This is a genomic window from Candidatus Pseudomonas phytovorans (assembly GCA_029202525.1).
Lineage (GTDB): Bacteria > Pseudomonadota > Gammaproteobacteria > Pseudomonadales > Pseudomonadaceae > Aquipseudomonas > Aquipseudomonas phytovorans.
Genome location: CP119325.1, coordinates 57,312 through 114,982, shown reverse-complemented (window position 1 = coordinate 114,982; position 57,671 = coordinate 57,312). Strand labels below are relative to the sequence as shown.

The window sequence follows — 57,671 nt, the reverse complement described above, 5'->3', positions numbered from 1 at the left end:
TCCTGCTGCACACCGACCGCCCGGTGACGGCGGATGACTTCAAACTGTCGGTCATCGACCTGCACCGCGCGCAGACCCGGGCCAAAATCAGCCGCCGCTGGCGCGACAAGGACCTGGCCGCGTTGTACTTCTCGGCACTGGACATCGGTTTGACCCAGCGCGACAAGCTGCGCTTTCTGCGCGGTTACTTCCAGCGCCCGCTACGGCAGGTCCTGAAGGACGAAGCTGCACTGCTCGCCTGGCTGGAGCGCAAGGCGCAGAAACTCTACGACCGCAAGCAACGCTACGGGGATGCACTCTGATGGCGGCTTGGACACTGGCGCCAGGCTACGAACACCTGGCGGCAGATTTCGGTAGCCTTGATGCGGTGTTCGCCATTCAGGGCGAACGGCTGACCCGCGACCCACTCAGCGAAGTGGTACGCATCGAGCGTGAAGGCGTCGATTACTTCGTAAAACGCTACACCGGGGCGGGCAAGCACATGCGCCGTTACCTGGGTCGGCCGCGGATCAAGGCCGAATGGCAGAACCTCAAGCAGTTCGCCAAGTGGGGTATCCCGACCGCCGAAGTGGTGGCCTGGGGCCTGGAGCGCAATGGCCTGGCGTTTGGCCGCGGGGCGATGATCACCCGTGGCCTGCCTTGCACCGAGGACCTCTCGGCGCTGGCCGAGCGCAACGACCCGCGCCTGGCCGACCGCGCCTGGGTTGACCATATCAGCCGTCAACTGGCGCGCCATACCCGGGTGATGCATGAGCACCGCTTCGCCCATAACGACCTGAAATGGCGCAACCTGCTGGTCGACGACCAGGGCACGCTATTCTTCATCGACTGCCCCACCGGCGACTTCTGGCGCGGCTTCATGTGGCGGCACCGGATGATCAAGGACCTGGCATGCCTGGACAAAGTGGCCAAATACCACCTGTCTGCGACCCAGCGCCTGCGTTTCTACCTGCAATACCGTGGCCGCGACCGGCTGAATGTGCGCGACAAAAAGCGCATTCGCCAGGTGCTGGGCTTTTTCGAGGGAAGGGAATGACCGATTACCTGGCCAGCGCGGACCTCGCGCTGCTCAAACGCCATGGCCTGGACGACTTCGAGGCGCTGTGGGCGCTACAACTGGAGGCGGTGGATGAACCCAACACCGGCCGTGGCGGCTGGAGTAGCGTGTTCCGCCTGGAACTCGAAGGCAAGGGCTACTACCTCAAGCGCCAGAGCGACTACCTGACGCGCACCCTGCACCGGCCGTTTGGCGAACCCACCTTCGCCCGTGAGTTTCGCAACATCAGCCGCTACCAGAAACTGCACATTCCGGCCTTGCAGGCGGTGTTCTACGGTGAGCGCAAGCAAGGCGGCAAGCACCGGGCCATTTTGATGACCCGCGCGCTGGACGAGTGGGCAGACCTCGACAGCCTGCTGGCCCAGTGGCCACAGCGGGGCGATGCCGAGCGCACTGGCATCCTGCAGGCGTGCGGCCAGCTGGCGCGCACCCTGCACGGCGCCGGCCAGGTGCACGGCTGCTTCTACCCCAAGCATATTTTCCTGCGCCAGCGCCGTGAAGGCTGGGACGCGCAACTGATCGACCTGGAGAAGACCCGGCCATTGTTGTTTGGCATGCGTGACCGCCTCAAGGACCTGGAGCCGCTGCTGCGCCGCGCCCAAGCCTGGAGCGAGTCCGATGTGCGCACCCTGCTGGCGACTTACCTGGCACAGCCGGCTGACAGCATGCTGGTCGATACCTGGCTGCAACGCCTGACGCAACGGCGTCGTGAAAAAGAGGCCCGCTGATGCGTTTGTCTGAACTGAAAGAGGCCGGGCGCAGCCCGTCGCTGCCCCTGAGCATCACCTTGGCGGATGCCGCCGGCAGCGCCGACCTGCAACTGCTCAGCCTGCTGCGGGTGCTGCCGGGCCAGCGCTACGTTGGTGCGGGTGTCTGGCGCGGTACCCCGGTGCTGGCCAAGCTGATGGTGGGCGGTAACGCCGCCCGGCATTTCCAGCGCGAACTGCAAGGCGTGAAGTGGCTGGCCGAGCAAGGCCTGACCACACCAACGCTGCTGGCCGACGGCCTCAAGGAAGGCGAGGGTGGCTGGCTGCTGTTCGAATTCCTCGACGGCGCCGAAAGCCTGGCCGATGCCTGGGCGGCGGTGGAAAACCTGCCGGTGCTGGCTGACGAACAACACCTGGTGCTGGGTGAAGCGCTGACGGCTGTCGCGCACATGCATGCCCAAGGCTTGTGGCAGGAAGACCTGCACCTGGACAACCTGCTGCGCCACGGCGGCAAGCTGTACCTGATCGACGGTGCCGGCATCAAGGCCGAAACGCCCGGCCAGCAGCTGTCGCGCCCGCGCGTGCTGGAAAACCTCGGGGTGTTCTTCGCCCAGTTGCCCAAGCGCCTGGAACCGTTTATTGAAGAGCTGCTGGTGCACTACCTGCTGGCCAATGCCGAGCATGCGCTGCCACTGGAAGCCTTGCAGAAGCAGGTGGGCAAGGTGCGCAGCTGGCGCCAGAAGGACTACCTCGAAAAGGCCGGTCGCGAATGCAGCCTGTTCAGCGTCCAGCGCAGCCTCTCGGGCTTGCAGGCGATCCGCCGCAGCGAAGTCGACGCCATGCTGCCTGTGCTGGAGCAGGCCGATGCGCTGATCGACAAGGGCCACCTGTACAAGACCGGAGGCGCCGCCAGTGTGGCGCGCATCGAGGTGAACGGTCGCAAGCTGGTGCTCAAGCGTTACAACATCAAGAACACCGCGCACTGGTTCAAGCGCTTCTGGCGCCCAAGCCGGGCTTGGCATTCGTGGATCGAAGGCCACCGCCTGGAATTTCTCGGCATCGCCACACCGCGCCCGTTGGCGGTGCTGGAGCAGCGGGTGATGGGCCTGCGCAGCTGCGCTTACCTGGTCACCGAATACGTCGATGGCCCGGACCTGACGGCATGCTTTGCGCCTTATGTGGAAAACGGTGAAGCGCCCGAAGAGCAGGTGGATGCCCTGGTGCAGGTGATGCAGCAGCTGATTCGCGAGCGTATCAGCCATGGCGACTTCAAGGGCCACAACCTGTTCTGGGACAACGGCCAGTGGTCGCTGATCGACCTCGACGCCATGTGTCAGCACGCCACTCAGCTCAGCTTTGCCCCGGCTTACGCCCGTGACCGGGCACGCCTGTTGCGCAACTGGCCGAGTGCCAGTGCCTTGCATCAACGGCTGGACCGGTTGCTGCCAAAGCTTACCGTGTAAGCTGCTGGCAGGGGCAGCCACTCGCTGCTGCGCCCGGCCTGGCGCACACGGATGCGCCATTGCTGGTCCTGCCAGCGCAGGACGGCCCAAGGCACGACGCCGGCGCTCGAGGCCGCAGCAATCGGTAGATGAAAGTGTGCGGGTAAAAGATGCCGACGCAACGGCAACTGGCCGCCCCGGGTCTGCAGGTAAAGCTGCTCGTGGGCGATGAACACGCCATTGGCATCGCCAGCCGGCGTTCCGCTCAGGGGCGTCTCCAGGCGGCAATCGTCAAACAGGCGCACCAGGTCTGGCAGACCGTCGTACCAGAGCAGTGGCGAGTCGATGACCCAGTTGCCATCCGCCAGGCGCCTGACCGGCTGTGCCAGGTAGGCATCCGGTCGGTCGGGGTCGACCGCCCGCCAGCGGCTGCCGTCGAACGACACCTTGAAGTAGCGCTGCTGGGCATCCTGGACAAAGTACTCGGACAACCCTTCAACCGCTGAGACCTTTTCGTAGACCTCTTCGCCGTACAGGCCATCGATGCGATAGCGCAGGCTACTGGTTTCAGGGGTGACGGCGAAATGCAGCGGCAACGGCAGCGGTGGTTGTTTCGGTATGCCGCGCAGCACGCGCCGCATCAGCCCGGTGCTTAGCAGGCTGGTGCCGGCATCATTGAGGTGGCTCAGGGCGTTGTAGGCATGGCTGAGCACCTCGTTGAGGTCTTCCTGGCGGTAGGCCTCGACGCCGTTCCAGATTTCCAGTGCCATGCGGCCCAGTGCCAGCGGAATCATGACCTTGCTCGGCAGGAAGATGCTGATCAGGTCCAGCAAGGCCCAGCCCAGTTTCAGCGCCTGCTCGGTATCGGCCTCGGCGGTACTGTGGCTGTTGGCGTCTGCCGCTGCCAGCAGCGCTTGCACCTCAGCCATGTAACAGGCCAGGAACAGGTCATCTTTGATGGCCGGTGTGCGCAGCACCTTGCCCAGCCCCCCCTTGAGCAGCAGCTTCTCGACTTGCGCGGCGGGCATCAACGGCAGGCACTGCGCGAAATACTTGCGCATTGGCGGTTTGTTACGGAGCAGGCGCAGCAAGGCGAGCGGGCCGGAAAACGAACGCCAGGCGCGGCGGTCTGGTGCATCCGGGGTGTAGAGCACGAATGAGCGAATGCTGGGAGAATCGCACGACAGCATGAAGACCCGCTCGACGGTGTTGTCTTCGACCAGCAGCTGGCGGGCAACCACCTGGTGCCCGTCCACCCTGGGGCGTAAAGCATTGTGCGGTTGCGACAGCACGTGCCCGACCCAGCGGTAATGTCGCTCCGACCAGTCAGGCGACAGGTGCCCGGCATAGCGTGCCTTGGCCACTTCGGCGCGCATTCGGGCCCGGTTGACCTTGCTGTGTGCGTGCAGGCGCCACGCGCCGAGCGATGAACCGATCAGTTGCGTGCGCAGGTAGCTGGCATAGCTGTCGCCGACATTCAGGTCTCTGACCAGCGCCTTGACATAGCCTGGCGTGAGCCCGGCAGGCAGGGCTGTGCCGTCGCTGGTGGTCACCCGGGCAGCCAGCCAGTAGTCGTAGTCGAACCAGGCCACATTGCGCAGGGCCAGTTCATCCAGCGGGTAGCGGGTGCGAAAGGCCTCGACCATTTCCCCTCCGACCCGTTCGAAGCCGCGCCAGGTCACGTACGATGAAGGTTGCAACGGGTTCAGCCATGGCCCGTTCTGGCGTGTGCGCGTGACGTCGACGTAGATGCCTGAAGGCTCCAGGGTCACGCCCAGGTCGTTGCGCAGGCGTTCCTGCAAACGTTGCCTGGCCCAGCCTTGCAGCGTATCTCGTTGCTGGAACTGCCTGAGCGTGAGGATGCCGGGTGCGGCGATCTGCTCGCCGGCAGCCACCAGCTCCTGCATGCCTTGCATGATGTGCGCGAGCGCTTGGGGGCTTGCCTCGCGCAGCCAGCTGGGCAGGTTCCTCTCCAGCAGGGCTGCATAGCGGCTGTCGAGCAAGGCCCTGCTGCCTGCGTGCGACCCGATCGCCATGGCCTTGCGCAGCTGTTGTGCAGCGTGTGCAGGTTCGTTTGCCGACAGCATCGGCCAGGCCTGGTTGAGGCGCAGGCGCTGCGCTTCGAGCAGGGTATCGGCTTGCGCCTGCAGCGGGTCGTCGGCATACCATTCGTAGCGCAGGCGATCCGCCTGGCGAGCGTTTTCGATCTGTGTTTGATCCACCAGCAAGTGCAGCAACGGAGCCCCCTGAAGGGGATCGTCAAGGCGTTCGCACAATTCCTGATGCAACTCACTCAGCGACGGGTAGGCCTCCAGGCCTTGGGCCAGGCCCCACAGCAGCACCGGTCCGGTTACCTGGTCACCTTCGAGGTTCTGCCCTTCAGGCAGCCCGGTGGCAATCACGAACATGCCGGGCAAGGCCGCGCGCCATGCGGGGCTTGTGCGTGAAAGCACAGGGCGGTAGGCCTGGGTGCGCAGGACGAGTGGCTGGTGCCGGCGCTGCCAGGCACAAGGCAGGTCGAGGAAAGTGCTCATGACCCTGGCCAGGTCCGCACTCAAAGTCTGGTCGGCCAGGCGCAGATCGGTCTCGGCATGCATCATCGCACGGCGGATGTCGCCCAGACGGGTGGTGGTTGAACGGCCTTGGCTATCGGTGGCGGCCCAGTAGGCAGCGAGTTCGCCATGCAGTTGCTGGCGCGATTGCAGTGGCAAGGTGGCGACGGGCATCGCCTCAAGCAAGGCCAGCATCTGGTGCTGCAGGAAATCGATACGTTGCAGGGGTAGCATGTTCCGCTCCAGGCTTCAGGGAGCGGACATGCTGGGGTGGGCTTGCGCCAGCCCGGGGTTAGCCGGCTACCTCACCTGCGCAGGCCTCGCAGGCTAAGCCATGCGGGGACGCCAAGGCCAAGCCAGGCAAGCATGTCCCAGGCACCATCGCCGAGCAGCGCGGCAAACAGCCCCAGCGCACTCAGCAAGGCGATGGCGGCCGGCCAGGCAAAAACCCTGAGGGTCGATCGCGAGCGATGGCTCATGCCTTGCCCTCCCGTGGGCGGCGTTGCTTGCCCCACCAGAGGTACACGCCGCTGGCGAGTACGATGATGGTCAGCACATCCAGCACAGCCCACAGTATCTGCATCGGGCGGCCGCCGTAGTCGCCGAAGTGCAGCGGTTGCGACAGGCCCATGGCGTCCATGTACCAGGGTCGCTCGCCGACTGCGGTCACGTCGAGGGTGCGGGCATCGATCAGCACAGGCGTGAACAGGTGCGAGCTGAGGTGCGTGGCGCCGTTCATGAACACGGCATAGTGGTGCTCGCTGGAAAAGCGCGTGCCGGGGAAGGCGATGAAGTCCGGGCGCATGCCGGGGGCGGCCTGTTGGGCAATCTCCAGCAAACGCGTGGCTGGCGCGCGTTCGGTGAGCGGCGGCGCGTCACGGTAGGGGGCGACCATGGCGGCCAGGCTGTCGTTGCGCCAGGCCGCGATGACCAGGTCGGACAGGGCGCTGATCACGCCGGTCACGCCCACCGTAAGCGCCCAGGCCAGGGTAACCACGCCGATCAGGTTGTGCAGGTCTAGCCAGCGCAGGCGGCGGGATTTGTCGTGGCGTACGGTGCCGAAGTCCAGGCGGCGCATGAACGGTGCGTAGAGCACTGTGCCGGAGATGATTGCGACAATGAACAATACACCCATGAAGGCCAGCAGCAGTTTGCCGGGCAAGCCGGCGAACATGTCTACGTGCAGGCGCAGCATGATCATCATGAACCCGCCATTGGCGGCCGGCATGGCCACCGCTTCGCCGGTGCGGGCGTCAAGCATGAAGGTGTGCGACAGGTTGGGGTCGGTGCCTGCGGTGGCGGCGGTAATGGCGACCACGCCATTGGGTTCGTCTTCGTCGTAGCCGAAGTACTGCATGACCTCGCCGGGGCGGTGCTGCTCTGCCTTCAGGACAAGCTGCTGCAGGTCGAGGTGCGGGGTATCTGCCGGCATTACGCGCAGTTCGGGGGCGTCGCCGAGCAGGTGTTCAAGTTCGTGGTGGAAAATCAGCGGCAGGCCGGTGAGTGCCAGCAACAGCAGGAAGAGGGTGCAGACCAGGCTGCTCCAGGTGTGGACCACGGACCAGCGGCGGATGGTTGTGCTTTTCATCACGGTACCGATTTTTGCCTGATGGAAACCGGGGCCGCAAAGCGGCCCCGGTTCACTCAGAACTTATAGTTGGCGCTGGCCACTACGCTGCGCTCGTCGCCGTAGTAGCAGTAGTACGAGTCACAGGTAGACAGGTAGTCTTTGTTCAGCAGGTTGGTGGCGTTGACCGCAACCGACGCGCCTTTCAGGCTGCTGCTCAGGCGCCCGAGGTCGTAATGCACCGACGCATCGAACACGGTGTAGGCCTTGGCCTTGCCCAGGTAGGTATTGCCCTGGTCACCGTAGGTATTGCCGGTGTAGCGCGCACCCAGGCCGATGCCGAAGCCGTCGAGCACGCCGGAGTGCCAGGTGTAGTCACTCCATACCGAGGCTTGCTGGTTAGGCATCAATTGCAGGCGGTTACCTTTGTAGATGCCGTCCTGCACTTCAGATTTGGCGAGGGTGTAAGCGGCAATCACTTTTAGGTTTTCGGTAACGTCGGAAACCGCTTCTAGCTCAAGGCCATGGACTTTCACTTCGCCGGTCTGGCTGGTGACGGTTACGCCACCCACGTTGTTGGTGACCGAGACGTTCTTCTGGGTCAGGTCATACACAGCTGCCGAAAGTAGGGTGTTGGAGCCCGGTGGCTGGTACTTGACGCCCAACTCCCACTGCTGGCCTTCGGTCGGCTTGAACGACTCGGTCGCAGAAGCGCTGGCATTGCTGGCAGGTTGGAACGACTCGGCATACGAAAGGTACGGCACGAAGCCCGAATCAAACACGTAGCTGATAGCCGCGTTGCCGCTGAACTTCTTGTCGCGCTGGGTATTGGTGGCATCACCTTGGTTAAGATACTTGGTACCGGTATGTACCCAGTCCTCACGACCGCCCAAGGTCAGGCGCCAGTTGCCGAGCGCCATCTGGTCCTGAACATACAGGCCTGTCTGACGGGATTTCTGGTTGTAGTCGTAGAATGCCGTCGAGCGGTCCGGGCGGGTGATCGGCACCCCGTAGACCGGGTTGTTGACGTTGCTGTCCGGCACGTTGAAGCCGAAGATCGACAGGTAATTGGTGTTGATGCGCTGGTGGTCCAGGCCGAGCAGCAGGGTGTGGGTGATGTCGCCGGTGGCGAAATCGGCCTGGAAGTTGTTGTCCACGGCGAACTGGCTGATGTCTTCGTCGGTGTTGGTGGACATGCGGCTTACCGTGCCATCGTCTTTCACCGGGCCACCGGGCTGGTAGTAGCTGCCTGGCGTGATGGTCTGGAACGCCAGGTCTGTCTTGGTGTAACGCAGGTTCTGACGGAACTGCCACACGTCGTTGATGCGGTGTTCGAAGGCGTAGCCCAGCGCGTAGTAGGTACGGTCGTAGAATTCGTAATCCGGGTCACCCAGGTTCTTGTGGTGCGAGATCTTGCCGAACGGCATGTCGATCTTGGTGCCCTGGATGGGCCGGAACTGGCTGGTGGCGCCAGTATCGTCCCGGGTGAACTGGGTCAGCAAAGTCAACGTAGTGTCTTCGTCGATGTTCCAGGTCAGGCTCGGGGCGATGTTGTAGCGCTTATCGTCGATGTGGTCGATCTGCGTGCCGCCGTCGCGGATCACACCGCTGACGCCGTAAAGGAAGCGGCCTTCATCGTCGATCTTGCCAGTGCTGGCAAAGTTGATCTGGCGGTGGTTGTCGCTGCCGTACTGAAGTTCGATCTCGTGCTCGCTTTCGGTTTGCGGGCGGCGGCTGACCATGTCCAGCAGGCCGCCGGGCGGGGTTTGGCCGTAGATCGAGGAGGCCGGGCCGCGCAGCAGTGCAAGGCGGTCGAGGTTCCAGGTTTCGGCTTTCGGGTTGGCATACACGCCGCGTGGCAGTGGCAAGCCATCGAGGAACTGGGTTGGCTCGAAACCGCGCACGCGCATCCAGTCATAACGGGTATCGCTGCCGAAGCTGGCGGAGACGATACCCGGCATGTAGCGCACGGCATCATCCAGGCTGTGCACGCCGCGGTCACTCATTTGCTGGCGGGTGGCAACGGAGATGGAGCGCGGTACTTCGACCAAGGCGGTGTCGGTCTTGGTCCCCACAGCAGTGCGCTTGGCCAGGTAGCCTTCGACCGGGCCCCAGGCGCTTTCGCCAGCGCTGGTGGCATTTACCGTGGTTTCCGGCAATGCGAGGGTGCCATCCGGGACCGCGACCAGGCTGTAGCTGCCGACGCTGCTTTGCTGCAGCTGCAGGCCGGTGCCGCGCAGGGCCGCTTGCAGGGCGCCGAGGCCGCTGTACTGGCCGCTTACCGGGGCCGAGGTGCGGCCGCTGACCAGTGCCGGGTCGATGGCCAGGGCGATGCCGGCCTGGCTGGCGATCTGGTTGAGCGTGGTGGCCAGAGGAGCGCTGGGCAAGTCGTAGGCGCGCGGTGCGGATTGTTCGGCGGCGAACAGGGCAGGGCTGGTCAGCGGGGCGGCCAGGCCGATGGCCAGGGCCATCAAACTGGGGCGCAGGATACGATCAACGGCACGGGACATGCGGCGGCTCCTCGATAGATAAGTGTTTATTGATTCCTTGCCGAACGAGATTTCAGAAGTGACAGGGCGAATCTGAAAAAAAGTGAGAATTATTTAAAACCGGCTTATGCCTGCACCGGCCTCTTCGCGGGCATGCCCGCTCCCACAGGTACATCACAGTGCTTGAAGCTTGTGGAGTACTTGTGGGAGCGGGCAAGCCCGCGAAAAGGCCGGACCAGGTTTACTTGGGAACGACGTTGACCCACCACTGGGTATGCCGCTCGATCTTCACCGGCAATGCCGGCACCAGCGACTCCAGCGCCAGGTTGGTGTCGGTCAGCGGGAAGCTGCCGGTTACACGCAGGTCGGCGACTTTGGCATCTACCCCAAGGTGGCCGCCGCGGTACTGGCCCAGCGTGGCCAGCAAGTCGCCCAGGCGCACGTTGTCCACTACCAGCATGCCGCGGGTCCAGGCATCGGCGCCTGCTGGCACCGTGCCGACCTGGCCAAGGCCGTTGGCGTTCATCAGCACCTGCTGGCCTTCATGCAGCACGTGTTCGTCACCACTGTTATGCGCCATGGCGGCGACCGAGGCTTGCAGCACTTCCAAGCGTGTTCCTGCGGATTCGCGGCGCACCAGGAAGCGTGTACCCAGTGGTCGCAGGCGCCCATCGTCGGTACGCACCAGCAGTGGACGCGGGTCTTTATGGCCGGTTTCTACCGAGATCTCACCCTGGTGCAGCACGATCACCCGCTGCTCGCCCGCGTAGTCGATATCCACGGCGGTATGGGTATTGAGGCTAAGCAGTGTGCCGTCTTCCAGACGCAGGGTACGCAGCTCGCCGGTAGCGGTGCGCTGATCGGCCAGCCAGTAGCTGGGTGCCAATGACGGTGCGCCGACCCAGGCCAACAGCGAGCCGAGCAGGAACATGCCGGCCAGCCCGCTGCCAGCCTTGCCGATGCGCCGGCGCAGGCTGACGCGTGATTGCAGCAGGGCCTGGCGTGCCGGGCCGGCCGCCGCACTGACGCGCTGGTCCATGGCGCCGAGCTGGCGCCAGGCACGCGCGTGCTCTTCGCTGGCTGCATGCCAGCGCATGAATTCGCTGCGCTCATCGGGGGTGCCACAGGCGTCGTCGAGGCTGAGTTTCCAGGCAATGGCGGCTTCGAGTACCCGCGACGAAACCGGTGCGTTGCTCACGTCGGTTCCCCGTACAGGGCCACATAGCACTGGCGCATGCCCTGTGCGAGATACTGACGTACCCGGGATACCGAAACGCCCAGGCGCTCGGCGATTTCGGCGTGGCCCATGCCGTCCAGGCGGTTGTGCAGGAACGCCGCGCGGGCTTTGCTCGACAGCTTGCCGAGCAGGCGGTCGATGGCTTTGAGATCTTCGAGGATCAGGTACTGCACTTCTGGCGAGGGCTGTTCGGCTTCCGGAATCAATGCCAGCTCGGCAAGGTAGGCCTGTTCCAGTGCGGCGCGGCGGAAGTGGTCGAACATCAGGCCCTTGGCCACGGCAGCCAGAAAAGCGCGGGGTTCGCGGGGCGTGTCCAGCTGCTCACGGCCGAGCAGGCGCACGAAGGTGTCCTGGCTCAGGTCTTCGGCACGTTGGCGGCAGGCCATGCTGCGCTGCAGCCAGGCGAGCAACCAGCTGCGGTGGTCGCGGTACAGCGCACCGACCAGATCGGCGTGTGGGCTCTGTGCTGAAGACAAGCAGCGTCCCCCCGGAACGTATGCATTAACTAACGATAATTATTCGCGATTGTTGCAGAGGGGAGGGGGTGGGTGCAATGGACGCTTATCGGATTGCCATCATGGAAAAGACTGATGAGGCGTGGCTTGAGATTTTCAGCGCCTTACAGGCCGTGATTGTGCACCTTGCGGCGACGCCACCCGCGCAATCGCTGCTCTAATTGCAACGGGCTGTCCAGCTGCTGGCGTCGGGCCTGGCTGAACAGGATCAGCGCCAACTCTGCGGTCACCTGGGCATCGGCGCTGGCATGGTGGCGCTCTTCCACCTGCAGGCCAAACCGCGCCACCCAGTCATCCAGCCCGGCCTCGCGCAGCACCGTCTCGGGGTTGAGCATCGGCGCCAGTTCGGCAACGTCGAGGAACAGTGACTGCAAGCGGTGCCCAAGGCTCTCCTTCAGGGCACGGGCCAGCATGCGTTGGTCGAATGGTGCATGAAACGCCAGCACCGGGCTGTCGCCAATAAAATCGAGCAAATCCAGCAAGGCCGCGGCCGGGTCACAGCCAGCGGCCAGGGCGCTTGGCCCCAGCCCGTGAATCAGCACGCTGGCGTTGGTCTTCTGCAAAGGCCTGTGCAGGGTGCGTTCGAACTGCTGGGCAAAATCGATGGCGCCGTCTTCGATGGCCACGGCGCCAATCGACAGCACCTGGTCCCGGTTGGGGTTGAGCCCGCTGGTTTCCAGGTCCAGCACCACCCAGCGCTGTTCGCGCAGGGTACATACCCCCAGGGGCGCGGGCCTGGGTAGCCGGGCCAGGCGCTGGCGTGTGGCGTGGTCCAGTTCGGGCGCGTTTGGGCGCAGCCAGGCGAACAGGCTCATAACTGGTACCGCAGGGCCAGGCTGCTTTGCAGGCGCTGGGCCTGGCGTAGCGACTCGCGCAGGATGCGCCGGTCCAGGTGGTTGAGGCTGTCCGGGTCAAGCCGGTTGGTGTACGGCAGGTTGTCGCGGGCCTGGCGCTGGTGCTGCTGCATGCGGGTCTGCTGGATGAAGTGGTAGGCCTCTTCATAGGCCGCGCCGTCCAGCGGTTCGATCACGCCCTTGGCAACCAGTTGGCCCAGGCGCTCCAGGGTATTACAGGCACCAATGCCATTGGCCAGGGCCAACAGCCGGGCACCGTCGACGAAGGGCGTCAGGCCCTGGACCTTGAGGTCGAGGGTGGCGGCCTTGTCATTGCCTTGGCGGGTCAGCACGAACTCGCGCAGGCGGCCCACCGGCGGGCGCTGGCGCAGGGCATTGTCGGCCAGCATGCGCTGGAAGATGCGGTTGTCGGCCACCTGCTCCAGCAGGCCCTGGCGCAGTTGCTCGCAACCTTGCTCATCGCCCCACACCACGCGCAGGTCGAAGTAGATGCTCGAACCCAGCAGGTTTTCCGGGCTGGCTTCACGAACAAAGCCGGCAAAGCGCCGTGCCCATTCGCTGCGCGACAGGCACAAGTCCGGGTTGCCGGCCATGACGTTGCCTTTGCACAGGGTAAAGCCGCACTGGGCAAGGCACTGGTTGATGTACTGCGCCAACGGCAGCAGCCGGGCGCGGATGGCGTCGGCCTCTGCGCTGTCGGCCGCTTCAAAGAGGATGCCGTTGTCCTGGTCGGTGTACAGGGTCTGCTCGCGGCGCCCTTCGCTGCCAAAGCACAACCAGCTGAACGGCACGCCCGGGTCACCGCGCTCGGCCAGCGCCAGTTCGATCACCCGGCACACGGTGTGGTCGTTGAGCAGGGTGATGATCTGGGTGATCTGCGTGGACGACGCGCCGTGAGCGAGCATGCGCTCGACCAGTTGGCTGATTTCCCCGCGCAGCGAGACCAGGGTGTCCAGCCGGGGCGCATGGCGAATGGTACGCGCCAGGTGCACCAGGTCGACCCTTTGCAGCGAGAACAGGTCACGCTCGGAAACCACCCCGCACAAGCGCCGGTTTTCAACCAGGCACACGTGGGCGATATGCCGCTCGGTCATGGCCATGGCCGCGTCGAAAGCGCTGGCCTGCGGGCTGAGATAGAAGGGGTTGAGCGTCATGTGCCGCTCGATGGGGGCGCCGAGGTCGGCATCTGCCGAAGCCACCACCTGGCGCAGGTCGCGCAGGGTGAAGATGCCGGTAGGGTAGCGCTGCGGGTCGACCACCACGATGCTGCCGACCTGCTGCTCGTGCATCAGCCGCACGGCTTCGCGCAGTGGGGTTTCAGCCGTGCACACCACCGGGTGACGCATGGCCAGTTCACCCAAGGGCGTGTTCAGCGAGTACTGGGTGCCGAGGGTTTCAACAGCGCGCTGTCGCACCTGTCGGTTGACCTGGTCGAGCAGGCTGCTGACACCGCGCAAGGCAAAATCCCGAAACACTTCAGACATCGAGAACACGCGGATGAACGCCGCCTTGTTCAGTTGCAGGCAGAAGGTGTCTTCACCGGCCAGGTGCTCGGTGCGGGTGGCCCGCTCGCCCAGCAGGGCGGCCAGCGGAAAGCATTCGCCACTGGTGATTTCGAAGGTGGTCTCCACGCCAGGCCTGACCAGGTGCTGGCGCTCACCAACCACACGGCCCTGCTTGACGATGTAGAAATGCTCGACCGGCCCGTCGGCGGGTTTGACGATCCTTTCGCCGCAGGCATAGAACCGCAGCTGGCACTGCTCGACCAGGTAGGCCAGGTGGCTGTGCTCCATCTGGTTGAAAGGCGGAAAGCGCTGCAGGAACTGCAGGGTGCCCTGGATGTTCTGCAGTACTGCAGTCCTGCCCGCCTGGCTGTAGGCGTCTTTTTTGCTCATGAAACTGACCGTATCGCTATGCCGAACTATATATATATCTATATATAGGTGCCGACGATGTTGTTCTCTGCCTCCATGGTCGGCTTGCGGCGCGGTGGTGCACATTGGACGTAAGTCTAGGAGCGCTGCTGTCAAATACCCGACCAAAGGCGATTCGGGTTATGCATTTACTGCGGTCCTAGAGCTGAAGCGGAAGTTTTTTGACGAGATGACCATGCCTGAGCACACCGACATCCTGAGCGACGCCGAGCGTGAGGCCTTGGCCGGGGTGAGCGCGCCTGTGGCAATCAAGCCGTTGGTGCTGGTGGTGGATGACAACGCGGTGAACCGTGAAGCGCTGGTGCTGTACCTGAAAAGCAGGGGCATAGATTGCGTGGGGGCGGACGGGGCCGAAGAGGCGAGGTTGTACCTGCACTACCAGCAGCGGATCGGTTTGATGATCACGGACTTGCGCATGCAGCCTGAGGATGGGCTGGACATGATCCGCAAGATTCGCGAGTCGGAGCGGGCGGCACTTTCGATCATCGTGGTGTCGGGCGACACTGATGTGAAAGAGGCGGTGGACGTGATGCACCTGGGGGTGGTGGATTTCCTGCTTAAGCCCGTAGACCTGGGCAAGCTGCTGGAGCTGGTGAAGAAAGAACTGAAGCTTGATTGAAGCTGGAAAGGGGCCGCAAAGCGGCCCCTGTTCGCAGATGTTGCTTACAACCCGTTACGCGCCTTGAACTCGCGGCGACGGCGGTGCAGTACCGGCTCGGTATAACCGTTCGGCTGCTTGCCACCTTCTACCACCAGCTCCACAGCAGCCTGGAACGCGATGTTGTCTTCGAAGCTCGGCGCCATCGGCTGGTACAGGGCATCGCCAGCGTTCTGCTGGTCAACCACGACAGCCATACGCTTGAGGCTTTCCAGCACTTGCGCCTGGCTGACCACGCCATGGCGCAGCCAGTTGGCCAGCAGTTGGGCTGAAATGCGCAGGGTGGCACGGTCTTCCATCAGGCCGACGTTGTTGATGTCCGGCACCTTCGAGCAACCCACGCCTTGGTCGATCCAGCGAACTACATAGCCAAGGATGCCCTGGGCGTTGTTGTCCAGCTCGTTGCGGATTTCTTCGTCCGACCAGTTGGTGTCAGCGGCCAGCGGGATGGCCAGGATGTCGTCCACCGACGCCGGGGTACGCGAAGCCAGTTCACGCTGGCGGGCCTGTACGTCGACCTTGTGGTAGTGCAGGGCGTGCAGGGTGGCGGCAGTCGGCGATGGCACCCAGGCGGTGTTGGCACCGGCCAGTGGGTGGGCGATCTTCTGCTCAAGCATGGCAGCCATCAGGTCGGGCATGGCCCACATGCCCTTGCCGATCTGCGCACGGCCTTGCAGGCCGGTGGCCAGGCCAACATCGACGTTGTTGTTCTCGTAGGCGCCGATCCACTTCTCGTTTTTCATGGCGCCCTTGCGCACCACGGCGCCGGCTTCCATCGAGGTGTGGATCTCATCGCCCGTGCGGTCGAGGAACCCGGTGTTGATGAAAGCCACTCGCTCGGAAGCTGCCTTGATACAGGACTTGAGGTTGACCGTGGTACGGCGTTCCTCGTCCATGATGCCGACCTTGACGGTGTTGCGCGGCATGCCCAGCAGGTCTTCGACCTGGCTGAAGATCTCGGCGGCGAATGCCACTTCCTCAGGACCGTGCATCTTCGGCTTGACGATGTACACGCTGCCGCTGCGGGTGTTCTTGCGGCTGGTGTTGCCGTTGAGGTTGTGCAAGGCGATCAGGTTGGTGAACAGGCCATCCTGAATACCTTCGGGGATTTCGTTGCCCAGGGCATCGAGCACCGCCGGGTTGGTCATCAGGTGACCAACGTTACGCACGAACAGCAGCGAACGGCCATGCAGGGTCACGCTGCCGCCATTGGGCGCAGCGTACTCGCGATCCGGGTTCATGGTGCGGGTGAAGGTTTTGCCACCCTTGCTCACGGTTTCGGCCAGGTCGCCTTTCATCAGGCCCAGCCAGTTGCGGTAGACGATTACCTTGTCGTCGGCGTCGACGGCGGCAACCGAGTCTTCGCAGTCCATGATGGTGGTCAGTGCCGATTCCATCAGGATGTCTTTCACGCTGGCGGCGTCGGTGCTGCCGACCGGGGTGCTGGCATCGACCTGGATTTCGAAGTGCAGGCCGTTGTGTTTCAGCAGCACGGCAGTCGGTGCAGCGGCATCGCCGTGGAAGCCGATCAGCTGGGCGTCGTCGCGCAGGCCGCTGTTGCTGCCGCCTTTCAGGGCAACTACCAGCTTGCCGCCTTCGATGCGGTAGGCGGTGGAATCGACATGCGAGCCGGCAGCCAGTGGCGCTGCTTCGTCGAGGAAGGCGCGGGCGAAGGCGATGACCTTGTCGCCACGAACCTTGTTGTAACCCTGGCCTTTCTCGGCGCCGCCTTCATCGCTGATGGCATCGGTGCCGTACAGGGCGTCATACAGCGAACCCCAGCGGGCGTTGGCGGCGTTCAGGGCGAAACGGGCGTTCATCACCGGAACAACCAGCTGCGGGCCGGCCATGTGGGCGATTTCTTCGTCCACGTTCTGGGTGGTGGCCTGGAAATCGTCGGCTTGTGGCAGCAGGTAGCCGATTTCCTGGAGGAATGCTTTGTAGGCTACGGCATCGTGTGCCTGGCCTTTGCGTGCCTGGTGCCAGGCGTCGATCTTGGCTTGCAGCTCGTCGCGCTTGGCGAGCAGGGCTTTGTTCTTTGGAGCGAGGTCATTGATGATCTTCTCTGCACCTGCCCAGAACTGCTCGGCGACGATGCCGGTCCCGGGGATGGCTTCGTTGTTCACGAAGTCGTACAGGACCTTGGCGACCTGAAGGCCACCGACTTGAACGTATCCAGTCATTGCTTGCCTCACTCTGCTCAGCTATTTCGCTCTTCTGTATTAAGCCTGTAGCGCTTCTCTAAACACGTACCAGTGCTTGCCCCCGGGGGTGAGCCCGAGCGCGGCTGGGTGCAGCCTGCCAGACAGGCTGGCGGGCAGTGTGCGTATTTTCACAGGCGCCTTGGCAGACATCCAAACGACGTTTTGTAGTCCGCGCCACGGGATACTACATGAAGCAGTAGGCGGGGCAAAATCAGACTAAAAGCGCCGTTATGCGACCCGTTGGTCGCGTATGGTCACGCTGGGAGTGGGTATGTTCGCAAAAAACAGGGGGATTGTTCCAGATAAATCTTGAAACAGTACACGATTGGCTGTGCTGAATGCCCTGCGGCAGGTTGCCGCGCCTTGCCTATACTCAGTCGATCCCCCGATTTTCTGCCGCCCGGCGCGGTCCGACACGAGGAAGGGCTTGTGGATCATCTTGTACTGACTGTTATTGCCCCTGACAAGGCCGGCCAGGTCGAACGTATTGCCCAGTGCATTGCCGACCACAGCGGCAACTGGCTGGAAAGCCGGATGTCGCGCATGGCCGGGCAGTTTGCCGGTATCCTGAGGGTGGCGGTGCCTGCCGAGAATTACGCTGAACTTGTGGCGTCGTTGCAGGGTTTGGCGCGCCATGACATCCGCGTGTTGATTGCCGAGAGCGGGATCGAGCCGTCCTGTACCTGGAAGCCGATTGCCATGGAACTGGTGGGTAATGACCGCCCGGGCATTGTGCGTGACATTACTCGCTTGCTGGCTGAGTTGCAGGTGAACGTCGAGCGGTTTTCCACAGAAGTGCGGCCGGCGCCGATGAGCAGTGAGCCGCTGTTTCATGCCGATGCGTTGCTGGCGCTGCCGTTGACCTTGCCCCTGGATGAGCTGCAACAGCGGCTGGAGAGCCTGGCGGATGACTTGATGGTGGAGCTGCAGTTGCGGGCGGAGGATTGATTCGAGATCGCCAAGGGCCCCAGCGGTTATCCCGATATTGCGGGGAAGGCCCTGTGGATAACCTGGGGGCGTACCTCTCCAGGCCACACAATCCGCCACCTCCAGAGCTTTGATCAAAAAACACCCAAAAATCAGCGGCTTGTGCACAAAGCACGGGGATCAGGGTGTGGATAACCTATGGAGATGTCTCTGCAGGCCATGATTTACATGGCTTGCATGATTTTGATCATTTTTTAATCAGCTGCGCTTGCGCAAACTCAACCAGGCATCGACGCTGTAAATCGCCAAACCCGCCCAGATGAACATGAACGCCACCAAGGTACTCGGCGACAGGTGCTCATCGAACAACAGCACCGCTTGCAGCAGCACCAAAGTGGGTGCCAGGTACTGCAAGAAGCCCAGTGTGGTGTATGGCAAATGCCGCGCGGCAGCGTTGAAGCACACCAGCGGTACCAGCGTCACCGGCCCTGCTGCGATCAGCCACAGCGCTTCGCTGCTGGTATAGAACGCGCCTTGGGCACTCATCGCCGCTGGGTGAAGCAGCAGCCACCCAGCGGCCAGCGGCACCAGCATCCAGGTTTCCACCACCAGCCCCGGCAGTGCCGCCACCGGCGCCTGCTTGCGGATCAACCCATAGAAACCAAAGCTAAGCGCCAGCACCAACGATACCCACGGCAGGCTGCCCACTTGCCACACCTGCTGGGCCACGCCCACGGCAGCCATGCCCACCGCCAGCCATTGTAGGCGGCGAAGGCGTTCGCCAAGAATCAGCATGCCCAGCAGCACGTTGACCAACGGGTTGATGTAATAGCCCAGGCTGGCCTCAAGCATGCGGCCGTTGTTCACCGACCACACGTAGGTCAGCCAGTTGCCGGCGATCAGCGCCCCGCTCAGTGCCAGAATGCCCAGGCGGCGCGGATTGTCGCGCAGTTCTCGCCACCAGCCAGGGTGTTTCCACACCAGTAGCAGCAACGAGCCGAACAGTGCCGACCAGAGTATCCGGTGGACAATGATCTCCACTGCCGGGACGCTCTGGATCGCCTTGAAGTAAAGCGGGAACAGCCCCCAGATGATGTAGGCACTAAGGCCCAGTATGTACCCGCGACGCGGGTTTGCGGCGTGCATGCAGAATCCTTGCTTAGGTAGCTAAATAAAGCGACGCCTATTGTAGACAGAGGCAGGCGTGCTTCTAGAACAATTTCAGCGGTGCTTCATCCAGGGCTGCCATCTGTTCGCGCAGGGCGAGGATCTGGTCGCCCCAATAGCGTGGCTGGCCGAACCAGGGGAAGCTGGGCGGGAACGCCGGATCGTCCCAGCGCCGTGCCAGCCAGGCGCTGTAGTGCAGTTGGCGTAAGGCGCGCAGGGGTTCGATCAGCGCCAGTTCGCGAGGGTCGAAGTCGTGGAACTCGTTGTAGCCGTCGATCAGTTCGGCCAGTTGCCCCAGGCGCTCTTCGCGGCTGCCGGCCAGCATCATCCACAGGTCTTGCACCGCCGGGCCCATGCGGCAGTCGTCAAGGTCGACCACGTGATAAACCTCGTCGCGGTGCATCAGGTTGCCGGGGTGGAGGTCGCCGTGAAGGCGCATCACCTTGTGGGGGGTGCGGGCATAGGCGTCTTCGACACGCTTGAGCAGGTCGCGTGCCACGGACTCATACGCGGGCAGCAGCTCGCGTGGTACGAAGTTGCCTTCCAGCAGGGTGTTCAGCGAAGCATGGCCGAAGTTATCCACAGCCAGCGCTTCGCGGTGTTCGAAAGGGCGTGTGGCGCCCACGGCGTGCATGCGGCCGAGCAACTGGCCCAGGCGGTAGAGCTGGTCGAGGTTGCCCGGCTCAGGTGCGTGCCCGCCGCGACGGGGGAACAGGGTGAAGCGGAAGCCCTGGTGTTCGAACAAGGTACGGCCATCATGCTGCATTGGCGCTACTACCGGCACTTCACAGTCGGCGAGTTCGGCAGTGAAGGCGTGTTCTTCGAGGATGGCCGCATCGCTCCAGCGGCCTGGGCGGTAGAACTTGGCGATCAGCGGCTGAGCGTCTTCGATGCCCACCTGATAGACGCGGTTCTCGTAGCTGTTCAGTGCCAGCACCCGTGCATCGCTGAGAAAGCCGATGCTTTCCACGGCGTCCAGGACCAGGTCGGGGGTGAGGGTGGCGAACGGGTGGGACATGGGAACTCCGGGGGTAAGCTGCATGGCGCCCATGGTAGCGCGTTATGCCTGTGCCGGCCTCTTCGCGGGCTTGCCCGCTCCCTCAGGTATGGTGCACATGCTACGGGCGGCGCGGTGCCTGTGGGAGCGGGCAAGCCCGCGAACCGCGCAACGCGCGGCCAGGCTATGCAGGAATGCCGATCAACACATAGGACGGATGAAACTGCACCCGCACCGCACTGCCATCCATCACCCGCTGCCCAGCCAGCCAATCCGCCTCGGCAATGGCGCACAACGTCTGCCCATTGCCCAACGCCAGCCGGACCTCGCTGGGCCCGTCATCCTCTGCCAATACTTCTTCCACCGTTGCACTCAAGCAATTACTGCCCGCTTCGGCTTCTTCCCCTTCCGCCAGTATCCGCACCCAGCCTGCCTTGAGCAGTGCCACCACCATCGTCCCCAGCGTCAGCTCCAGCCGGGCGGTACTGTCGTGCGTGATCAGCGCATCAATTTCCAGCCCGCCGCCCAAGGCCAGGCTTACGCGGTCATACCGGCCCTCACGGCGCAAACCGCTGACCTGGCCCTGCAACTGGTTACGCGCGCTGGTACGCAGCATCAGCCTCCCGAGCAAGTCGAGATCGCTGGATTCTTCAGCAGCTTCGAGGATTTGCGCCTGCAGCGCCTGCAGTCGTTGATACAGGCGCAGCACTCGCTCGCCTTCCGCCGACAAGCGCGCACCGCCACCGCCACGCCCGCCCGTACTGCGCTCGACCAAGGGCTGGCTGGCCAGGTTGTTGAGCTCGTCGATGGCATCCCAGGCAGCTTTGTAACTGATCCCTGCGGCCTTGGCGGCGCGGGTGATCGAGCCTTGCTCGGCAATGTGCTGCAGCAACGCGATACGTTGCGGGCGCCGGGCGATGTGCTGGGTGAGGAGGGTGGGCAGTGGCATGGGCATCCGGTCAATGTCAGTGGCAGCAAATTGTAGAGTGTGAGGCAGCGGCCTGCAGCTTCATACATACCCCGGCTTTGGCGTGCGCGCCAGGCAATACACATCCACCCGCCGCGCACCGGCCTTGCGCAGCACCTCCGCGATTGCCCGCGCGGTGGCACCGGTGGTCAACACATCATCGACCATGGCGACATGTTTACCCGTCAGTTCGCCCGTGATCGCAAACGCCTGCCGCAAATTGCGCTGCCTTGCCCTGGCATCCAGCCGTTGCTGCGCAGGCGTGTCGCGGGTGCGCATCAGCAATCGTTCATCGCAAGGTAGCCCAAGCTGCGCAGACAGCCACCGCCCGAGCATCCCAGCCTGGTTGAACCCGCGATCGCGCAGTCGACCGCCAGCCAAGGGCACAGGCAACAGCAGGTCAGGCCGGGGTAGCCCTTCGGCAAAGCGATGCTGCAGCCCGTACCCCAGCAGCTCGGCCATCAGCCGCCCCAACGGCCACTGCCGGTTGTGCTTGAAGCGGCTGACCAGCGTGTCTACCGGAAAGCCGAATTGCCAGGGTGCAATCACCTGCTCGAACGGCGGCGAGCGGCGACAACACTGGGCGCAAGTCAGGCCAGCCATAGGCAACGGCAGGGCGCAGCGCAGGCACTGATCGCCTAGCCAGGGCAGCTCCTGCTCGCAGGCGATGCACATCGGGTAGGGCTGCAGGGCAGTTTCATCACACAATAAACACGACTGATTAATAATTGAGCGCTTGTAAACCAGTCGTTTTAAGTGAAGTTGACAGTTCATAGGCCTTCCCTGACTATGCGAGGTATCCGTGATGCGCTTGTGGGCTTTCCTGTCCCGGCGCCAGCTTCAGCCTAAACAAGGAAACGCCGATGAGCGCCAGCACAACTGCAACAACACGTCACGACTGGTCCCTGGCCGAGGTCAAGGCGCTGTTCCAGCAACCGTTCAATGACTTGCTGTTCCAGGCGCAGACTGTGCACCGCGCGCATTTCGACCCTAACCGGGTGCAGGTTTCGACCCTGCTGTCGATCAAGACCGGCGCCTGCCCGGAAGATTGCAAATATTGTCCACAGTCCGGCCACTACAACACCGGGCTGGAAAAACAGAAGTTGATGGAGGTGCAGAAGGTGCTGGAAGAAGCTGCCCGCGCCAAAGCCATCGGCTCTACCCGCTTCTGCATGGGCGCGGCCTGGAAACACCCGTCGGCCAAAGACATGCCCTACGTGCTGGAGATGGTCAAAGGCGTGAAAGCCATGGGCCTTGAAACCTGCATGACCCTCGGCAAGCTCGACGAGGACCAGACCAAGGCCTTGGCCCAGGCTGGCCTGGACTATTACAACCACAACCTCGACACCTCGCCGGAGTTCTACGGCAGCATCATCACCACCCGCACCTACAGCGAGCGCCTGCAGACCCTGGCCTACGTGCGTGATGCCGGGATGAAGATCTGCTCGGGCGGCATCCTGGGCATGGGCGAGTCGCTGGACGATCGCGCGGGCCTGTTGATCCAGCTGGCCAACCTGCCCGAGCACCCGGAGTCGGTGCCGATCAACATGCTGGTCAAGGTGGCTGGTACGCCGCTGGCCGAGGAAGAGGACGTTGACCCGTTCGATTTCATCCGCATGCTGGCCGTGGCCCGCCTGCTGATGCCCAAGTCGCACGTGCGTCTGTCTGCCGGCCGCGAGCAGATGAACGAACAGATGCAGGCTCTGGCCTTCATGGCGGGCGCCAACTCGATCTTCTATGGCGAAAAACTGCTGACCACCGCCAACCCGCAGGCCGACAAGGACATGCAACTGTTCGCACGCCTGGGCATCAAGCCCGAAGCGCGTGAAGAACACGCCGACGAAGTGCATCAGGCGGCCATCGAGCAGGCGTTGGTCGAACAGCGCAGCAGCGAGATGTTCTACAACGCTGCATCGGCCTGACATGGCCTTCGACCTGGCGGCGCGCCTGGCCGAACGGCGCGCCGCAGACCTGTATCGGCAGCGGCCACTGCTGGAAAGCCCGCAAGGGCCGGAAGTGGTGGTCGACGGCCAGCGTTTGCTGGCCTTCTGCAGCAATGACTACCTGGGCCTGGCCAATCACCCTGAGGTGATTGCCGCCTGGCAGGCTGGCGCCGAGCGCTGGGGTGTCGGTGGCGGTGCCTCGCACCTGGTGGTCGGCCACAGTACGCCGCACCACCAGGTTGAAGAGGTGCTGGCCGAACTCACCGGGCGCCCGCGCGCGCTGCTGTTCTCCACCGGCTACATGGCCAACCTCGGCGCCATCACCGCGCTGGTGGGGCAGGGCGACACAGTGCTGCAAGACCGCTTGAACCACGCCTCGCTGCTGGATGGCGGGTTGCTCAGTGGTGCCCGTTTCAACCGCTACCTGCACAACGACCCGGCCAGCCTGGCCAGCCGCCTGGACAAGGCTGTCGGCAATACCCTGGTGGTGACCGATGGCGTGTTCAGCATGGACGGCGACCTCGCCGACCTGCCGGCGCTGGCCGATGTCGCCCGCGCCCGCGGCGCCTGGCTGATGGTTGACGATGCCCATGGGCTGGGCACCCTCGGCGCTCAGGGCGGTGGCATCGTCGAGCACTTCGGGCTGGGCGTAGATGACGTGCCGGTGCTGATCGGCACGCTGGGCAAAGGTTGCGGTACCGCAGGTGCATTCGTGGCGGGCAGCGAAGAGCTGATCGAGGCGCTGGTGCAGTTCGCCCGCCCCTACATCTACACCACCAGCCAGCCACCGGCACTGGCCTGTGCCACGCTCAAGAGCCTGGGGTTGTTGCGCCGCGAAACCTGGCGCCGCGAGCATCTGGCAGCGTTGATTCGCCAGTTCCGCGAAGGTGCGCAGCAGATCGGACTAGAGCTGATGGACAGCCCGACCCCTATCCAGCCCATCGTGATCGGCGACAGTGCGCAGGCCATGCGCCTGTCGCGCATGTTGCGCGAACGCGGCTTGCTGGTGACGGCAATCCGCCCGCCCACCGTACCGGCTGGCAGCGCCCGCCTGCGGGTTACACTGAGTGCCGCGCACAGCGAGGCGCAGGTGCAGCTATTGTTGAATGCATTGGCCGAGTGTTATCCACAGTTGGAGACCGCCGATGCGTAATCGCCTTGTACTGCTGCCCGGCTGGGGCCTGGGCACTGCTTCTCTGGAGCCGCTGGCGGCCAGCCTGCGCGCCCAGGATGCCCGTTTGCACGTTGAGCTGATGCCCTTGCCGGAGCTGCCCGACAGTGATGTGCAGGCTTGGCTCGACCACCTCGACCGCAAGCTGCCGAGCGATGTCTGGCTGGGTGGCTGGTCGCTTGGCGGGATGTTGGCCAGTGCGCTGGCGCATAAACGCGGCGACCACTGCTGCGGCCTGCTGACCCTGGCCAGCAACCCCAGTTTCGTGGCGCGCCCGGACTGGCCCCACGGCATGGCCGAAGACACCTTCGGCACCTTCCTCGACGGCTGCCGCAGCCATGCCCAGGTCACCCTCAAGCGCTTCCGTACCTTGTGCAGTGATGGCGCCCTGCAGCCCCGCACGCTGTTACGTCAGCTGGGTGTCGGCGTGCCGGATACCGACCCGCTGTACTTGGCCACCGGCCTGGAAGTGCTGGCCAAGCTGGATACCCGTGAAGCGCTACAGGCCTATGGCGGCCCGCAGTTGCACCTGTTCGCCGGCAGCGATGCGCTGGTGCCGGCAGAGGCAGCAAAGGCGCTGAGCGAGCTGCTGCCCGATGTGGAAGTGGGCCTGGTCGAAGACAGTTCCCACGCGTTCCTGCTGGAGTACCCGCAGGAACTGGCGGCGGGCATCAAGAGTTTCCTGCATGAGAGTGGCGATGACTGACCTATCCCGTCCGACCCCAGGCGCGCTGCCCGACAAACGCCAGGTGGCGGCCTCGTTCTCCCGCGCTGCGGCCAGCTACGACAGCGTGGCGGCGTTGCAGCGCGCTGTAGGTTTGAACCTGCTGGAGCAGTTGCCGGCAGGCTTGCAGCCTTCGCAATGGCTGGACCTGGGCAGCGGGACCGGCCATTTCAGCCGCATACTGGCCGAGCGTTTTGCGCACGCCAGCGGCGTGGCGGTGGATATCGCCGAAGGCATGCTGCGCCATGCCCGCCATGAACAGGGCGGGGCGCAGTATCACGTGGCCGGCGACGCCGAACGCTTGCCGCTGCGTGATGCAAGCGTCGATCTGGTGTTCACCAGCCTGGCGGTGCAATGGTGCGACCAGTTCGCCAGTGTGTTGGCAGAAGCCCTGCGCGTGCTGCGTCCAGGTGGTGTGCTGGCCTTCAGCAGCCTGTGTGTGGGCACCCTCGATGAACTGCGCGCCAGCTGGCAGGCGGTGGATGGCCTGGTGCATGTGAACCGCTTCCGCCGGTTTGAGGATTACCAGCGCCTGTGTGCCGATAGCGGCCTTGAACAACTTGGTTTGCAGCGCTGCCCGCATGTGCTGCACTACCCGGATGTGCGCAGCCTGACCCATGAACTGAAGGCGCTGGGCGCACACAACCTCAACCCGGGTCGCCCCTCAGGCCTTACCGGCCGGGCTCGCATGCAGGGCCTGTTGCAGGCCTACGAAGCATTTCGCCAGCCCGAGGGGCTGCCAGCCACCTATCAGGTGGTCTATGGTGTGTTGCGCAAGCCACAGGCGTAAGGGGAGCGAGATGAGCCAGGCCTATTTCATTGCCGGTACCGATACCGATGTCGGCAAGACCACCATCGCCGCCGGGCTTTTGCATGCGGCGCGCTTGCAGGGCATGAGCACGTTGGGTGCCAAGCCGGTAGCCTCGGGTTGCACGATGACGGCTAAAGGGTTGCGCAACAGCGATGCCCAGGCGCTGATTGACGAAAGCACGATCAAGTTGCCCTACGAGCAGGTCAACCCGTTTGCCTTCGAGCCTGCGATTGCCCCGCATGTGGCGGCTCGCGAAGCGGGGGTGACGCTGGCGGTACCGGAGTTGCTGGCGGCGATGCGCAACGTGTTGCAACAAAATGCCGACTTCACTTTGGTAGAGGGGGCCGGTGGCTGGCGTGTGCCGTTGTCGGGGCTGGAGAACCTGTCTGACCTTGCCGTTGCCTTGCACCTACCGGTGATTCTGGTGGTAGGCGTACGGCTGGGCTGTATCAGCCATGCTTTGCTCAGCGCCGAGGCGATCGAACGTGACGGTTTGCAGTTGGCGGGGTGGGTGGCGAACATCATCGAGCCGCGGACCTCGCGGCTGGAAGAGAACCTGGCCAGCCTTGCCGAGCGTTTGCCGGCGCCTTGCCTGGGGCGGGTGCCCAAGCTGAAGCTGGCCAGTGCCGACATGGTGGCTGAGCATCTGCAGCTGGATTTGCTGGACTAGCCTTTTCCAGGCCGGGCCTCTTCGCGGGTATTGTGCAGTTCTCAGGAGCCGTGCGGTCCCTGTGGGAGCGGGCAAGCCCGCGAAGAGGCCGGTGCAGGAATACCCAAGGCCTATCGAATGGCACCATGCCATTAGGGATTTAAACGGGCCTTTTTGCGTCCAGCCTGCTTTAATTAGGGCTGTTCGTTATCCAGCGTCAATGGAGTCCTGACATGGAAATCACCGGTAGCTCCGCGTATTACGCGGGCCTGAGCGCAATCCAAACCGGCCAGAACCGCGTCGATCAGGCCGCCGGCCAGATCGCCAATACCAGCGCCGAACGTACCGCCACCAGCCAGTCCAGCGATTTTCAGGCGGAACGCCTGCGCGCGGTCGACCGCAGCCAGCAGATGGACCTGGCCACCAGCGTCGTGCAACAGGCGGTGGGCAAGACTGAAGTCGAGATTGGCGCAAAAGTCGTCAAGGCTTCCGACGAAATGCTCGGTCGGATCATCGACACCTACGCCTGATCGGGCGCCTACTCGAATTACACACACATATCCCCTGTGGGAGCGGGCATGCCCGCGAATGCGTCAGGTCAGGCACCTCTATTGCCTGGTCTGGCCTATTCGCGGGCATGCCCGCTCCCGCAGAGGAATGGTATTTTTCGGGTTTGGCGTAAACGCCATTTTTCGTGGCGTAAATGGCACCATAGTCCCTCCTTGACATAAGCCGGAGCTAAACGTAAGTTTCAAACAACTGTTTGATAGACGGCCGCCAAGAGCTGGTCACCCCCACAGAACTGACCCAGAGGTTCATCGCAATGCCTGATTACAAAGCCCCCTTGCGTGATATCCGCTTCGTTCGCGACGAGCTGCTTGGCTATGAGGCGCACTATCAGAGCCTGCCGGGCTGCCAGGACGCCACGCCCGACATGGTCGACGCGATCCTTGAAGAAGGTGCGAAGTTCTGTGAGCAGGTGCTCTCTCCGCTGAACCGCGTGGGTGACCAGGAAGGCTGCACCTGGAGCGAGTCGGGCGTAAAAACCCCGACCGGTTTCAAAGAGGCATATCAGCAGTTCGTCGAAGGCGGCTGGCCAAGCCTGGCACATGACGTCGAGCACGGTGGCCAAGGCTTGCCGGAGTCGCTGGGCCTGGCCCTGAGCGAAATGGTCGGCGGCTCGAACTGGTCGTGGGGTATGTACCCAGGCCTGTCGCACGGCGCGATGAACACTATCTCTGCGCACGGTACTGCCGAGCAGCAACACACCTACCTGACCAAGCTGGTGTCCGGCGAGTGGACCGGCACCATGTGCCTGACCGAGCCGCACTGCGGCACCGACCTGGGCATGCTGCGTACCAAGGCCGAACCACAGGCTGACGGCAGCTACAAAGTGTCGGGCACCAAGATTTTCATCTCGGCCGGTGAGCACGACATGGCCGACAACATCGTCCATATCGTCCTGGCCCGCCTGCCGGATGCACCGGCCGGTACCAAGGGTATTTCGCTGTTCATCGTGCCGAAGTTCCTGCCCAACGCCGAAGGCGGTGTGGGTGAGCGCAATGGTGTGAGCTGCGGCTCCCTTGAGCACAAGATGGGCATCCATGGTAACGCCACCTGCGTGATGAACTTCGACGCCGCTACCGGCTACCTGATCGGCCCGGCCAACAAAGGCCTGAACTGCATGTTCACCTTCATGAACACTGCTCGCCTGGGCACCGCGCTGCAGGGCCTGGCCCACGCCGAAGTTGGCTTCCAGGGTGGCCTGAAGTACGCCCGCGAGCGTCTGCAGATGCGTTCTTTGACTGGCCCGAAAGCACCGGACAAGGCCGCTGACCCGATCATCGTCCACCCGGACGTGCGTCGCATGCTGCTGACCATGAAGGCCTTCGCTGAAGGTAACCGCGCGATGGTGTACTTCACTGCCAAGCAGGTGGACATCGTCAAGTACAGCCAGGACGAAGAAGAACGCAAGAAAGCCGACGCCCTGCTGGCGTTCCTGACCCCGATCGCCAAGGCGTTCATGACCGAAGTCGGCTTCGAGGCCGCCAACCACGGTGTGCAGATTTACGGTGGCCACGGCTTCATCGCCGAGTGGGGCATGGAGCAGAACGTGCGCGACAGCCGTATCTCCATGCTGTACGAAGGCACCACCGGGATTCAGGCCCTAGACCTGCTTGGCCGTAAAGTGCTGATGACCCAGGGCGAAGCACTGAAGGGCTTCACCAAGATCGTGCACAAGTTCTGCCAGGCGCAGGAAGGTAACGAAACGCTCAAGGAATTCGTCGAACCACTGGCGGCGATCAACAAAGAGTGGGGCGAGCTGACCATGAAAGTGGGCATGGCCGCCATGAAGGACCGTGAGGAAGTCGGTGCAGCCTCGGTCGATTACCTGATGTACTCCGGCTACGCCTGCCTGGCCTACTTCTGGGCCGACATCGCCCGCCTGGCGGCCGAAAAACTGGCCGCCGGCACCAGCGAAGAGGCGTTCTACACCGCCAAGCTGCAGACTGCGCGCTTCTACTTCCAGCGCATCCTGCCGCGCACCCGTACCCATGTGGTGACCATGCTGTCGGGTGCCAACAACCTGATGGCGATGGACGAAGAGCACTTCGGCCTGTCGTACTGATCCACCCGCTGTAGCCAAACCCGCCTGCCTTCACCGGCAGGCGGGTTTTTACATTCTGAATCCAGCCCACACTCAACTGTTCATGTGCACTGCCGATGAAGTAAGGGCACAATGCCACTATTGATCTGCCGGGTTGGAGATTACCCTTGTTTCGTCTTAATGCTGTTCGCGCAAGCCACTTCCTGCCTTCGCTGTTCCTGTTGCTGGCAGGGCTCGCCGCAGCCTATGTGAGAGACCTCAGTGTCTTCTTCACATCGCTGTTCAATGTTCTGCCCACCCTGGTCCTGTTGCTGGGCGGCGCCTACTGCGCGGTGTACCGTCGTCAGCGTGAGCTGTTCATGATGCTCACGGTGTACATCGCCTACTACCTGCTCGACACCCAGACCGACTTCTATCGTGACCATGGCCGCGTGCGCGAGGACGCGGCAGTGATCTTCCACCTGGTATGCCTGCTGCTGCCCGCCCTGTTCGGGCTGTACGGCGCCTGGCAGGAACGCACCCACCTGCTGCAGGACATGGTCGCCCGCGGCGCTGTGTTGTTCGCGGTGGGCAGCGTGGCGGTAGCCCTCGAACAAAGCTACCCCGAGGCGTTGCTGAGCTGGCTGGCGGAAATCCGCTGGCCAGCCTTGCATGGCCAGTGGATGAGCCTGATCCAGATGGTCTACCCCTTGTTCATGGGCGTGTTCATCCTGCTGGTGGTGCAATACCTGCGCGCACCACGGCCGCTGCACGCCGCGTTGATAACAGGCTTGCTGGGCATTTTCTGGATGCTGCCGCAAACGTTCATTCTGCCGTTCACCCTGAACATCATGTGCAGCCAGGTGATGCTGATGATCGCTGCCGCGGTGGCGCACGAGGCCTACCAGATGGCCTTCCGTGACGAGTTGACCGGCCTGCCCGGGCGCCGCGCGCTGAACGAGCGCATGCAGCGCCTGGGGCGCAATTATGTGATCGCGATGACCGATGTCGACCATTTCAAGAAATTCAACGATACCCACGGGCACGATGTGGGCGACCAGGTGTTGCGCCTGGTCGCCAGCCGCTTGTCCAAGGTGACCGGCGGTGGCCGCGCGTATCGCTATGGCGGTGAGGAGTTCGCCCTGGTGTTCGCCGGCAAGACAGCCGAGGAATGTGTGCCCCACGTAGAGGCGGTGCGAGAAGTGATCGCCAACTATGTCATGCACCTGCGCGACCAGAGCAGCCGCCCGCAGGACGACACAAGCGGGCGCCAGCGACGGGCGGGCAGCGGCGGCGGAACGGTGTCGGTCACCATCAGCATCGGCGTGGCCGAGCGCCAGGTTGACCACCGAAACCCCGAGGCGGTGCTGAAATCTGCTGACCAGGCGCTGTATAGCGCCAAAAGCGCGGGGCGCAATTGTGTCATGGTGCATGGGCAACAATCGCAGCGAGGAGCAGTGCGGATGGCGTGACCGAACAAGACTACATGGTCAGGTGATGACCCTATGTCTCGTAAAAGTTGTTCGGTTACACTGCCATTAACCCCAGTGTCGCGGTTCCCTGAGACCGCCCCGACCCGACTAGCGAGAGGTTGTCATGGCTGACTATAAAGCGCCCCTGCGCGACATGCGCTTCGTACTGAATGAAGTCTTCAATGTGGCCGAGCAGTGGGCGCAGTTGCCCGGGCTGGCTGAGGTAGTCGATGCCGAGACGGCCATGGCCGTGCTGGAAGAAGCCGGCAAAGTCACCGCCAAGACCATCGCGCCGCTCAGCCGCGCCGCCGACGAAGAAGGCTGCCACTGGGACAACGGTGCGGTGCGTACACCGGCCGGTTTCATCGAGGCCTACAACACCTATGCCGAAGGCGGCTGGGTAGGCGTGGGCGGCGACCCGGTGTTTGGCGGCATGGGCATGCCCAAGGCCATCTCGGCCCAGGTCGAGGAAATGGTCAATGCCTCCAGCCTGGCGTTTGGCCTGTACCCGATGTTGACCGCCGGCGCCTGCCTGTCGATCAATGCCCACGCCAGCGAGGCACTAAAGGAGAAGTACCTGCCGAACATGTACGCCGGTGTGTGGGCGGGTTCCATGTGCCTGACCGAGCCGCATGCCGGTACCGACCTGGGCATCATCCGGACCAAGGCCGAACCCCAGGCTGATGGCAGCTACAAGGTCAGCGGCACCAAGATTTTCATCACCGGTGGCGAGCACGACCTGACCGAAAACATCATCCACCTGGTGCTGGCCAAGCTGCCGGATGCCCCGGCGGGGGCGAAAGGCATTTCGCTGTTCCTGGTGCCAAAGTTCCTGGTCAACGAAGACGGTAGCCTGGGCGCGCGCAACCCGGCGACTTGCGGCTCGATTGAGCACAAGATGGGCATCCAGGCCTCGGCGACCTGTGTGATGAACTTCGATGAGGCAGTCGGCTACATAGTGGGCGAGCCGAACAAGGGCCTGGCAGCCATGTTCACCATGATGAACTACGAGCGCCTGGGCGTTGGTATCCAGGGCCTGGCGTCTGCCGAACGCTCTTACCAGAACGCCGTGGAATACGCCCGCGACCGCCAGCAGAGCCGCGCCCCGACCGGCCCACAAGCCAAAGACAAGGCCGCCGACCCGATCATCGTCCACCCGGACGTGCGCCGCATGCTGCTGACCATGAAGGCGCAGATCGAGGGTGGCCGCGCCTTTTCCACCTATGTAGCCATGCAGCTGGACAGTGCCAAGTACAGCGAAGATGCCGTCGTGCGCAAGCGTAGTGAAGAGCTGGTGGCGCTGTTGACGCCGGTGGCCAAGGCGTTCCTGACCGACCTGGGGCTGGAGAGCACGGTGCACGGCCAGCAGGTATTCGGTGGGCATGGTTATATCCGCGAGTGGGGGCAGGAGCAGCTGGTGCGCGACGTGCGCATTACGCAAATTTACGAAGGCACCAACGGCATTCAGGCCCTCGACCTGATGGGGCGCAAGGTAGTGGCCAGTGGTGGGGCTTACTACCGGTTGTTCTCCGACGAGATTCGCCAGTTCATTGCCAGCGCAAGTGGCGAGTTGAGCGAATTTGCCAAGCCGTTGGCGGCCAGCCTCGACCAGCTCGACGGGCTGACCGAATGGGTGCTGGAACAAGCCAAGGGCAACCCGAATGAAATCGGTGCGGCGTCGGTCGAGTACCTGCATGCCTTTGGTTATGTGGCCTATGCCTACATGTGGGCGCTGATGGCGCGGGCGGCCAAGGCGGGTGAGGGGGACGAGGCGTTCTACTCGGGCAAGCTGGGGACGGCGCGGTTCTACTTTGCGCGGTTGCTGCCGCGGGTAGATTCGCTGGTGGCTTCGGTGAAGGCGGGAAGTGAGTCGCTTTACCTGCTGGATGCTGAGCAGTTCTGAGGAATTTTGGGGCCGCAGGGCGGCCCCCCATTCGCGGTGTATATGCGAATGCCTCCCCTTTGTAAGCTTTTTCCTACACGACGTGGTGACTTTTCACCACTGTTCTCAGATTGGATCCACGGGTAATCTTTCTCACATGGACGTTGCGCAGGAAGCGCAAAGGACAGATCAAGGAAGACGACGAAGGACCACCTGCCAGGATGGCGGGGTGATACGGATGTCACAGGGAAACAGTCTGGAAAACCCCGCTTCGGCGGGGTTTTCTTTGTGCGCGTGTTTTTCAGGCCAGCACATCCAGCGGCGATGCCCCCAGCAGGCGGGCGTCCGTTTCCTCTTCCAGCAGCGTGCGCAGCAGCTCCACTGAGGCCTGCTGGCGCTGGGCATCGCGGAACACCAGGCCAACCTTCAGCGGTACCCGCGGCTCGCTTAACGGCTTCCACAGCAGGCCCTGATCGTCCTCGGCGGCCTCCTTGGCCCGGCCTGGCAGAATGGTAGCCAGTGCCGTGTGCGCGAGGCTGTCGAGAATCCCCGCCATGTTGTTCATCTCTGCCTGCACGTGTGGCCGTCGGCCCTGGCTGGCCAGCTGCGCCTGCCAGATCTGGCGGATCTGGTACTCCTCGCCCAGCATCAGCATGGGTAACTCGGCGGCCTGGCGGATGGACACCTTCTTGAAATCTTTCAGCGGGTGGGTATCGGGGATCACCAGCTGTAGCTCATCTTCATACAGCAACAGGCCATGCAGCCCGGGCTGGCGCGGAGGCAGGTAGCTGATGCCGATATCCAGGCTGCCGTTGAGCAGCCGGCGTTCGATCTCCAGCCCCGACAACTCGTAGATCTGCACCACAAGGTGCGGCTGTGCCTTGCGCAGCCGTTCGAGCAACTGCGGCACCAGGCTTGGCCGCACGGTCTGCAGCACGCCGATAGCCAGAGTGCGCAGAGACTGGCCCTTGAAGTTACGCATGGCCTCGTGGGCGCGCTGCAGTCCATCGAGCAATGGCAAGGCGTGGTTGTACAAGGTATGGGCAGCCAGGGTGGGCAGCAGGCGCTTGTTGCTGCGCTCGAACAGGCTCAGGTCGAGGCTGTGTTCCAGCTGGCGGATCTGCTGAGAGAGCGCCGGCTGTGAAAGCGACAGGCGCTCGGCGGCACGGCCTACGTGGCCTTCTTCGTACACCGCGACGAAATAACGCAGTTGGCGGAAATCCATAAGTAACACTTATCAAAATTGCTGGAAAAACGAAATGGTCGAAAAGCCTCGCGAAGCCTAGTCTATCGCCGTATTCCAACGGGTTACAGCGATGAATCGGTCGATTGTTACCCCGGATGAAAAACACTTTTGATAGGCAAGGCAAAATATAGAGTGTCGGCATCAAGACCGCACCGTAGCCGCCCTTTACCGTGATTGGCTGGAGCCCTGATGAACCTGTTCAACCTGCGCCGCTCGGCCCCTGCCGCTGCGGCCGAGCCCAAGCGGGCGCCGGTGATGGTGCCGCAAGCTGCCGAGTTGTCGCGTGATCGCCTGATGCCCAGCGCCGAACGTGCAGCGCAGGTGTTCGTGCGTGGTCAGGGTTCCTGGTTGTGGGACAACCAAGGGCATGCCTATCTAGACTTTACCCAAGGTGGCGCAGTCAACAGCCTGGGCCACAGCCCCAGCGTGCTGGTGAAAGCGCTGGGCAACCAGGCCCAGGCGCTGATCAATCCGGGCGCGGGCTATCACAGCCGAGGCCTGTTGGGGCTGGTCAACCGCCTGTGCCAGAGCACCGACAGCGAGCAGGCCTACCTGCTGAACAGCGGCGCGGAGGCCTGTGAAGGTGCGATCAAACTGGCGCGTAAGTGGGGCCAGCTGCACCGCAACGGCGCCTACCAGATCATTACTGCCAGCCAGGCCTGTCATGGCCGCAGCCTGGGCGCGCTGTCAGCGTCCGACCCGCTGCCATGCAACCGCTGCGAACCTGGCCTTCCGGGCTTCAGCAAGGTGCCGTTCAATGACTTGGCCGCCCTGCACGCTGCAGTAGATTCGCGCACCGTGGCCATCATGCTTGAGCCTATCCAGGGCGAAGCGGGTGTCATCCCCGCCACGCAGGCGTACCTCAAGGGCGTGGAAACACTGTGCCGTGAACTGGGCATCCTGTTGATCCTCGATGAGGTGCAGACCGGTATTGGCCGCTGTGGCGCACTGCTGGCCGAGGAGCTTTATGGTGTGCGCGCCGACATCATCACCTTGGGCAAGGGCCTGGGCGGCGGTGTGCCCCTGGCTGCCTTGCTCGCCCGGGGCACGGCATGCTGCGCCGAGCCTGGCGAGCTGGAAGGCAGCCACCACGGCAATGCGCTGATGTGCGCTGCAGGCCTGGCTGTGCTGGATACCGTGCTGGAGCCTGGCTTCTTCGCTCAAGTGCAAGACCATGGCCGCCATCTGCGTGAAGGCTTGAGCCGCCTGGCCGGGCGTTATGGCCAAGGCGAAGTGCGCGGGCAAGGCCTGCTGTGGGCCCTGCAACTGAAGGACAACCTGGCCCGTGAACTGGTGGCGGCAGCCCTGCACGAAGGCTTGCTGCTGAATGCCCCGCAAGCGGATGTGGTGCGTTTTTCACCGGCGCTGACCGTGAGCAAGGGCAACATCGACGAAATGCTGCTGCGCCTGGCCCGCGCCTTTGCCCGCCTGCATGCCCAGCAGCAGGCTCACCGCGAAGTTCCAGCTTAGTGGCACGTTAAAGAATTCTACGAACCGTCTGGCGTTCCTGCGCATCGCCCCTGGCCTGTTTCATTCGGCCCGGGGCGTTTTTTTTTGCCTGTGGAACCTCTGCGGCGGGCGGCTAGTCTGTGATGTAACCCCTTCAGGAGAGACTCGCATGGACTTTATCCGCATCATCATCGCCATCTTGCTGCCGCCGCTGGGTGTGTTTCTGCAGGTGGGTTTTGCCGGGGCATTCTGGCTAAATATTCTGCTGACCTTGCTGGGGTACATTCCGGGGATCGTGCACGCGGTATATATCATCGCCAAGCGCTGACACCGCTGGGGCTGCTGCGCAGCCCATCGCGACGCAAGGCCGCTCCTACAGGTACAGCGCCACATTCAGGTTTGCGCGATCCCTGTAGGAGCGGCCTTGTGTCGCGATGGGCCGCAAAGCGGCCCCAGAAGCTCAGCCCCTCAACACCCGGCAGTAGAACTTCCACTCTTCTTCCAATGCATGCGCCAGGTTCTCTGCCTTACGGAACCCATGTCGCTCCTGCGCGTAGAAGTGCCCCTCAGCCTCGATCCCGTTAGCCTGCAATGCCGCCAGCATTGAGCGTGTCTGCTCCGGAACCACCACGGCATCCAGCTCACCCTGGAAGAAAATCACCGGTACCTTGATCTGCCCCGCATGCAGCAGTGGCGTGCGTTGGCGATAACGTTCGGCATCCTGCTGCGGGTCGCCGATCAGCCAGTCCAGGTAATCACCTTCGAACTTGTGCGTGGCACGGCCCAGGGCAACCGGGTCGCTGACCCCGTACAGGCTGGCGCCACCGCGAAACACGTCGTGGAACGCCAGGGCGCACAGGGTGGTGTAGCCACCGGCGCTGCCGCCGCGGATGAACGCCTTGCGTTTGTCGACCAGGCCTTGAGCCGCCAGGTACTCGACCGCCGCGCAGGCATCGGCCACATCGCTCTCGCCCCAGCGCAGGTGCAATGCCTGGCGGTATTCCCGGCCATAGCCGGTGCTGCCCCGGTAGTTCAGGTCGGCCACGGCAAAGCCGCGTTGGGTCCAGTACTGGATGCGTGGGTCAAGCACGGGATAGCAGGCCGACGTCGGCCCCCCGTGTATGAACACCACCAGCGGTGCGGCGCCTTGCGACTGTGCCGCAGGGTAGAAGAAGCCATGGGCCTGCTCGCCCTCGCTGCCATAGTGGATCGACTGTGGCAGGCTGACCTGCTCTGCCGGCAGCATCTCGGCACCACCGGCCAGCACGCGTACCTCATGGTTGATGCGGTCGATGGCAATCACTGCTGGTGGGCTGATGGGCGAGGCGGCAATGGCATAGAGGTGTTGGGCATCCATGGCCAGGCTGCGAAAGCGTGTATAGGCACTGGCGAAACGTTCCAAGCGGCCATCTTCCTGACGCAGCCCCAATTGCCCGAAGCCATCCTTGAACCAGCTGGCCAGGTAGCTTTGCGGGCTCAACGCCAACCAGGTACAGGTGCCGAGTTGCCAAGGCGCGGCCGCGTGGTCCGCAGGCCCCGCAGGCAACGCCTGCCAGTGGCCATCGGCTTCACCCCAGGGTTGCCAGAAGCCATTACGATCGGACAGGCAGTAGAGCCGGCCCTCGGCATCGAACCGCGGCTGTTGCAGCGACTCGCCAGCAGCGGCTACACACTGCTCCGGCCCCCAGTGGCCGCTGGCATCCCGTGTGCGACACATCAGCCGGGTGACGGTCCAGGGCTGTGCCGGGCGGTCCCATTCGATCCACGCCAGGCGCATGCCATCGCCACTCACAGTGGGTGAGGCATAGAAATCGGCGCCCTCGGCAAGTACCTCGCGGCTGCTTTCACCCAAGGCGACCAGGCGATGTTCTACCTGCCCGGCATGGCGCTCCTCGACGGCCAGCACCTGGCCGGCGTGCCACTGCACATCGCCGTAGCGGCAGCTGGCATCGTGGGTCAGCGCGCGCGGTGGCAAGTCGTCCAGCGGCTGGGTGTAGACCTGCTGGTCCTTTTCGTTGACGAACACCAGCCCGTTGCCACCTAGGCAGAAGCTGCCACCGCCATATTCGTACACGCGGCTGCGCACGCTGAAGCCATCTGGCGTCAGGCAGCGGGCTTGGTGGAACAGCCAGTGCCAGATACGGCAAGCGCCATCGGCCGGGCGAAATTCGATCCAGAAAAGCCCGTCGGCGCTGGCTTTGAGTTCGGCAAAGTCGGTGCCGGCGGCAACCGCTTGGGCCGAGCTGAATTCAGCCGCGGGCGATGACACGGGAGTTTCGATCATTGCGGAAGGTCATCTGTTCAATGGCGAGCCGGGCGGTTTCCGCCTCCTCGCGGGCCTTGAGGATGATGCCGTGGTCGGCCGACTTGGCGCACACAGGGTCGGCGTTGCTGGCATCGCCGGTCAGCATGAAGGCCTGGCAGCGACATCCGCCAAAGTCCTTTTCTTTTTCGTCACAGGAGCGGCACGGTTCGCGCATCCACTCATAACCACGGAAGCGGTTGAAACCGAACGACTCATACCAGATATGGTGCAGGTTGTGTTCGCGTACATTGGGGAACTGCACCGGCAGCTGCCGGGCACCGTGGCAGGGTAGCGCGGTGCCGTCCGGGGTGATGGTGAGGAACAGGTTGCCCCAGCCATTCATGCAGGCCTTGGGGCGCTCTTCGTAGTAGTCCGGGGTGACGAAGATCAGCTTGCACGGGTTGCCCTCGGCCTTGAGCTTGTCCCGGTATTCGTTGGTAATGCGCTCGGCCCGCTCCAGTTGCGCACGGGTCGGCAGCAGCCCCAGGCGGTTGAGGTGGGCCCAGCCGTAGAACTGGCAGGTGGCAAGCTCGACGAAGTCGGCGTCCAGGGCAATGCACAGCTCGATGATGCGGTCGATCTTGTCGATGTTGTGCCGGTGGGTGACGAAGTTGAGCACCATCGGGTAGCCGTGGGCTTTTACCGCACGGGCCATTTCCAGCTTTTGCGCAAAGGCCTTCTTCGAGCCTGCCAACAGGTTGTTGACCTGCTCGTCACTGGCCTGGAAGCTGATCTGGATATGGTCCAGGCCGGCCTTCTTGAAGCCGGCGATGCGCGCTTCGGTCAGGCCGATGCCCGAGGTGATCAGGTTGGTGTAGTAACCCAGCCGGCGGGCTTCGCCGATCAGCTCGGCAAGGTCCTGGCGCACCAGCGGTTCACCGCCGGAAAAGCCGATTTGCGCGGCGCCCATTTCCCGCGCTTCGGCCATTACCTTGAACCACTGCTCGGTGCTCAGCTCCTGGCCCTGGGCGGCAAAGTCCAGCGGGTTGGAGCAGTACGGGCACTGCAGCGGGCAGCGGTAGGTGAGTTCGGCCAGCAACCACAGAGGCAGGCCGACCTCCGGCGTAGGAGGCAATTCAGGCAAGGACGATCCAGTGTTCGGCACGGGCCACCTCCATGAACTGCTCGATGTCTTCGGCTACTTCAGGAATATCGGGGAATTGCTGTTCGAGTTCGCTGATGATGGCCGCCACGTCGCGCTGGCCGTCGATCAGGCCACCGATCAGGCTGGCGCTTTCGTTGAGCTTGATCATGCCCTCGGGGTACAGCAACACATGGCCCTTTTGCGCCGGCTCGTACTGGAAGCGGTAGCCAGCGCGCCAGTTCGGCACCTGATTGCGGTCGAAACTCATAGGGTGATCCCCTTGTGCCACACCCGGTCCTGGGTGACAGAGTGATAAGGCGGGCGGTTCAGCTCGTAGGCCATGCTCATGGCGTCGAGCATGCTCCAGAGGATATCCAGCTTGAACTGCAGGATCTCCAGCATACGCTCCTGGCCCTCGCGGGTGGTGTAGTGCTGCAAGGTAATCGCCAGGCCGTGCTCCACGTCACGTCGGGCCTGGCCCAGCCGGGTGCGGAAGTACTCGTAGCCGGCCGGGTCGATCCACGGATAGTGCTGCGGCCAGCTGTCCAGGCGCGACTGGTGGATTTGCGGGGCGAACAGTTCGGTCAGCGAGCTGCTGGCGGCTTCCTGCCAGCTGGCGCGGCGGGCAAAGTTGACGTAGGCGTCCACGGCAAAGCGTACACCGGGCAGTACCAGCTCCTGGGAGCGCAGCTGGTCCGGGTCGAGGCCGACGGCCTGGCCCAGGCGCAGCCAGGCTTCGATGCCACCGTCCTCGCCGGGTGCGCCGTCGTGGTCAAGCAGGCGCTGAATCCACTCGCGGCGTACTTCGCGGTCCGGGCAGTTGGCCAGGATCGCGGCGTCCTTCATCGGGATGTTGACCTGGTAGTAGAAGCGATTGGCTACCCAGCCCTGGATCTGCTCGCGGGTAGCGCGCCCCTGGTACATCGCCACGTGGAACGGGTGATGGATGTGGTAATAGGCGCCCTTGGCGCGCAGGGCCTGCTCGAATTCGGCAGGGGACATTGGCAGTGCGTCGCTCATCAGGCCTCCTTACAACTCGATGCTCATGCCATCGAAGGCCACTTCCACACCGCGGCGCAGGACTTCGGCGCGCTCGGGGGAGTCCTCATCGAGTATCGGGTTGGTGTTGTTGATGTGGATAAGTACCTTGCGCTGGCGCGGGAAGCCGTCGAGCACTTCCAGCATGCCGCCAGGGCCGTTCTGCGCCAGGTGGCCCATCTCGCGGCCGGTGCGGGTACCGACGCCACGGCGCTGCATTTCGTCGTCTTCCCACAGGGTGCCGTCGACCAGCAGGCAGTCGGCGCCGTGCATCATCGCCAGCAGGTTGTCGTCTACCTGGCCCAGGCCCGGGGCGTAGAACAGCTTGCCGCCGGTGCGGGTGTCTTCGACCATCAAACCCAGGTTGTCGCCAGGGTGCGGGTCGAAGCGGTGTGGCGAATAAGGCGGTGCGGCGCTGCGCAGCGGGAATGGGGTGAAGCGCAGATTGGGGCAGGCGTCGATCACGAAGCTGCCTTCCAGCCCGATGCGGTTCCACTGCAGGCCACCGTTCCAGTGGCTGAGCATGTTGAACAGCGGGAAACCGGTGGTCAGGTCCTGGTGGACCATGTCGGTGCACCACACCTGATGCGGGCAGCCCTCACGCAGGCTGAGCAGGCCGGTGGTGTGGTCGATCTGGCTGTCCAGCAGGACGATGGCGTTGATGCCGGTGTCGCGCAGGCCGCGGGCGGGCTGCATCGGCGCAAAGGCCTGGAGTTGGGCGCGGATGTCGGGCGAGGCATTGCACAGCACCCAGTGCACGCCGTCGTCGGACAGGGCGATGGACGACTGGGTGCGCGCCGTGGCCCGCAGGTTGCCGTCACGGTAGCCCTTGCAGTTGACGCAGTTGCAGTTCCACTGCGGGAACCCGCCACCGGCGGCGGAGCCGAGAACCTGAATGTACATGGCCACTCTCTATGCAGAAACCGTGTCGTAAAAACGAAAACGCCCCGGCAGGCCGAGGCGTTGAAGCGCAAGCCCGGCTTAGCGGTTTGCGAAGTACATGGTGACTTCGAAGCCGATACGCAGGTCAGTGTAAGCAGGTTTGGTCCACATGGAATTACTCCTTCCGAATGAGGGTTGGGTTGCTCAGCTACTACTTGGGTACCGCCAATGCTGCGGCAGTTCCCTGAAACTGGGATTGCGTTATCTTACAAGAAAATTTTGTACCGAAAGGTTAATTATTCGAAAAGCGCCCTTGCAGATGGCGTAACAATCGGCAGCTTGCTCATTGCCATGAAGGGGCTGGCGCGGCAGCGTTGGCCAAGCAGAGCCAAGGGCAATTCTTATCGAGCAGGGTGCCCAGCAGCTGGTCCAGATCCGTCTGCCGCGTCTTCAAGATAGCCTTGCGTAGTTGATCCAGCGTGCCGGGTTGTGTAGCCAGGTGTGTCTGCCATGCCCATTCGGCGACGTCGGCGTTGGCCATTGCGGGCTCTTCGAATTGCCCGGCCAAGGCCCTGCATGCGTCCGGATCCAGCGTGATCCCTTGGCGCAGCAGGGTAAGCAGGTGGTCGAGGATCTGCCCCTGGCGGGTATGTGGCGACTGCACCCCGAACAACAGGCCGCCGACCCCTTCGACCTGACGAAAGGCACTGAACACCGCGTAGCCAAGTTGCAGTTCTACCCGCAGCCGTTGGTAAACCGGCCCTTGCAACAGTTGCGCAAGCAGCCGGCCGCTGGCTTCGCTGGTTGCAGGTAATGGGCAGAACAGCAGCAGGGCGTGTTCACTGCCCGGTACTTCGGCGTGCTGCCAACGGTGTGTGGCCCATGTGGGCAGGGGCCCAGGCAGCGAGCCTTGCCCAGGGCAGTGCTGCAACGCAGTACCCAAGGCGCATAGCGCGGCATCGTCGAAGCCTGTGGCAAGGCCATGCCAGTGTGCGTGCTGCCACAGGCTGTCGAGCTGCGGCTGTGCCGGGGTGCAGGCAGGCCCGCTGGCGGGGTGGGCGCCGAGGACTGCGTCGGGCAGTTGCTTGAGCAAGGCCCTGATGGGGATCAGTGGCGGTCGCGTTGCCGCGCAGGGCTGCCAGCAACTTGCTTCTGGCTTGAGCATCAGTGCCAGGGCCTGCTCCACCGACCGAAGCACTGCTGCCGGTTGCCCGGCGCAGCGTAATTGCCAGTAGTCGCCAACGGCACTGAACAGCAGTTGCACCGACGCGCGCTCGCAGCGCGCCTGCAGTGGAGCGAGCGCCTGTTCAAGCACGCCTTGCAAGCGCTCGCGAGAAGGCGAAGGCACGTGCCAGCGCAGGTAAAGTGCGGCGTACTGGCGAGCGCCAGGCAGCAGATCGCTGATTTTCAGAGCCGCGGGCAGCGGTTGCCCTGCGGCATTGGGCAATTCGGCCATCAGCAAGGGGTCGACCGGGGGCAGTTGCCATTGCCCGTGCGCGTGGGCAGGCAGGCCGTTTATCAGCGCATTCAGGGCCTGCAGACCTTGCTTGTCCAGGCTGCTGAACGGCTGGCCTGTGCTGTCCCGCCGAGCCAGTTCAAGCGCGCTGGCGCTGCGTTCGCGGCTGCGCTGCAGCAGGCCGAATTCGTGGTTCATCTGCTCAAGGTCGGCCTGGCGGATGAAACTGATCCAGCCTTGCAGCAGGGCATCTGCTTCGTCCGGGTTGGCGTCTGCGCTGAGCTGCAGGTCGATGTGCCAGAGCAACTGCCCGGCGAAGGCGTACAGCACCTCGGCCTTGAAGCTTTGCAGCCTGCCACGTTGGCCAAGCGCATTCAGCCAGGTACCAGGGCGGTTGTCGCCGAGGCAACTGATCAGTAATTCCAGGGCCTGCTCGGCACCTGGCGGGAGCTGTTCATGGGTGAAAACCAGGCGCGCGTCGGTTGGCGACAGTCGTGGTGGCTGCGTTTGTGGCGCCCGCGTGCCCGTCGCGAACAGGCTGGCATGTTGCCTGGCCAACTGTTCCAGCTCATCGAGCGACTGTGGGCCACACAGGCTCAAGACGATCTGACCGCCTTGGTAGTAGTGCTGGTGAAAGCCCGCAAGCGCTTGCTGGAAGGCCGGATCCTGCAAGGCCAGGGTGTGTCGGTTACCCGCGTGAAAAGCGCCGAGCGGATGGCCCGGCGATACGGATTGCAGCAAGGCGAATTGCTGTTGAGCCTGCGGGTTGCGCGACCAGGCGATAAACTCGGCGTGGATTACTTCGCGTTCGCGGCGTTGGCGCTCGATGCCCAGGTCCGGTTCTGCCAGCATCTGGCACAGGCGCTCAAGGCCTCCGGCCAGGGCGTTGGGCGGTACTTCAAAGAAGAAGTCGGTGGCCCGCTCGCGGGTGCTGGCGTTGACCTGGCCGCCGAGGGCTTGCACGTAGCGCATCAGGCCATCGTCCAGCGGAAATCGCGCGGTGCCGAGGAAGAAAAGGTGTTCGAGAAAGTGGGCAAGGCCGGGCCATTTGCCTGGCGCGTCGTGGTTGCCCGCGTGCACCCGCAATGCGGCGGCCGAGCGTTTAAGGCGCGGGGCGTGGCGCAGGGTCAGCTGCAGGCCGTTGGCGAGGGTGAGGTGGCGGGTGGCGTCAGGCATGGGGGCTCCGGTAGCTGCTGACCATGCTAACCCATTTGTTTGCAGGCCCGGCCTCTTCGCGGGCACGCCCGCTCCCACAGGATTGGCGTGGATCTACAAATCACGCTGTCCCTGTGGGAGCGGGCGTGCCCGCGAAGGGGCCATCAGCCTTTACGCAGGTGCAGCTCCTGGCGCAAATCATTCAGGTAAGGAAATGCCTGCCGCCCTTGCACCACCCGCTCATGCTCAAGCTCTGCCAGCAACTGGCACTCATCCCGCCCGGCCATGGCCAGCAGGCTGCCGTCCGGGCCGATGATGCTGCTCTGCCCGCAATACTGGATCTCGTCTTCCGAGCCGCAATAATTGGCATACACCAGGTAGCACTGGTTTTCCTGCGCCCGCGCCCTCACGGTCACCTGGCAGACAAAATCGTAGGGTGTCATGTTCGCCGTGGGCACCAGAATCAGCTCGGCGCCAGCCAGCGCCAGGCGTCGGGCATTTTCCGGGAACTCGATGTCGTAGCAGATCAGCAGGCCGACTTTCCACCCGTCCAGTTCCACCACCGGGAAGTGATCGGGGCCTGCGCTGAACATCGAACGGTCCAGCTCACCGAACAGGTGAGTCTTGCGGTAGTTGCTCAGGCTGCGGCCGTGCGCATCGATCAACTGCACACTGTTATAGATCGCCCCATCATCACCACGCTCAGGGTAGCCGTAGACAATAGCAATGCGGTGCGCCCGGGCGATCTCCACCACCTCCATCGCCGCCGGGCCATCGGCGGCTTCGGCCAGGCGCTCGACCTGGGCCAGGCCGATGTTGTAGCCGGTCAGGAACATCTCCGGGCACACCAGCAGTTGCGCGCCGCGTTCGGCTGCCAGCTGCGCCTGGTGGCGCAGCCGTTGCAGGTTGCCGGGTACGTCCAGTGGCTTGGGGGCGCCCTGGAATAGAGCAATGCGCATGGTGCCTCCTTGGGTCAGTCTGCCAGGGCGATCGGGCCGATTTCGTCAAACACATCGCCCGGGCCGGGGTTGTCGGGGTGGGTCTGGCCACCGAAGTGGTTCATGATACCCCACACCGCATTCAGCGACGTCTGCACCGCGCCTTCCACCCACGCCGGGGTCCACGACACGTCGTCACCGGCGATGAACATGCCGCGCTGCTCGGCAGGCATGTCCTGCTGCATGAAGTGCGCGTACATGCGCTGGTTGTAGCGGTAGTGGCCGGGCAGTGCGCCTTTGAAGGCTCCCAGGAAGTGCGGGTCGGCCTCCCAGGAAATGGTGATCGGGTCGCCAATGATGTGCCCGGCGATGTCGGTCTTCGGGTAAATCTTCTTCAATGCATCCAGGGCCAGCTGCACGCGCTTTTCCACCGGGTGCGGCAGCATCTTCAGGGCGTCGCTCATCCAGGCGTAGGACAGGCAGATCACCCCCGGCTTGTCGTCGCCGTTGTCGAACAGGTAGGTGCCGCGGGTGAGGCGGTCGGTGAGGGTCATGCTCATGAGGTCGCGGCCGCTTTGCGGGTCTTTGTCCTTCCAGAAGGGCCGGTCGACCATGACGAATGTCTTCGACGACTGCATGTAGCGGGTGCGGTCCAGGGCCATCCACATCTTTTGCGAGAACAGCGACTCCTCACAGTCGATCTGTGTGGTCAGCAGCCAGGTCTGGCAGGTGGCGAGCACGGCGCCGTAGTGCCGGGTGTCGCCCCAGTTGTCGGTGACTGCCAGGCGGCCATCGGCGGCACGGGCAATGCGCTTGACCCCGGTGCGCGGCGCGCCGCCATGCAGGCCGCTCAGGCTGGTGCCCTCCGGCCAGTGGGCGCAGCGCTCCGGCACATGACGCCAGATACCTTGCGGAACTTGCTCCACACCGCCGACGACCAGGTGCTGGTGGTCGTCGCAGTTGGTCATTACCACGCGGAAAATTTCCAGCATCGAGTTGGGGAAGTCCGAGTCCCAGCCGCCGGTGCCAAAGCCGACCTGGCCGAACACCTCGCGGTGCTGGAAGCTCAGTTTGGCGAACGAGCGCGAGGTGGCGACGAAGTCGTAGAAGGTGCGGTCATCCCACAGTGGCACCAGCTTGTTCCACAGCTCCTTCAGGCGCGGTACATCCCGGTCGCGGATGGCTTGCTGGATGTCGGCGAACTGGGCGCCGCTTTCCAGCGCGTCGGCCCAGGCATCGGCCACTTCGTGGAACAGCTTGGGCAGGTCGGTGGTTTTTTCGGCGTAGTAGGTCTGGCCTTCCAGGTCGATCACTGTGCTGCCCGAGGCCGGGGTCAGCGGGTTAGGGAAGGGCTTCGTTTCAAGGCCCAGCTTGTCCACGTAGTGGTAGAAGGCGGTGGACGACACCGGGAAGCGCATGCCACCGAGTTCGGCGATGATCCCGTCGGTGCCGTTGAAGGCCTGCGAACGCAGCCGACCACCCAGCTTGGAGGCCTCGTACACCACCGGCTTCAAGCCCAGCTTCATCAGCTCGTAGGCCGCCACCAGGCCGGCGATACCGGCACCCACGATGGCCACTTCTTCACCATGGCGCTCGGCCGGGATGCTGCCCAGGCCTGCGGGGTGTTCCAGCCAGTCGTCGAAGCCGAACGGGAAGTCCGGGCCGAAGATGGTGATCGGCTGCTTGCCGTCGGCGGGGTGGCGGTTTTTCTTGTTCATGAAGTGACCTTGCCAGAGAGGCTACGCGGGTGGCGGAGCCTGAGTATAGGAGATGCCTGGGGGTCATTTTAGGGAGTGGGGTGTTCGTAATTAAGGTGCAGAGTGGTGTCTTAATGTAGCTTTAGTCGTCATATTCACTAATGAAAGATAAATTATGACGAATCAGTTCACGGATGCCAGGTGATCCACCGTCTCGGGGTATTTCTGCACAAGTCGAATCAGCGCAACAGCCTGCGCATTGGGCTTGGAACGGCCTTGCTCCCAGTTCTCCAGCGTCCTGGCGTTGGTCCGTAGATAGTTCGCGAACAGTGCCCTGGACATGTTGAGACGCTGGCGCAGTTCCAGCAGTTCGTTTGGAGCCAACGTGGCCAGTTCTGTGAAGCTGACTTTGTGCGAGCGCAGGGTCTTCTTGCCTTGGCGTTCTTGCGCCAGAGCGTCGAAGCCTTCCGTGAGCTCAGTGAACAGGTTGCGCGGCATGATTGGTCCTCGTCAGGTATTCGCGTTCGAGCAGGGTTTTCAGTGCTTTTCGCTGGGAGTCGGTCAAGTCATCCTGCATGTCTTTGCCGTATAGGGTAAACAGCCAGAACTGCGCCCCCGGAAGCCAGAAGTAGTAGATGACGCGGATGCCGCCCCGCTTGCCCTTCTGGCGGTGGGAGTCTGAAAACCGCAGTTTTCTGAGGCCACCTGTGCCTTGGATCAAATCTCCAGCCAGCGGGTTCTTCAACAAGAGCTGTTGCAAGGAGCGAAAGTCTTCGTCGCTCAGGTAGCTGGGACGATGGCGTTCGAACGGAGGAAGCTCAACAAAAACTGCGGCCATTATTCGTACGTTATCTACGTATAGTTTGGGGGTGGTGTGGAGGCCTGTCAACCTGCCTGTAACCAGCCTATTACGCATTGGAGCTGCGCCTAAGCCCGAATGAATTGCAGCAAGTAACGCAGGTGTGGCATCGACTGCTGGATTCAGCGTTGCGCTTCCAGATATTTGACGGCGGTCCAGAGGACCGCTCAGACCGGCTGCCCGCGATCCACCTTGCTGCTGAGAATGATCGACGTGGTGGTTTTCTCCACCCCGTCGACACTGCCGATCTGGTCGAGCAACTGGTCCAGCTGTTCGGGTGAATCCGTGCGCAGCCAAGCCACATAGTCAAATTCGCCGCTTACTGCACACAGCTGCTGCACCTGGCCCATGGCACTCAGGCGCCGCACCACTTCCTTGCCGGAGCGCGGTTGCACCTTGATCCCCACATACGCCTGCAGCCCGCCGCCTATCACACTCTGGCCCAGGCGCACGCCATAGCCGGAGATGACCTTGTTCTTCTCCAGCCGCTCCAGGCGCGAGTTGACGGTGGTGCGGGCGATGCCCAGCTGGCGGGCGAGGGTGGCGACGCTTTCGCGGGCGTTGATCTGCAGCAGGGCGATCAGCTGGCGATCGATTTCATCCAGCGTGATGGAGCGGGAGTCCGACATGGCGAGTCTCTACGGTTGGCCTGCTAGCCTAGCGAGCGGACGGTAAGCAGGGCAAGGCCGGGTACAATCGGTCACTGTGAACCGTGCTGGCCGGAAGGCTTTCCCTTCGGCATTATGAACCGGTAGTCCAACGAGAACCTCAGCGTGAACCTCGACCACCTGCTCGAATGCTGGCGACTGGAAGTCTCCAGCAAGAAAAGGCCGGGACGCCGTATCAGCCTGCTGTTCAACGTGCTGCGCCGTGCGCGCAAGGACAACAAACTGCGTTTCCTCTTCGCCTACCGCCTGGCCCAGTACCTCCACGCCCGTGGCGGCCTGGCCCGGCGTCACGCCCGGCGCATGCAACAGCGGCTCAACCTCAAGTATGCGGTGGACATCGACATCGGCGCACAGATCGCGCCCGGCCTGCGCATTGCGCACTTGCCAGGGGTGGTGATTACCCGGTACGTGAGCATCGGGCGCAATTTTTTCATCCGGCAGAACTGCTCGATCGGCATCAAGACGCTCGGGTTGGATGAGTACGCCCTGCGCATTGGCGACAATGTGAGCATGGGCGCCAACAGTTGCATCGTTGCCGACTGCATCGACATTGGCGACGACGTGGTGATTGGCGCAATGTCGCTGGTTATGCGGGATATTCCGGCCGGGATGACTTTCTACAACCCGCGGCAGGTCGAAATGCGGCCTGTCAGAAGGTCATCTTGATCTGCACACCCGCAGCCAGTGCATTACCCCTTTGCTTGCCAAAGAACGCACCGGGCTCGATGTAGTACTGCAAATCCGGGCGCAGCAGTAGCCACGGTGTTACTTGTGCACCGTAGTTGAGTTCCAGCACTTGCTCGCCGCTGTCGAGGCCGGCAACGACGGCAACGTCTTCTGTGGGTGCGGCAGCAGCTTCCTGCGCATCCCGCGTGCGCGGGTTGATGACGGCGCGGCCATAGCCAAAGGAAATGGCGTCATGCGGGCGGCTGGCAAACGGCTTCTGTTTGACCAGACCCAGCGAGTACCAGCGGCGCATTGGCGAGGTCGCGGCGTTACTGGTGGCTGCTTGCCCGAACACTCTCAGGACGCTGGCCGGGTCCTGCTCATCACGCCAGATTGCCTGGTCGACCAGCAGGTAAGCGCCGGTGCGGCTGCTGCTTTTGCCGTCGCCGCCAATCTTGGGGTAGTCGGACGTGTCGTAATACCAGCCAACTTTGTACTGGCCATCGAGAAATGCACGGTTATTGAAGATCGCCTCCAGTGGCAGGATCGCGCCCGTGGTGCCGTTACTGGGCATGGCGAACGCTTTGGATACGCGAGCGTTGTAGTCCGGGTTTACCTGGAACAGTGCCGTTTGCAGCGTTAGCGACGGGTTCACGTCATAGCGTAACTCGCCACCCCAATGTGCTGTCGGGTAGTTGCCCCAGCCACTCCCGCTGGACATGGTAAGCGGATGTGCACAAAAACCGGCACTGACAAAGTTGGCCAGGATCGGCATTCCGCCGAATTCGGTGCCCATGACCATGTAACCGACTTTGGCGGACAGGGCTGGCGAAAACAGGTTGCGCTGGTAACTCAGTTCAGTCAGCCGGGTGTACTCGCCCCCGTAGATTTCTTGCGCGGACATGCGATTGCCAATCAGGTCCTCCGTGGCGCTATGGCCGCGGCGGTCGTTGATCAGCACTTGCACGCGTCCGGCATCTGGAATGTCGAGCAGTTTGCTCAAGTCCAACTGAGCGCCCAAACGTATTTGTTGTGCATAGCGGGTACCGCGCTTGATACCGCCATGCAGGTTGGAAAGGGTTTCTGAGGTGTAGTCGCCTGTCAGCTTTATGCCCTGGTCTGCCAGCTTCTGGCGCTGCCCGCCCCAGTTGCCGGTGAGGGTAGGTTGGGTCATCAGGTTGGCACTATCGGCCAGTGCGCAGGACAGAGGCAGAAGGCAGAGAGACAAACCGCTGCACAGGCTGCTGAGCAGCACGGCGCGGAAAGGTAATGACATGTTGGGCGGGCTCCCTTGCTTGAGAAATGGTGAGCAGTTCAGGCATTTGCGTGATGGATCACTGGCGGGAAAAAAATCCCCGCGAGCGGGGATTTTTCGTCCTGCAGCAACGAGGCGTTACGGCTTGATGCTGTCAGGCAGGGCGTAGGCGATGATGTAATCGCCCACATCTGGCGAGTGGCTCATGCCGCCAGCCGAGATCACCACATACTGCTTGCCGGTCTTGGGGGACTTGTAGATCAGCGGTGCTGCTACGGCACCTACTGGCAAGCGGGCCTTCCACACTTCCTTGCCGGTTGCCGAATCAAGGGCGCGCAGGTAGTAATCCTGGGTGCCAGCGAAGAACACCAGGCCGGATGCGGTTGAAGTTGGCCCGCCAAGTGTCGGCATACCCAGCGGGATCTGCATGTGCGTCTTGATCCCCAGTGGGCCAGTATCCTGAACCGTGCCCATTGGTACCTGCCACACCAGCTTCTGGGTGTTGAGGTCAATGGCGCTCATGCTGCCGAATGGTGGCGTATTGCAAGGCACGCCCAGCGGGGACTGGAGGATGTCGATTTTCACGCCACCATAGATACCCGCGACCTGTGGGCGGATAGTGCCCATAAAGCCCGGCACCTCATCGGTCGACACTTTGTACTTGCGCGTGTCTTCCTTGGTTACCAACGACATGCGCAGCGGCATGCGCATGTCATTGACGAACATCATGCCGGTATTTTCATCAATCGAAATGCCACCCCAGTTCATGCCGCCCAACAGCCCGGGCCATTCGATGTACGGCTTTTCAGTGGGCGGTGTGAACGGGCCGACGTACACAGAGTCCTTGAACATGATCCGGCAGTAGAGCTGGTCGAACGTGGACACGCCCCACATCGACTTTTCGGTCAACGGGTCTGCACCAATGACTGGCATGCCAGACGAGTATGGCTGGGTCGGTGACAGGCGTTCGCCTTCTGCAGCCGGAGAAGTGGGAACGGGGCGCTCCTGCACTTCAGTGACTGGTTCGCCAGTGCGGCGGTCCAGTACGAAGATATGGCCGGTCTTGGTGGTCTGGATCAGGACCGGGGTTTTCACCCCTTGTGCGTTCCTCATCTCGTAAAGTACGGGTTGCGAAGGCAGGTCGTAGTCCCAGACATCATGATGGACAGTCTGGAAAACCCACTTGGCCTTACCCGTCGATGCATCGACTGCGACGATCGCTGTGCCGAACTTTTCTTTCACCTGATTGCGGTCGCCACCCCAATAGTCAGGTGGGCCATTACCGGTAGGCAGGTAGACCAGGTTCAGTTCTTTGTCGTAGGTGGGAATGGTCCATACGTTAGGTGTTTCAAGCGCGAACTGATGGTCAGCTGCCGCTGTGTCCGTGCCTTCAGGCGCACCGACATCCCAGGCCCATACCAACGCACCGGTCAGCACATCGAATGCGCGCACGGCGCCGGAAGGCTCGCCAGCTACGATGTCACGCACCCAGCCACCCACCACCGTGAGGTGGCCCATCACGACCGGCAGGGACGTCGGGTGATAGCGCTTGCTGTTTTCCGTTGGCCCCATGCCTTTCTTGAGGTCAACGTAACCGGCCTCGCCGAAGGTCGGGCACAGGGCGCCGGTGTGTGCATCCAAGGCAAACAGCCGGGCATCGACCGACGATACCAGGATGCGCTGGCGGCATTGTTGCTCACTGGCGTGAGAGGCTTTCACCTCGGCGCTCAGGCTGTCATCGCTGTCGATGTCGTAATAGCCCACGCCACGGCAAGTTACATGCTCTGCGCTTTTTGCGTGGGGGTCGAATTTCCACAGGGGTTTGCCGCTATCGCCATCAAGCGCTGTGATCAGATTTTCCGGTGTGCACGAGTACAGGACGTTGCCGATCTGCAAAGGCGTGTTCTCGTCGACACCTGCCCCTGCCCCCGTGGTTCTACGGCCGGTCCGGTAGGTCCAGGCAACTTGCAGGTCCTTGACGTTTTCCGGGGTGATTTGGGTGTATGGGGCGAAGCGCGTCCCCGAGGCGTTACGCCCGAAGAACTCCCAGTTTCCCGGGACATTGGAGATTTCGTCAGGGTTTGGTTGGCTAACTGCAGCGATTGGGTTCGAAATGCCGCCATGCGGGAAAAAGGCAGCTACGAACGTGGCGATCAATGCCAGGAACACAGCAAAGCCGCAGCGATTGGCAGCTCGGCGTGTGGCCGGAGCGGTGTTGGGCAGTGCAGCACCCACCCACAGGCTCAGGGTCAGGATGATGGCTGGAACGACCAGGCGAGGCAGCAGTTGCCAGTAGCTGAACTGGCCCACCTCGTAAAATGCCCAGGCGCAGGTAGCAAGGAATATCAGGATGGAAATTACAGTACTGATACGCTTGCGCAGGAATACCAATACGGCCAGCACGGCGTAGGCAAGTCCCGCAAGCAAGTAGTAACTCGATCCGCCCAGTGCCAGAAGTTTGGAACCGCCGTAAATCAATGCCACCGCTACAGCTATTACAAGTAGCGAAAAAAGCAGTCGTGCAGCATTGCTTAATGAGCGCCTCCCGGCGTTAAAACTTTTGTCATCCGTCATAGTTGTGTGAGCTCTGTGGGTAAGTACATGGCTGTTCCGTCAGGGTGCGAGCAACCAGGCCAGTCAGTGGGCCGTTGTTGGTTCTTGCGGGTGGTGCGTACAAAAAAGCGGTGCACGGCTTCGCCAGAGGCAAAGTTCGCCATGGGCGTCAGCGCGATAGAAGGCATGCCTTTGATCCTGGCTGCAGGTCAGCACGGTGGTGTTGCGTGATGGGTCAAAACAAGTTTTGACGAGATGTTCGATATCCAGTGCCGGGCAAAAGATGCTGGCGTTGTTTTTAGTTTAAAACGCTGTACGGACTGGATAAATCAAGCAGTCTGGAAAAGAGTATTTTTGAATTGGTAACAATTTGTGTGGATCGCGGCTGTTACCCCTGGGGCGCAGGTGCCGGACTGGATTGTCGCCGCGTTGGTTCACCGGCAGTTTTGCAGAGGGAATCTTGTGAGAGCGGCTTGGTATCGGAAAGCGCTTCAGCCAGGACGCGAGAACGAAAAAGCCGCGCATTTGCGCGGCTTTCGTATTTGGTGGGCCCACACGGACTTGAACCGTGGACCAAAGGATTATGAGTCCTCTGCTCTAACCAACTGAGCTATAGGCCCTCAGTAAGTGGGCGGATTATAACGAGGGTTTCGCACCTGTGCCATCTGAAAGATCCGATAGTGCTATGCGAAGAAACGTAGCCGCGAACTCCTCGGCCGGCAGCGGCAAGCTGACGATGTAGCCCTGGATCTGCTCGCATCCTTCGGCTGCCAGGAAGCGCTGCTGAGCCTGGTTCTCTACGCCTTCGGCAATGATGGTCAGTTGCATGCTGCGGCCCAGGGCAATGATCGCCCGGGCGATGGCGGCATCGTGCGGGTCGTCGGGCAGGCCGCGGATGAACGACTTGTCGATCTTGAGAATGTCCAGCGGCAGGCGCTTGAGATAGCTCAGCGATGAATAGCCGGTACCAAAGTCGTCGATGGCCAGCTGCACGCCCAGTTTTTTCAACTGGTGGAGCACGGCCAGGGCTTCTTCCGCCTGGCTCATGATGAAGTTTTCGGTGATTTCCAGCTGCAGGTCACCGGCCTTGAGCTGGTAGTGCTTGAGCAACTGTTCGATGCGTCGGGCGAGGTGCGGCTGGCGTAGCTGGGCGCCGGCCAGGTTGATCGACAATGGGCCGAAGGGTTCGTAGTGCAGCTTCCAGGCCTGCATCTGCCGGCAGGCTTGTTCCAGTACCCAGTCGCCCAGCTGGAGGATGGTGCCGTTGTCTTCCGCCAGGTGAATGAAGTGCTCCGGCGGGACTTCGCCAAAGGTTGGGTGGCTCCAGCGGATCAGCGCCTCGGCGCCGACCAGGGCCTGGGTCTTGAGGCTGAGCTTGGGCTGGAAGCACAGGCTCATTTCGTTGCGTTCGACGGCACGGCGCAGTTCGTGCTCCAGGGCGATGCGCTCGCTGGCCTGGGCGGTGAGGTCGCGGGTGTAGGCTTCGACGCGGTTGCGGCCTTTGGCTTTGGAGCGGTACATGGCAGCGTCGGCGTTGCGGATCAGTGTGGCAACGTCGGTGCCGTCTTGTGGGTACAGGCTGATGCCGATGCTGGCGCTGGTGAAGAACTCGTGCTCGCCAGCCTGGAAAGGTGCGATGAAGCAGGTCAGCAGCTTGTTGGCGATGGTACTGGCGTCACTGGGCTTGTGCAGGCCGGGCAGCAGGATGATGAACTCGTCGCCGCCCAGGCGGGCCACGGTGTCGACGTCACGTACCTGCTCCTTCAGGCGCTGGGCGATACCCTTGAGCAGCAAGTCGCCGACCGGGTGGCCGAGGCTGTCGTTGATGTGCTTGAAGCGGTCGAGGTCGAGGAACAGCACCGCGCCCTGGCGGTTGGACACCTGGGCGCAGGTGAGCACGGCCTGCAGGCGGTTCTCGAACAAGGCACGGTTGGGCAGGCCAGTCAGCGGGTCGTGGTGGGCCTGGTAGTCGAGCTTGGCCTGGGCATGCTTGAGGCTGGAAATGTCGGCGAACACGGCAACGAAGTGGGTGATCTCGCGTTCGCTGTTGCGCACGGCGCTGATGGTCAGCCAACCGGGGTACAGTTCGCCGTTCTTGCGCTTGTTGTAGATCTCGCCTTGCCAGTGGCCTTCGGCGGTAAGCTGGTGCCACATGGCGGCATAGAAGGCGCTGTCGTGCTGGCCGGAGGCAAGCAGGCGTGGGGTCTGGCCGAGGGCTTCGATCTCGCTGTAGCCAGTGATTTCGCTGAAGGCGCGGTTGACGGCACTGATGCGCTGATCGATGTCGGTGATCAGCACGCCTTCGGCGGTGTTCTCGAACACGGTAGCGGCCAGCTGCAGTTTTTCCTGCATCAAGTGGCGCTCGGTGATGTCGCGGGCGATGGTCAGCATGCAATCGACGCCGGCAATCGGCAGGGGCCTGGCAGACAGCTCGCACAGGCGGATTTGCCCGTCGCTGCGGCGGATGTGGCAGGTGAAGTCCCGCACGAAGCCATCGTGGTTGAGCTGGTCGACCATGCGTCTGCGTTCGTTGAGGTCGACCCAGATACCCAGGTCAAGTGAGGTCTGGTCGATGGTCGGGTTGAGGTCATAGCCGGTGAGGCGGCAGAAACCTTCGTTCACCTCAAGCAGCAATCCGTCGCTTTGACGCGACAGCAGCAGGCCGTCGGGCGAGGCGTGGAATGCCTTGGCAAATTTCTCTTCCGAGGTTTGCAGTTGCCCCTGGGTTTCCTTGAGCTGGCTGATGTCGCGCACTGCCACGACCAGTGCAGGGGTGCCGTCGAGCTCGAAGGTTTCGGCCGAAGTCAGGCCGGTGAAGAGCTGGCCATTACTGCGGCGAAAGCTCATTTCCAGGTTGCGGATGCCGCCTTCGTGCAGGCGTTCGAGCACCCGCGGGCCGCTGCCTTCGACCCCCCACAGGTTCAGGTCGGTGGCGGTGCGGCCAATCACCTGGCCTGGGGTCAGGCCGATCTGCTCTTCAAACGCTTCGTTCACCTCCAGCAGGCAGCCGTCGCTGTGGCGGGCAATCAGCAAGATGTCGGGGCATTGCTGGAACACCGAGGCGAACTTTTGCTCGGACAGGCGCAGGGCGTCTTCGGTGCGCTTGGTTTCGCTGATGTCGATCATGAGCCCACGCATCACCGGCTGGTGCCCGTGTTCGATCATGCTGACGATATTGCGTACCCACAGTGGCTGGCCATCGGCGCGGATCACCCGATAGTCCAGGCTATGGTCGCGCCCGGCTGCGGTTTCGCTGTCGCAGTAGGCTTGAGCCCAGAGGGCGTCTTCCGGGTGCAGGATGCTGCGCCAGAAGCCCGGTTTGAGCCAGTCACTCAGCGGGTAGCCAAGCAGGTCCTCGGCATGCGGCGAGACGTAGCTGTATGTGAAGTCGTTGGCATCGGCTTCCCAGGCGATGGCTGAAAGGCTCTCGACCAGGCCGCGGTAGTGGTATTCGCTGCTGCGCAACTCCTGCTCCAGGGCGATGCGTCGGGATATTTCCGAGCTGAGGCGGCGGTTGATACGAATGACCACGGCCAGTACGGCCATCAGCAGCAGCACCGTTGGCAGGCCATATACCAACAGGTCGGACCAGAACATGCGTTGGTCGACCACATTGCCTACCCAGCGCTGCTGGATCTGGCTGACTTCGCCGCTGCTCATGTCGGCCATGACCTTGTCCAGAATGCCCACCAGCACTTTGTTGTCGCGCGGTGCTGCCATGGCCAGCTGGTAGCGGTAGGGTGTTTCACCACTGACGTAGAGGCCGTCGAGTTTGAGCTGGCGCAGGCTCCAGATGCTTGAAGCCAGGTCGCCGACCACTGCGTCCACTTGATCGGTGGCCAAGGCTTGCAGTGCAGAGCTCACATTGGGCAGGGCCACCAGGTTGAGGTCCGGGTGATGGGTACGCAGCAGTTCGTGCGGGGCGTAGTTCTCGACCACGGCAATCTTCAGGCCGTACAGGTCGTCCAGTTTGCGCGGTTGTGCGCCGCCTTTGTGGGCGAGGATGACGATAGGGAAATCGAGGTACGGGCGGGTGAACGCCAGGTAGCCCTGGCGTTCGGGGGTGGACATGATGCCGGGTAGCAGGTCGATGCGGTTTTCCCGCGCCTGCGCCAGTACCTCGGTCCAGCTGCTGGGTTCGACCGGTTTGAGGGTCACGCCCAGGCGTTGCTGGATCGTGGCGATGTAATCGGCGGCCAATCCCTGGTACCGGCCCTCCTGGTCGCGAAACTCGAACGGTGGCCAAGAGGCGTCTACGCCCAGGCTCAGCTGCGGATGGGCAGCCAACCAGGCTTTTTCCTCGTCTGTCAGGGTCAGGGCGCCGGCCGTCGTGGTCCACAAAATCAGGAGCAGCAACAGAATGGCCGGCATAAGTGGCATAGCGGCCTCGCAATCAGGGAGTCTGACGTCGAGTGTAGACGGGCATTGCGGCAGGCGTAGGGCGAAAGGTGCGCCCTTTTGTCAAATACAACAGGGCCTTGCAGAGGGGGCGCTTCTACAGGAGCCGTACTGTTTCAAAAGGCGGAAAAGAAAAACCCCGGCCTGGGCCGGGGTTTTGTCATCACTCGTCGAGGAAGGAGCGCAGATGTTCGCTGCGAGTCGGGTGGCGCAACTTGCGCAACGCCTTCGCTTCGATCTGACGGATCCGCTCACGCGTTACGTCAAACTGCTTGCCCACCTCTTCGAGGGTGTGGTCGGTGTTCATGTCGATACCGAAACGCATGCGCAGCACTTTGGCTTCGCGTGCAGTCAGGCCCGAGAGCACGTCACGGGTGGCTTCCTTGAGGCTTTCGACCGTGGCCACGTCGATCGGGGACTGCATGGTGGAGTCCTCGATGAAGTCGCCCAGGTGCGAATCTTCGTCGTCACCGATCGGAGTTTCCATGGAGATCGGCTCTTTGGCGATCTTCAGTACCTTGCGGATCTTGTCCTCAGGCATCTCCATGCGCTCACCCAGCTCTTCCGGGGTCGGTTCACGACCCATTTCCTGCAACATCTGGCGGGAAATACGGTTGAGCTTGTTGATCGTCTCGATCATGTGCACCGGAATACGAATGGTGCGTGCCTGGTCGGCGATCGAACGGGTGATCGCCTGACGGATCCACCAGGTGGCGTAAGTCGAGAACTTGTAGCCGCGACGGTATTCGAACTTGTCCACCGCCTTCATCAAGCCGATGTTGCCTTCCTGGATCAGGTCGAGGAACTGCAGGCCACGGTTGGTGTACTTCTTGGCGATGGAAATCACCAGACGCAGGTTCGCCTCGACCATTTCTTTCTTGGCGCGACGGGCCTTGGCTTCACCGATCGACATGCGACGGTTGACGTCCTTGATCTCGGCAACGGTCAGGCCGGTTTCGGTCTCAAGGTCGATCAGCTTCTGCTGGCAAGCAACGATGGCGGCGTCCTTTTCACCCAGGGCGGCAGCCCATTTGGTGTTGCGCTTGGCCAGGTCACCGCTCCAGGTCTGGTCGGTTTCGTTGCTCGGGAACATGCGCAGGAAGTCGGCACGCGGCATGCGGGCATCACGCACGCACAGCTGCATGATGGCGCGCTCTTGCTGACGCAGACGGTTCAGGGCATCACGAACACGCTCTACCAGTACCTCGAACTGCTTGGGTACCAGCTTGATCGGCATGAACAGGTCGGCGAGGGCTTGCAGGGCCGCGATGCTTTCCTTGTGGGCACGACCGTTCTTCTTCACGACCTTGACAGTCGCCTGAAGCTGGTCGGATACCGCACCGAAACGCTGGGCTGCGACTACAGGGTCCGGACCGCTCTCGGTCTCTTCCTCGTCGTCACTGCTTTCGGACTCTTCCTCTTCGTCGTCGGACTCTTCCTTCGCGGCTGCGGCCTTGGCGCCAGGAACCGGCACCTCTTCGGTCGGAGCGGCGATGTTGTCGTCAGGGT

Annotated in this window: 48 protein-coding genes and 1 tRNA gene (2 of these 49 cut by a window edge); 18 read left to right on the top strand and 31 right to left on the bottom strand. The window is 62.8% G+C overall.

Features of this window, described 5'->3' with window-relative positions; genetic code table 11:
• The 4 genes in view from rfaP to P0Y58_00485 are tightly spaced (each overlapping or abutting the next) and all read left to right on the top strand, a layout consistent with a single transcriptional unit that may run on beyond the window.
• Positions 1-302 carry the end of a lipopolysaccharide core heptose(I) kinase RfaP gene (gene rfaP, locus P0Y58_00500; GenBank protein WEK30703.1) on the top strand. The gene continues 505 nt to the left of window position 1, outside the view, so 302 of the gene's 807 nt are visible here — the last part of the coding sequence; its start codon lies off the left edge, out of view; it ends in the stop codon at positions 300-302.
• A complete protein-coding gene (locus P0Y58_00495) occupies positions 302-1,036 on the top strand; it encodes a lipopolysaccharide kinase InaA family protein (protein WEK30702.1) in 735 nt (244 codons plus the stop codon). Before rfaP ends, P0Y58_00495 begins: the two co-directional genes overlap by 1 nt.
• Positions 1,033-1,785 (top strand): lipopolysaccharide kinase InaA family protein, encoded by a 753-nt coding sequence (locus P0Y58_00490; GenBank protein WEK30701.1) that lies wholly within the window; start codon positions 1,033-1,035, stop codon positions 1,783-1,785. Before P0Y58_00495 ends, P0Y58_00490 begins: the two co-directional genes overlap by 4 nt.
• The gene (locus tag P0Y58_00485; protein WEK30700.1) at positions 1,785-3,227 is read left to right on the top strand and encodes a lipopolysaccharide kinase InaA family protein; all 1,443 of its coding nucleotides are present in this window, start codon (positions 1,785-1,787) and stop codon (positions 3,225-3,227) included. Before P0Y58_00490 ends, P0Y58_00485 begins: the two co-directional genes overlap by 1 nt.
• Here the strand turns inward: P0Y58_00485 and P0Y58_00480 are convergent.
• The 8 genes from P0Y58_00480 to P0Y58_00445 all read right to left on the bottom strand — a co-directional run bounded on the left by P0Y58_00480 (position 3,188) and on the right by P0Y58_00445 (position 14,315).
• Positions 3,188-5,992 (bottom strand): hypothetical protein, encoded by a 2,805-nt coding sequence (locus P0Y58_00480; GenBank protein ID WEK30699.1) that lies wholly within the window; start codon positions 5,990-5,992, stop codon positions 3,188-3,190. The two genes, P0Y58_00485 and P0Y58_00480, sit on opposite strands and share 40 nt — an antisense overlap.
• A 71-nt stretch (positions 5,993-6,063) precedes the next feature.
• Positions 6,064-6,237 carry a hypothetical protein gene (locus P0Y58_00475; protein WEK30698.1) on the bottom strand — a complete coding sequence of 58 codons (174 nt, stop codon included), beginning with the start codon at positions 6,235-6,237 and terminating at the stop codon, positions 6,064-6,066.
• Positions 6,234-7,346 carry a PepSY-associated TM helix domain-containing protein gene (locus P0Y58_00470; GenBank protein WEK30697.1) on the bottom strand — a complete coding sequence of 371 codons (1,113 nt, stop codon included), beginning with the start codon at positions 7,344-7,346 and terminating at the stop codon, positions 6,234-6,236. The genes P0Y58_00475 and P0Y58_00470 overlap by 4 nt, the downstream gene beginning before the upstream one ends.
• Before the next feature lie 56 nt (positions 7,347-7,402).
• Positions 7,403-9,835, bottom strand: a complete 2,433-nt coding sequence (locus P0Y58_00465) for a TonB-dependent siderophore receptor (GenBank protein WEK30696.1) — start codon at positions 9,833-9,835, stop codon at positions 7,403-7,405.
• A gap of 220 nt (positions 9,836-10,055) precedes the next feature.
• A complete protein-coding gene (locus P0Y58_00460) occupies positions 10,056-11,012 on the bottom strand; it encodes a FecR family protein (protein WEK30695.1) in 957 nt (318 codons plus the stop codon).
• Positions 11,009-11,527, bottom strand: coding sequence for an RNA polymerase sigma factor (locus P0Y58_00455; GenBank protein ID WEK30694.1), 519 nt, complete (start codon positions 11,525-11,527; stop codon positions 11,009-11,011). The genes P0Y58_00460 and P0Y58_00455 overlap by 4 nt, the downstream gene beginning before the upstream one ends.
• Before the next feature lie 143 nt (positions 11,528-11,670).
• Positions 11,671-12,381, bottom strand: a complete 711-nt coding sequence (locus P0Y58_00450; GenBank protein ID WEK30693.1) for a 3'-5' exonuclease — start codon at positions 12,379-12,381, stop codon at positions 11,671-11,673.
• Positions 12,378-14,315 carry a DUF294 nucleotidyltransferase-like domain-containing protein gene (locus tag P0Y58_00445; GenBank protein ID WEK30692.1) on the bottom strand — a complete coding sequence of 646 codons (1,938 nt, stop codon included), beginning with the start codon at positions 14,313-14,315 and terminating at the stop codon, positions 12,378-12,380. The genes P0Y58_00450 and P0Y58_00445 overlap by 4 nt, the downstream gene beginning before the upstream one ends.
• Positions 14,316-14,523: 208 nt before the next feature.
• On the opposite strand from P0Y58_00445, the gene P0Y58_00440 reads away from it, so the two are divergent.
• Positions 14,524-14,973, top strand: coding sequence for a response regulator (locus P0Y58_00440; GenBank protein WEK30691.1), 450 nt, complete (start codon positions 14,524-14,526; stop codon positions 14,971-14,973).
• Between the two features lie 44 nt (positions 14,974-15,017).
• Here the strand turns inward: P0Y58_00440 and P0Y58_00435 are convergent, their stop codons facing one another.
• Positions 15,018-17,195 carry a malate synthase G gene (locus P0Y58_00435; GenBank protein ID WEK30690.1) on the bottom strand — a complete coding sequence of 726 codons (2,178 nt, stop codon included), beginning with the start codon at positions 17,193-17,195 and terminating at the stop codon, positions 15,018-15,020.
• A 450-nt stretch (positions 17,196-17,645) separates the two neighbouring features.
• On the opposite strand from P0Y58_00435, the gene P0Y58_00430 reads away from it, so the two are divergent.
• A complete protein-coding gene (locus tag P0Y58_00430; GenBank protein ID WEK30689.1) occupies positions 17,646-18,164 on the top strand; it encodes a glycine cleavage system protein R in 519 nt (172 codons plus the stop codon).
• Positions 18,165-18,401: 237 nt separating this feature from the next.
• Here P0Y58_00430 and rarD read toward each other — a convergent pair whose 3' ends face one another.
• The 4 genes from rarD to P0Y58_00410 all read right to left on the bottom strand — a co-directional run bounded on the left by rarD (position 18,402) and on the right by P0Y58_00410 (position 22,048).
• The gene (gene rarD / locus P0Y58_00425; protein ID WEK30688.1) at positions 18,402-19,289 is read right to left on the bottom strand and encodes an EamA family transporter RarD; all 888 of its coding nucleotides are present in this window, start codon (positions 19,287-19,289) and stop codon (positions 18,402-18,404) included.
• Between the two features lie 64 nt (positions 19,290-19,353).
• Entirely contained in the window at positions 19,354-20,328 is a 975-nt protein-coding gene (locus P0Y58_00420) for a serine/threonine protein kinase (GenBank protein ID WEK30687.1), read from the bottom strand.
• Positions 20,329-20,491: 163 nt separating this feature from the next.
• Positions 20,492-21,256, bottom strand: coding sequence for a TOBE domain-containing protein (locus P0Y58_00415; protein WEK30686.1), 765 nt, complete (start codon positions 21,254-21,256; stop codon positions 20,492-20,494).
• Positions 21,257-21,316: 60 nt separating this feature from the next.
• Complete coding sequence (locus tag P0Y58_00410) at positions 21,317-22,048, bottom strand: ComF family protein (GenBank protein ID WEK30685.1); 732 nt, start codon at positions 22,046-22,048, stop codon at positions 21,317-21,319.
• 89 nt (positions 22,049-22,137) lie between these two features.
• Between P0Y58_00410 and bioB the strand changes: the two genes are divergently transcribed.
• From bioB to P0Y58_00365, 9 genes are all read left to right on the top strand, one after another.
• Entirely contained in the window at positions 22,138-23,196 is a 1,059-nt protein-coding gene (bioB, locus tag P0Y58_00405; protein ID WEK30684.1) for a biotin synthase BioB, read from the top strand.
• Position 23,197: 1 nt separating this feature from the next.
• Entirely contained in the window at positions 23,198-24,370 is a 1,173-nt protein-coding gene (gene bioF, locus P0Y58_00400; protein ID WEK30683.1) for an 8-amino-7-oxononanoate synthase, read from the top strand.
• The gene (locus P0Y58_00395; protein WEK30682.1) at positions 24,363-25,094 is read left to right on the top strand and encodes an alpha/beta fold hydrolase; all 732 of its coding nucleotides are present in this window, start codon (positions 24,363-24,365) and stop codon (positions 25,092-25,094) included. Before bioF ends, P0Y58_00395 begins: the two co-directional genes overlap by 8 nt.
• On the top strand, positions 25,087-25,902 hold the full coding sequence (bioC, locus tag P0Y58_00390; GenBank protein ID WEK30681.1) for a malonyl-ACP O-methyltransferase BioC: 816 nt from the start codon (positions 25,087-25,089) through the stop codon (positions 25,900-25,902). Before P0Y58_00395 ends, bioC begins: the two co-directional genes overlap by 8 nt.
• A 10-nt stretch (positions 25,903-25,912) precedes the next feature.
• Positions 25,913-26,593, top strand: a complete 681-nt coding sequence (gene bioD, locus P0Y58_00385) for a dethiobiotin synthase (protein WEK30680.1) — start codon at positions 25,913-25,915, stop codon at positions 26,591-26,593.
• Positions 26,594-26,805: 212 nt separating this feature from the next.
• Complete coding sequence (locus tag P0Y58_00380) at positions 26,806-27,102, top strand: pyrroloquinoline quinone biosynthesis protein PqqE (protein WEK30679.1); 297 nt, start codon at positions 26,806-26,808, stop codon at positions 27,100-27,102.
• A 293-nt stretch (positions 27,103-27,395) separates the two neighbouring features.
• Positions 27,396-29,201, top strand: coding sequence for a phenylacyl-CoA dehydrogenase (locus tag P0Y58_00375; GenBank protein ID WEK30678.1), 1,806 nt, complete (start codon positions 27,396-27,398; stop codon positions 29,199-29,201).
• 146 nt (positions 29,202-29,347) lie between these two features.
• Entirely contained in the window at positions 29,348-30,631 is a 1,284-nt protein-coding gene (locus P0Y58_00370) for a GGDEF domain-containing protein (protein ID WEK30677.1), read from the top strand.
• 124 nt (positions 30,632-30,755) lie between these two features.
• Entirely contained in the window at positions 30,756-32,534 is a 1,779-nt protein-coding gene (locus P0Y58_00365) for an acyl-CoA dehydrogenase C-terminal domain-containing protein (GenBank protein WEK30676.1), read from the top strand.
• A 280-nt stretch (positions 32,535-32,814) separates the two neighbouring features.
• Here P0Y58_00365 and P0Y58_00360 read toward each other — a convergent pair whose 3' ends face one another.
• Positions 32,815-33,738 carry a LysR family transcriptional regulator gene (locus tag P0Y58_00360; GenBank protein WEK30675.1) on the bottom strand — a complete coding sequence of 308 codons (924 nt, stop codon included), beginning with the start codon at positions 33,736-33,738 and terminating at the stop codon, positions 32,815-32,817.
• Between the two features lie 210 nt (positions 33,739-33,948).
• On the opposite strand from P0Y58_00360, the gene P0Y58_00355 reads away from it, so the two are divergent.
• Both P0Y58_00355 and P0Y58_00350 read left to right on the top strand, forming a co-directional pair.
• Positions 33,949-35,229, top strand: coding sequence for an aminotransferase class III-fold pyridoxal phosphate-dependent enzyme (locus P0Y58_00355; protein WEK30674.1), 1,281 nt, complete (start codon positions 33,949-33,951; stop codon positions 35,227-35,229).
• A 148-nt stretch (positions 35,230-35,377) separates the two neighbouring features.
• Positions 35,378-35,536, top strand: coding sequence for a YqaE/Pmp3 family membrane protein (locus P0Y58_00350; GenBank protein ID WEK30673.1), 159 nt, complete (start codon positions 35,378-35,380; stop codon positions 35,534-35,536).
• A gap of 132 nt (positions 35,537-35,668) precedes the next feature.
• Here P0Y58_00350 and P0Y58_00345 read toward each other — a convergent pair whose 3' ends face one another.
• From P0Y58_00345 to P0Y58_00290, 12 genes are all read right to left on the bottom strand, one after another.
• Positions 35,669-37,492 carry a S9 family peptidase gene (locus tag P0Y58_00345; GenBank protein ID WEK30672.1) on the bottom strand — a complete coding sequence of 608 codons (1,824 nt, stop codon included), beginning with the start codon at positions 37,490-37,492 and terminating at the stop codon, positions 35,669-35,671.
• The gene (pqqE, locus tag P0Y58_00340; GenBank protein ID WEK33247.1) at positions 37,458-38,588 is read right to left on the bottom strand and encodes a pyrroloquinoline quinone biosynthesis protein PqqE; all 1,131 of its coding nucleotides are present in this window, start codon (positions 38,586-38,588) and stop codon (positions 37,458-37,460) included. Before pqqE ends, P0Y58_00345 begins: the two co-directional genes overlap by 35 nt.
• Position 38,589: 1 nt before the next feature.
• Positions 38,590-38,865 carry a pyrroloquinoline quinone biosynthesis peptide chaperone PqqD gene (gene pqqD / locus P0Y58_00335; GenBank protein ID WEK30671.1) on the bottom strand — a complete coding sequence of 92 codons (276 nt, stop codon included), beginning with the start codon at positions 38,863-38,865 and terminating at the stop codon, positions 38,590-38,592.
• Positions 38,862-39,617: a pyrroloquinoline-quinone synthase PqqC gene (gene pqqC, locus P0Y58_00330; GenBank protein ID WEK30670.1), complete on the bottom strand. Its 756-nt coding sequence runs from the start codon at positions 39,615-39,617 to the stop codon at positions 38,862-38,864. Before pqqC ends, pqqD begins: the two co-directional genes overlap by 4 nt.
• Positions 39,618-39,626: 9 nt before the next feature.
• A complete protein-coding gene (gene pqqB / locus P0Y58_00325; GenBank protein WEK30669.1) occupies positions 39,627-40,538 on the bottom strand; it encodes a pyrroloquinoline quinone biosynthesis protein PqqB in 912 nt (303 codons plus the stop codon).
• 78 nt (positions 40,539-40,616) lie between these two features.
• Positions 40,617-40,688, bottom strand: a complete 72-nt coding sequence (pqqA, locus tag P0Y58_00320) for a pyrroloquinoline quinone precursor peptide PqqA (protein WEK33246.1) — start codon at positions 40,686-40,688, stop codon at positions 40,617-40,619.
• A 172-nt stretch (positions 40,689-40,860) separates the two neighbouring features.
• Positions 40,861-43,149, bottom strand: a complete 2,289-nt coding sequence (gene pqqF / locus P0Y58_00315) for a pyrroloquinoline quinone biosynthesis protein PqqF (GenBank protein WEK30668.1) — start codon at positions 43,147-43,149, stop codon at positions 40,861-40,863.
• Positions 43,150-43,292: 143 nt separating this feature from the next.
• Positions 43,293-44,087 carry a carbon-nitrogen hydrolase family protein gene (locus P0Y58_00310; protein ID WEK30667.1) on the bottom strand — a complete coding sequence of 265 codons (795 nt, stop codon included), beginning with the start codon at positions 44,085-44,087 and terminating at the stop codon, positions 43,293-43,295.
• Between the two features lie 14 nt (positions 44,088-44,101).
• Entirely contained in the window at positions 44,102-45,784 is a 1,683-nt protein-coding gene (locus P0Y58_00305) for an NAD(P)/FAD-dependent oxidoreductase (protein WEK30666.1), read from the bottom strand.
• 162 nt (positions 45,785-45,946) lie between these two features.
• Positions 45,947-46,261 (bottom strand): transcriptional regulator, encoded by a 315-nt coding sequence (locus tag P0Y58_00300; protein ID WEK30665.1) that lies wholly within the window; start codon positions 46,259-46,261, stop codon positions 45,947-45,949.
• On the bottom strand, positions 46,239-46,601 hold the full coding sequence (locus P0Y58_00295) for a toxin (GenBank protein WEK30664.1): 363 nt from the start codon (positions 46,599-46,601) through the stop codon (positions 46,239-46,241). The genes P0Y58_00300 and P0Y58_00295 overlap by 23 nt, the downstream gene beginning before the upstream one ends.
• A 188-nt stretch (positions 46,602-46,789) precedes the next feature.
• Positions 46,790-47,251 (bottom strand): Lrp/AsnC family transcriptional regulator, encoded by a 462-nt coding sequence (locus tag P0Y58_00290; GenBank protein ID WEK30663.1) that lies wholly within the window; start codon positions 47,249-47,251, stop codon positions 46,790-46,792.
• Positions 47,252-47,395: 144 nt separating this feature from the next.
• Here P0Y58_00290 and P0Y58_00285 point away from each other — a divergent pair, with 144 nt between their 5' ends.
• Positions 47,396-47,956: a serine acetyltransferase gene (locus tag P0Y58_00285; GenBank protein WEK30662.1), complete on the top strand. Its 561-nt coding sequence runs from the start codon at positions 47,396-47,398 to the stop codon at positions 47,954-47,956.
• Here the strand turns inward: P0Y58_00285 and P0Y58_00280 are convergent.
• The 5 genes from P0Y58_00280 to rpoD all read right to left on the bottom strand — a co-directional run.
• On the bottom strand, positions 47,940-49,232 hold the full coding sequence (locus P0Y58_00280; protein ID WEK30661.1) for a carbohydrate porin: 1,293 nt from the start codon (positions 49,230-49,232) through the stop codon (positions 47,940-47,942). The two genes, P0Y58_00285 and P0Y58_00280, sit on opposite strands and share 17 nt — an antisense overlap.
• A gap of 117 nt (positions 49,233-49,349) precedes the next feature.
• A complete protein-coding gene (locus tag P0Y58_00275) occupies positions 49,350-51,785 on the bottom strand; it encodes a membrane-bound PQQ-dependent dehydrogenase, glucose/quinate/shikimate family (protein ID WEK30660.1) in 2,436 nt (811 codons plus the stop codon).
• Between the two features lie 522 nt (positions 51,786-52,307).
• A tRNA-Ile gene (locus P0Y58_00270) sits at positions 52,308-52,384 on the bottom strand.
• Positions 52,385-52,400: 16 nt separating this feature from the next.
• Entirely contained in the window at positions 52,401-56,144 is a 3,744-nt protein-coding gene (locus P0Y58_00265) for an EAL domain-containing protein (protein WEK30659.1), read from the bottom strand.
• A gap of 181 nt (positions 56,145-56,325) precedes the next feature.
• Positions 56,326-57,671, bottom strand: the 3' portion of a protein-coding gene (rpoD, locus tag P0Y58_00260; GenBank protein ID WEK30658.1) for an RNA polymerase sigma factor RpoD. Its footprint extends 505 nt past the window's final position; 1,346 of the gene's 1,851 nt are visible here — the last part of the coding sequence; its start codon lies off the right edge, out of view; its stop codon occupies positions 56,326-56,328.

Excerpts from the sequence above, each read along its gene's own strand:
- P0Y58_00495 (WEK30702.1), top strand. The coding sequence starts at position 302 with ATGGCGGCTTGGACACTGGCGCCAGGCTACGAACACCTGGCGGCAGAT.
- P0Y58_00490 (WEK30701.1), top strand. The coding sequence starts at position 1,033 with ATGACCGATTACCTGGCCAGCGCGGACCTCGCGCTGCTCAAACGCCAT.
- P0Y58_00485 (WEK30700.1), top strand. The coding sequence starts at position 1,785 with ATGCGTTTGTCTGAACTGAAAGAGGCCGGGCGCAGCCCGTCGCTGCCC.
- P0Y58_00480 (WEK30699.1), bottom strand. The coding sequence starts at position 5,992 with ATGCTACCCCTGCAACGTATCGATTTCCTGCAGCACCAGATGCTGGCC.
- P0Y58_00475 (WEK30698.1), bottom strand. The coding sequence starts at position 6,237 with ATGAGCCATCGCTCGCGATCGACCCTCAGGGTTTTTGCCTGGCCGGCC.
- P0Y58_00470 (WEK30697.1), bottom strand. The coding sequence starts at position 7,346 with ATGAAAAGCACAACCATCCGCCGCTGGTCCGTGGTCCACACCTGGAGC.
- P0Y58_00465 (WEK30696.1), bottom strand. The coding sequence starts at position 9,835 with ATGTCCCGTGCCGTTGATCGTATCCTGCGCCCCAGTTTGATGGCCCTG.
- P0Y58_00450 (WEK30693.1), bottom strand. The coding sequence starts at position 12,381 with ATGAGCCTGTTCGCCTGGCTGCGCCCAAACGCGCCCGAACTGGACCAC.
- P0Y58_00445 (WEK30692.1), bottom strand. The coding sequence starts at position 14,315 with ATGAGCAAAAAAGACGCCTACAGCCAGGCGGGCAGGACTGCAGTACTG.
- P0Y58_00440 (WEK30691.1), top strand. The coding sequence starts at position 14,524 with ATGACCATGCCTGAGCACACCGACATCCTGAGCGACGCCGAGCGTGAG.
- P0Y58_00435 (WEK30690.1), bottom strand. The coding sequence starts at position 17,195 with ATGACTGGATACGTTCAAGTCGGTGGCCTTCAGGTCGCCAAGGTCCTG.
- rarD (WEK30688.1), bottom strand. The coding sequence starts at position 19,289 with ATGCACGCCGCAAACCCGCGTCGCGGGTACATACTGGGCCTTAGTGCC.
- P0Y58_00420 (WEK30687.1), bottom strand. The coding sequence starts at position 20,328 with ATGTCCCACCCGTTCGCCACCCTCACCCCCGACCTGGTCCTGGACGCC.
- P0Y58_00415 (WEK30686.1), bottom strand. The coding sequence starts at position 21,256 with ATGCCACTGCCCACCCTCCTCACCCAGCACATCGCCCGGCGCCCGCAA.
- P0Y58_00410 (WEK30685.1), bottom strand. The coding sequence starts at position 22,048 with ATGAACTGTCAACTTCACTTAAAACGACTGGTTTACAAGCGCTCAATT.
- bioB (WEK30684.1), top strand. The coding sequence starts at position 22,138 with ATGAGCGCCAGCACAACTGCAACAACACGTCACGACTGGTCCCTGGCC.
- bioF (WEK30683.1), top strand. The coding sequence starts at position 23,198 with ATGGCCTTCGACCTGGCGGCGCGCCTGGCCGAACGGCGCGCCGCAGAC.
- P0Y58_00395 (WEK30682.1), top strand. The coding sequence starts at position 24,363 with ATGCGTAATCGCCTTGTACTGCTGCCCGGCTGGGGCCTGGGCACTGCT.
- bioC (WEK30681.1), top strand. The coding sequence starts at position 25,087 with ATGACTGACCTATCCCGTCCGACCCCAGGCGCGCTGCCCGACAAACGC.
- bioD (WEK30680.1), top strand. The coding sequence starts at position 25,913 with ATGAGCCAGGCCTATTTCATTGCCGGTACCGATACCGATGTCGGCAAG.
- P0Y58_00380 (WEK30679.1), top strand. The coding sequence starts at position 26,806 with ATGGAAATCACCGGTAGCTCCGCGTATTACGCGGGCCTGAGCGCAATC.
- P0Y58_00375 (WEK30678.1), top strand. The coding sequence starts at position 27,396 with ATGCCTGATTACAAAGCCCCCTTGCGTGATATCCGCTTCGTTCGCGAC.
- P0Y58_00365 (WEK30676.1), top strand. The coding sequence starts at position 30,756 with ATGGCTGACTATAAAGCGCCCCTGCGCGACATGCGCTTCGTACTGAAT.
- P0Y58_00360 (WEK30675.1), bottom strand. The coding sequence starts at position 33,738 with ATGGATTTCCGCCAACTGCGTTATTTCGTCGCGGTGTACGAAGAAGGC.
- P0Y58_00355 (WEK30674.1), top strand. The coding sequence starts at position 33,949 with ATGAACCTGTTCAACCTGCGCCGCTCGGCCCCTGCCGCTGCGGCCGAG.
- P0Y58_00350 (WEK30673.1), top strand. The coding sequence starts at position 35,378 with ATGGACTTTATCCGCATCATCATCGCCATCTTGCTGCCGCCGCTGGGT.
- P0Y58_00345 (WEK30672.1), bottom strand. The coding sequence starts at position 37,492 with ATGATCGAAACTCCCGTGTCATCGCCCGCGGCTGAATTCAGCTCGGCC.
- pqqD (WEK30671.1), bottom strand. The coding sequence starts at position 38,865 with ATGAGTTTCGACCGCAATCAGGTGCCGAACTGGCGCGCTGGCTACCGC.
- pqqC (WEK30670.1), bottom strand. The coding sequence starts at position 39,617 with ATGAGCGACGCACTGCCAATGTCCCCTGCCGAATTCGAGCAGGCCCTG.
- pqqB (WEK30669.1), bottom strand. The coding sequence starts at position 40,538 with ATGTACATTCAGGTTCTCGGCTCCGCCGCCGGTGGCGGGTTCCCGCAG.
- pqqF (WEK30668.1), bottom strand. The coding sequence starts at position 43,149 with ATGCCTGACGCCACCCGCCACCTCACCCTCGCCAACGGCCTGCAGCTG.
- P0Y58_00310 (WEK30667.1), bottom strand. The coding sequence starts at position 44,087 with ATGCGCATTGCTCTATTCCAGGGCGCCCCCAAGCCACTGGACGTACCC.
- P0Y58_00305 (WEK30666.1), bottom strand. The coding sequence starts at position 45,784 with ATGAACAAGAAAAACCGCCACCCCGCCGACGGCAAGCAGCCGATCACC.
- P0Y58_00300 (WEK30665.1), bottom strand. The coding sequence starts at position 46,261 with ATGCCGCGCAACCTGTTCACTGAGCTCACGGAAGGCTTCGACGCTCTG.
- P0Y58_00295 (WEK30664.1), bottom strand. The coding sequence starts at position 46,601 with ATGGCCGCAGTTTTTGTTGAGCTTCCTCCGTTCGAACGCCATCGTCCC.
- P0Y58_00290 (WEK30663.1), bottom strand. The coding sequence starts at position 47,251 with ATGTCGGACTCCCGCTCCATCACGCTGGATGAAATCGATCGCCAGCTG.
- P0Y58_00280 (WEK30661.1), bottom strand. The coding sequence starts at position 49,232 with ATGTCATTACCTTTCCGCGCCGTGCTGCTCAGCAGCCTGTGCAGCGGT.
- P0Y58_00275 (WEK30660.1), bottom strand. The coding sequence starts at position 51,785 with ATGACGGATGACAAAAGTTTTAACGCCGGGAGGCGCTCATTAAGCAAT.
- P0Y58_00265 (WEK30659.1), bottom strand. The coding sequence starts at position 56,144 with ATGCCACTTATGCCGGCCATTCTGTTGCTGCTCCTGATTTTGTGGACC.